At 72.0% G+C, this 55,088-nt stretch carries 57 protein-coding genes (1 of these 57 running past the window's edge); 44 read left to right on the forward strand and 13 right to left on the reverse strand.

Annotation, left to right across the window (positions count from 1 at the left end; genetic code table 11):
* Positions 1-22: 22 nt before the first annotated feature.
* Both ACTWPV_RS41985 and ACTWPV_RS41990 read right to left on the reverse strand, forming a co-directional pair.
* The gene (locus tag ACTWPV_RS41985; RefSeq protein WP_443156055.1) at positions 23-508 is read right to left on the reverse strand and encodes a hypothetical protein; all 486 of its coding nucleotides are present in this window, start codon (positions 506-508) and stop codon (positions 23-25) included.
* Between the two features lie 22 nt (positions 509-530).
* Positions 531-1,556, reverse strand: a complete 1,026-nt coding sequence (locus ACTWPV_RS41990; RefSeq protein WP_443156056.1) for an LLM class flavin-dependent oxidoreductase — start codon at positions 1,554-1,556, stop codon at positions 531-533.
* 180 nt (positions 1,557-1,736) lie between these two features.
* Here ACTWPV_RS41990 and ACTWPV_RS41995 point away from each other — a divergent pair, with 180 nt between their 5' ends.
* Genes ACTWPV_RS41995 through ACTWPV_RS42005 form a run of 3 tightly spaced genes read left to right on the forward strand, consistent with a single transcriptional unit; the run spans position 1,737 to position 5,357 of the window.
* On the forward strand, positions 1,737-3,332 hold the full coding sequence (locus ACTWPV_RS41995; RefSeq protein WP_347649139.1) for an FAD-dependent monooxygenase: 1,596 nt from the start codon (positions 1,737-1,739) through the stop codon (positions 3,330-3,332).
* A 13-nt stretch (positions 3,333-3,345) separates the two neighbouring features.
* Positions 3,346-4,185: an LLM class flavin-dependent oxidoreductase gene (locus ACTWPV_RS42000; protein WP_347649138.1), complete on the forward strand. Its 840-nt coding sequence runs from the start codon at positions 3,346-3,348 to the stop codon at positions 4,183-4,185.
* A gap of 14 nt (positions 4,186-4,199) precedes the next feature.
* Positions 4,200-5,357 carry a nucleotide disphospho-sugar-binding domain-containing protein gene (locus tag ACTWPV_RS42005; RefSeq protein WP_443156057.1) on the forward strand — a complete coding sequence of 386 codons (1,158 nt, stop codon included), beginning with the start codon at positions 4,200-4,202 and terminating at the stop codon, positions 5,355-5,357.
* Positions 5,358-5,554: 197 nt separating this feature from the next.
* Here the strand turns inward: ACTWPV_RS42005 and ACTWPV_RS42010 are convergent, their stop codons facing one another.
* Complete coding sequence (locus tag ACTWPV_RS42010) at positions 5,555-6,316, reverse strand: SDR family NAD(P)-dependent oxidoreductase (protein ID WP_347623815.1); 762 nt, start codon at positions 6,314-6,316, stop codon at positions 5,555-5,557.
* A 232-nt stretch (positions 6,317-6,548) separates the two neighbouring features.
* On the opposite strand from ACTWPV_RS42010, the gene ACTWPV_RS42015 reads away from it, so the two are divergent.
* The 16 genes from ACTWPV_RS42015 (at position 6,549) to ACTWPV_RS42090 (ending at position 17,650) form a co-directional block, all read left to right on the forward strand.
* Positions 6,549-7,571, forward strand: coding sequence for a methyltransferase (locus tag ACTWPV_RS42015; protein ID WP_347649136.1), 1,023 nt, complete (start codon positions 6,549-6,551; stop codon positions 7,569-7,571).
* A gap of 28 nt (positions 7,572-7,599) precedes the next feature.
* A complete protein-coding gene (locus tag ACTWPV_RS42020; RefSeq protein WP_347649135.1) occupies positions 7,600-8,604 on the forward strand; it encodes a methyltransferase in 1,005 nt (334 codons plus the stop codon).
* 9 nt (positions 8,605-8,613) lie between these two features.
* A complete protein-coding gene (locus ACTWPV_RS42025) occupies positions 8,614-8,937 on the forward strand; it encodes a TcmI family type II polyketide cyclase (protein ID WP_443156058.1) in 324 nt (107 codons plus the stop codon).
* Complete coding sequence (locus ACTWPV_RS42030; RefSeq protein ID WP_443156059.1) at positions 8,934-9,338, forward strand: cupin domain-containing protein; 405 nt, start codon at positions 8,934-8,936, stop codon at positions 9,336-9,338. Before ACTWPV_RS42025 ends, ACTWPV_RS42030 begins: the two co-directional genes overlap by 4 nt.
* On the forward strand, positions 9,338-10,597 hold the full coding sequence (locus ACTWPV_RS42035; RefSeq protein ID WP_347649132.1) for a beta-ketoacyl-[acyl-carrier-protein] synthase family protein: 1,260 nt from the start codon (positions 9,338-9,340) through the stop codon (positions 10,595-10,597). Before ACTWPV_RS42030 ends, ACTWPV_RS42035 begins: the two co-directional genes overlap by 1 nt.
* Positions 10,594-11,769: a ketosynthase chain-length factor gene (locus ACTWPV_RS42040; RefSeq protein WP_443156060.1), complete on the forward strand. Its 1,176-nt coding sequence runs from the start codon at positions 10,594-10,596 to the stop codon at positions 11,767-11,769. Before ACTWPV_RS42035 ends, ACTWPV_RS42040 begins: the two co-directional genes overlap by 4 nt.
* Positions 11,770-11,779: 10 nt before the next feature.
* Positions 11,780-12,238: an SRPBCC family protein gene (locus ACTWPV_RS42045; protein ID WP_347649130.1), complete on the forward strand. Its 459-nt coding sequence runs from the start codon at positions 11,780-11,782 to the stop codon at positions 12,236-12,238.
* Complete coding sequence (locus ACTWPV_RS42050) at positions 12,235-12,696, forward strand: anthrone oxygenase family protein (RefSeq protein WP_443156061.1); 462 nt, start codon at positions 12,235-12,237, stop codon at positions 12,694-12,696. Before ACTWPV_RS42045 ends, ACTWPV_RS42050 begins: the two co-directional genes overlap by 4 nt.
* Before the next feature lie 13 nt (positions 12,697-12,709).
* Positions 12,710-13,435 (forward strand): SDR family NAD(P)-dependent oxidoreductase, encoded by a 726-nt coding sequence (locus tag ACTWPV_RS42055; RefSeq protein ID WP_443156062.1) that lies wholly within the window; start codon positions 12,710-12,712, stop codon positions 13,433-13,435.
* Positions 13,436-13,437: 2 nt separating this feature from the next.
* On the forward strand, positions 13,438-13,749 hold the full coding sequence (locus ACTWPV_RS42060) for an antibiotic biosynthesis monooxygenase family protein (protein ID WP_347623824.1): 312 nt from the start codon (positions 13,438-13,440) through the stop codon (positions 13,747-13,749).
* The gene (locus tag ACTWPV_RS42065; protein WP_443156063.1) at positions 13,746-14,072 is read left to right on the forward strand and encodes an antibiotic biosynthesis monooxygenase family protein; all 327 of its coding nucleotides are present in this window, start codon (positions 13,746-13,748) and stop codon (positions 14,070-14,072) included. The genes ACTWPV_RS42060 and ACTWPV_RS42065 overlap by 4 nt, the downstream gene beginning before the upstream one ends.
* Positions 14,069-14,779, forward strand: coding sequence for an SDR family NAD(P)-dependent oxidoreductase (locus ACTWPV_RS42070; protein WP_443156064.1), 711 nt, complete (start codon positions 14,069-14,071; stop codon positions 14,777-14,779). Before ACTWPV_RS42065 ends, ACTWPV_RS42070 begins: the two co-directional genes overlap by 4 nt.
* Entirely contained in the window at positions 14,779-15,162 is a 384-nt protein-coding gene (locus ACTWPV_RS42075) for a SchA/CurD-like domain-containing protein (RefSeq protein WP_347649125.1), read from the forward strand. Before ACTWPV_RS42070 ends, ACTWPV_RS42075 begins: the two co-directional genes overlap by 1 nt.
* Complete coding sequence (locus tag ACTWPV_RS42080) at positions 15,159-16,019, forward strand: NAD(P)-dependent oxidoreductase (RefSeq protein ID WP_443156065.1); 861 nt, start codon at positions 15,159-15,161, stop codon at positions 16,017-16,019. Before ACTWPV_RS42075 ends, ACTWPV_RS42080 begins: the two co-directional genes overlap by 4 nt.
* Positions 16,020-16,025: 6 nt before the next feature.
* Entirely contained in the window at positions 16,026-16,964 is a 939-nt protein-coding gene (gene rfbB / locus ACTWPV_RS42085; protein ID WP_443156066.1) for a dTDP-glucose 4,6-dehydratase, read from the forward strand.
* 86 nt (positions 16,965-17,050) lie between these two features.
* Entirely contained in the window at positions 17,051-17,650 is a 600-nt protein-coding gene (locus ACTWPV_RS42090) for an NAD(P)-dependent oxidoreductase (protein ID WP_443156067.1), read from the forward strand.
* A gap of 58 nt (positions 17,651-17,708) precedes the next feature.
* Here the strand turns inward: ACTWPV_RS42090 and ACTWPV_RS42095 are convergent, their stop codons facing one another.
* Positions 17,709-18,017, reverse strand: a complete 309-nt coding sequence (locus tag ACTWPV_RS42095; RefSeq protein ID WP_443156068.1) for a hypothetical protein — start codon at positions 18,015-18,017, stop codon at positions 17,709-17,711.
* 111 nt (positions 18,018-18,128) lie between these two features.
* On the opposite strand from ACTWPV_RS42095, the gene ACTWPV_RS42100 reads away from it, so the two are divergent.
* The 8 genes from ACTWPV_RS42100 to ACTWPV_RS42135 all read left to right on the forward strand — a co-directional run bounded on the left by ACTWPV_RS42100 (position 18,129) and on the right by ACTWPV_RS42135 (position 24,740).
* Positions 18,129-18,533, forward strand: a complete 405-nt coding sequence (locus ACTWPV_RS42100) for a YbaB/EbfC family nucleoid-associated protein (protein ID WP_443156069.1) — start codon at positions 18,129-18,131, stop codon at positions 18,531-18,533.
* Between the two features lie 52 nt (positions 18,534-18,585).
* Entirely contained in the window at positions 18,586-19,935 is a 1,350-nt protein-coding gene (locus tag ACTWPV_RS42105; RefSeq protein ID WP_443156070.1) for a hypothetical protein, read from the forward strand.
* Positions 19,936-20,008: 73 nt separating this feature from the next.
* Positions 20,009-20,956 (forward strand): hypothetical protein, encoded by a 948-nt coding sequence (locus ACTWPV_RS42110; RefSeq protein WP_443156071.1) that lies wholly within the window; start codon positions 20,009-20,011, stop codon positions 20,954-20,956.
* Positions 20,926-21,852 (forward strand): amidoligase family protein, encoded by a 927-nt coding sequence (locus ACTWPV_RS42115; protein ID WP_443156072.1) that lies wholly within the window; start codon positions 20,926-20,928, stop codon positions 21,850-21,852. Before ACTWPV_RS42110 ends, ACTWPV_RS42115 begins: the two co-directional genes overlap by 31 nt.
* Positions 21,849-22,376 (forward strand): hypothetical protein, encoded by a 528-nt coding sequence (locus ACTWPV_RS42120; protein WP_443156073.1) that lies wholly within the window; start codon positions 21,849-21,851, stop codon positions 22,374-22,376. The genes ACTWPV_RS42115 and ACTWPV_RS42120 overlap by 4 nt, the downstream gene beginning before the upstream one ends.
* An 18-nt stretch (positions 22,377-22,394) precedes the next feature.
* Positions 22,395-23,177, forward strand: a complete 783-nt coding sequence (locus ACTWPV_RS42125) for a ThuA domain-containing protein (RefSeq protein ID WP_443156074.1) — start codon at positions 22,395-22,397, stop codon at positions 23,175-23,177.
* Positions 23,174-23,860 (forward strand): Gfo/Idh/MocA family protein, encoded by a 687-nt coding sequence (locus ACTWPV_RS42130; RefSeq protein ID WP_443156075.1) that lies wholly within the window; start codon positions 23,174-23,176, stop codon positions 23,858-23,860. Before ACTWPV_RS42125 ends, ACTWPV_RS42130 begins: the two co-directional genes overlap by 4 nt.
* Before the next feature lie 94 nt (positions 23,861-23,954).
* On the forward strand, positions 23,955-24,740 hold the full coding sequence (locus ACTWPV_RS42135; protein ID WP_347649115.1) for a GntR family transcriptional regulator: 786 nt from the start codon (positions 23,955-23,957) through the stop codon (positions 24,738-24,740).
* 75 nt (positions 24,741-24,815) lie between these two features.
* Here ACTWPV_RS42135 and ACTWPV_RS42140 read toward each other — a convergent pair whose 3' ends face one another.
* Together ACTWPV_RS42140 and ACTWPV_RS42145 are read right to left on the reverse strand one after the other, a co-directional pair.
* Complete coding sequence (locus tag ACTWPV_RS42140) at positions 24,816-25,643, reverse strand: alpha/beta hydrolase family protein (RefSeq protein WP_443156076.1); 828 nt, start codon at positions 25,641-25,643, stop codon at positions 24,816-24,818.
* Between the two features lie 131 nt (positions 25,644-25,774).
* Positions 25,775-27,292 carry a DUF4185 domain-containing protein gene (locus ACTWPV_RS42145; RefSeq protein WP_443156077.1) on the reverse strand — a complete coding sequence of 506 codons (1,518 nt, stop codon included), beginning with the start codon at positions 27,290-27,292 and terminating at the stop codon, positions 25,775-25,777.
* 177 nt (positions 27,293-27,469) lie between these two features.
* On the opposite strand from ACTWPV_RS42145, the gene ACTWPV_RS42150 reads away from it, so the two are divergent.
* Positions 27,470-27,856: a DoxX family protein gene (locus tag ACTWPV_RS42150; protein WP_443156078.1), complete on the forward strand. Its 387-nt coding sequence runs from the start codon at positions 27,470-27,472 to the stop codon at positions 27,854-27,856.
* Positions 27,857-27,871: 15 nt separating this feature from the next.
* Here ACTWPV_RS42150 and ACTWPV_RS42155 read toward each other — a convergent pair whose 3' ends face one another.
* Together ACTWPV_RS42155 and ACTWPV_RS42160 are read right to left on the reverse strand one after the other, a co-directional pair.
* Entirely contained in the window at positions 27,872-32,656 is a 4,785-nt protein-coding gene (locus ACTWPV_RS42155) for a GH92 family glycosyl hydrolase (protein ID WP_443156079.1), read from the reverse strand.
* A gap of 326 nt (positions 32,657-32,982) precedes the next feature.
* Entirely contained in the window at positions 32,983-33,315 is a 333-nt protein-coding gene (locus ACTWPV_RS42160; protein WP_443156080.1) for a cupin domain-containing protein, read from the reverse strand.
* A 35-nt stretch (positions 33,316-33,350) separates the two neighbouring features.
* Here ACTWPV_RS42160 and ACTWPV_RS42165 point away from each other — a divergent pair, with 35 nt between their 5' ends.
* The 13 genes from ACTWPV_RS42165 to ACTWPV_RS42225 all read left to right on the forward strand — a co-directional run bounded on the left by ACTWPV_RS42165 (position 33,351) and on the right by ACTWPV_RS42225 (position 48,646).
* The gene (locus ACTWPV_RS42165; protein WP_443156081.1) at positions 33,351-33,689 is read left to right on the forward strand and encodes a hypothetical protein; all 339 of its coding nucleotides are present in this window, start codon (positions 33,351-33,353) and stop codon (positions 33,687-33,689) included.
* Between the two features lie 127 nt (positions 33,690-33,816).
* On the forward strand, positions 33,817-34,623 hold the full coding sequence (locus ACTWPV_RS42170; RefSeq protein WP_443156082.1) for a rod shape-determining protein: 807 nt from the start codon (positions 33,817-33,819) through the stop codon (positions 34,621-34,623).
* A gap of 21 nt (positions 34,624-34,644) precedes the next feature.
* The gene (locus ACTWPV_RS42175) at positions 34,645-36,186 is read left to right on the forward strand and encodes a PucR family transcriptional regulator (RefSeq protein WP_443156083.1); all 1,542 of its coding nucleotides are present in this window, start codon (positions 34,645-34,647) and stop codon (positions 36,184-36,186) included.
* Between the two features lie 109 nt (positions 36,187-36,295).
* Entirely contained in the window at positions 36,296-37,555 is a 1,260-nt protein-coding gene (locus tag ACTWPV_RS42180) for an NAD(P)/FAD-dependent oxidoreductase (RefSeq protein ID WP_443156084.1), read from the forward strand.
* 132 nt (positions 37,556-37,687) lie between these two features.
* Entirely contained in the window at positions 37,688-39,034 is a 1,347-nt protein-coding gene (locus ACTWPV_RS42185) for an anthrone oxygenase family protein (protein ID WP_443156085.1), read from the forward strand.
* A 390-nt stretch (positions 39,035-39,424) separates the two neighbouring features.
* Positions 39,425-42,499, forward strand: a complete 3,075-nt coding sequence (locus tag ACTWPV_RS42190) for a CHAT domain-containing protein (RefSeq protein WP_443156086.1) — start codon at positions 39,425-39,427, stop codon at positions 42,497-42,499.
* Positions 42,486-43,250 (forward strand): class I SAM-dependent methyltransferase, encoded by a 765-nt coding sequence (locus ACTWPV_RS42195; protein ID WP_347649102.1) that lies wholly within the window; start codon positions 42,486-42,488, stop codon positions 43,248-43,250. Before ACTWPV_RS42190 ends, ACTWPV_RS42195 begins: the two co-directional genes overlap by 14 nt.
* An 8-nt stretch (positions 43,251-43,258) precedes the next feature.
* Positions 43,259-44,332, forward strand: a complete 1,074-nt coding sequence (locus tag ACTWPV_RS42200; protein WP_443156087.1) for a hypothetical protein — start codon at positions 43,259-43,261, stop codon at positions 44,330-44,332.
* Positions 44,332-44,898 (forward strand): AAA family ATPase, encoded by a 567-nt coding sequence (locus ACTWPV_RS42205; RefSeq protein WP_443156088.1) that lies wholly within the window; start codon positions 44,332-44,334, stop codon positions 44,896-44,898. Before ACTWPV_RS42200 ends, ACTWPV_RS42205 begins: the two co-directional genes overlap by 1 nt.
* Positions 44,899-45,057: 159 nt before the next feature.
* The gene (locus tag ACTWPV_RS42210; RefSeq protein WP_443156089.1) at positions 45,058-45,324 is read left to right on the forward strand and encodes a hypothetical protein; all 267 of its coding nucleotides are present in this window, start codon (positions 45,058-45,060) and stop codon (positions 45,322-45,324) included.
* 16 nt (positions 45,325-45,340) lie between these two features.
* The gene (locus tag ACTWPV_RS42215) at positions 45,341-46,366 is read left to right on the forward strand and encodes a radical SAM protein (RefSeq protein ID WP_443156090.1); all 1,026 of its coding nucleotides are present in this window, start codon (positions 45,341-45,343) and stop codon (positions 46,364-46,366) included.
* Positions 46,363-47,934, forward strand: coding sequence for a B12-binding domain-containing radical SAM protein (locus tag ACTWPV_RS42220; protein ID WP_443156091.1), 1,572 nt, complete (start codon positions 46,363-46,365; stop codon positions 47,932-47,934). Before ACTWPV_RS42215 ends, ACTWPV_RS42220 begins: the two co-directional genes overlap by 4 nt.
* 67 nt (positions 47,935-48,001) lie before the next feature.
* On the forward strand, positions 48,002-48,646 hold the full coding sequence (locus ACTWPV_RS42225; protein WP_443156092.1) for a hypothetical protein: 645 nt from the start codon (positions 48,002-48,004) through the stop codon (positions 48,644-48,646).
* Positions 48,647-48,761: 115 nt separating this feature from the next.
* Here the strand turns inward: ACTWPV_RS42225 and ACTWPV_RS42230 are convergent, their stop codons facing one another.
* A complete protein-coding gene (locus ACTWPV_RS42230) occupies positions 48,762-48,998 on the reverse strand; it encodes a hypothetical protein (protein WP_443156093.1) in 237 nt (78 codons plus the stop codon).
* Between the two features lie 110 nt (positions 48,999-49,108).
* The gene (locus tag ACTWPV_RS42235; RefSeq protein WP_347649094.1) at positions 49,109-49,960 is read right to left on the reverse strand and encodes an aminoglycoside phosphotransferase family protein; all 852 of its coding nucleotides are present in this window, start codon (positions 49,958-49,960) and stop codon (positions 49,109-49,111) included.
* 289 nt (positions 49,961-50,249) lie between these two features.
* On the opposite strand from ACTWPV_RS42235, the gene ACTWPV_RS42240 reads away from it, so the two are divergent.
* Both ACTWPV_RS42240 and ACTWPV_RS42245 read left to right on the forward strand, forming a co-directional pair.
* Positions 50,250-50,597 (forward strand): YciI family protein, encoded by a 348-nt coding sequence (locus ACTWPV_RS42240; protein ID WP_347649093.1) that lies wholly within the window; start codon positions 50,250-50,252, stop codon positions 50,595-50,597.
* Positions 50,590-51,969: an RNA polymerase sigma factor gene (locus tag ACTWPV_RS42245; RefSeq protein WP_443156094.1), complete on the forward strand. Its 1,380-nt coding sequence runs from the start codon at positions 50,590-50,592 to the stop codon at positions 51,967-51,969. Before ACTWPV_RS42240 ends, ACTWPV_RS42245 begins: the two co-directional genes overlap by 8 nt.
* A gap of 176 nt (positions 51,970-52,145) precedes the next feature.
* On the opposite strand, the gene ACTWPV_RS42250 is transcribed toward ACTWPV_RS42245, so the two are convergent.
* The 3 genes from ACTWPV_RS42250 to ACTWPV_RS42260 are packed head-to-tail and all read right to left on the reverse strand — an operon-like array spanning position 52,146 to position 54,918.
* Positions 52,146-53,039, reverse strand: coding sequence for a DNA-3-methyladenine glycosylase family protein (locus ACTWPV_RS42250; RefSeq protein ID WP_443156095.1), 894 nt, complete (start codon positions 53,037-53,039; stop codon positions 52,146-52,148).
* The gene (locus tag ACTWPV_RS42255) at positions 53,036-54,259 is read right to left on the reverse strand and encodes a sensor histidine kinase (RefSeq protein WP_443156096.1); all 1,224 of its coding nucleotides are present in this window, start codon (positions 54,257-54,259) and stop codon (positions 53,036-53,038) included. The genes ACTWPV_RS42250 and ACTWPV_RS42255 overlap by 4 nt, the downstream gene beginning before the upstream one ends.
* Complete coding sequence (locus ACTWPV_RS42260) at positions 54,256-54,918, reverse strand: response regulator transcription factor (RefSeq protein ID WP_347649089.1); 663 nt, start codon at positions 54,916-54,918, stop codon at positions 54,256-54,258. The genes ACTWPV_RS42255 and ACTWPV_RS42260 overlap by 4 nt, the downstream gene beginning before the upstream one ends.
* Positions 54,919-55,054: 136 nt before the next feature.
* Here ACTWPV_RS42260 and ACTWPV_RS42265 point away from each other — a divergent pair, with 136 nt between their 5' ends.
* Positions 55,055-55,088, forward strand: the beginning of a protein-coding gene (locus tag ACTWPV_RS42265; protein ID WP_443156097.1) for a DUF5666 domain-containing protein. 467 nt of this gene lie beyond the right edge of the window; the window shows 34 of its 501 coding nt (coding positions 1-34); the start codon lies at positions 55,055-55,057; its stop codon lies off the right edge, out of view.

Below are 55,088 nucleotides of genomic sequence, written 5' to 3' on the forward strand. Positions count from 1 at the left end.
GTGGCGCCGCCCCCGGTTGCCGTCACGGTGACTGGAGGCTGTAGCGCTCGCCCTCGACCTGGGTCTCGAACACGCCCTGGACGTTGCCGTCGGCGTCGAGGGACGTTCCCGTCCCCGTCGTGGTGAACGTGCCGTCCGCGTCCACCTGCCCCTCCTGGACGCCGCGCAGTTCGAAGTCGAAGGTGTCGTCGGCCTTGAACGCGTAGTGCCTGAAGGCGTAGCGGAAACCGTCGGCGGTGGGCTGCCAGCTGCCGAACCCGGTCCGCTTGCCGACGGCGAGGCTGAAGCTGCCGTCGGGCCGCAGCGCGAACAGGCCGCGCTCCGTCTTCGTGCCGGACGCGAACGTGATCTCCACGGCCCACGTGCCGACCGGCGAGCGCCGCCACTCGGTGTCGCCGCTGGCCGAGCCGGCCAGGCCGGCCACCGAGCCGAGGGTCAGGGTGCCCGCCGCCGCCACCAGCGCCACGCGCCGGGCGATCCCGGGACGCTTGCCTGCCTTGTCTGACATGGTTCCTCCTTGGGTGCCGGCCCTATCTGCCGGGAGTGACCAGGCCGACGGCCTCCGCCGCGACCTGGAGGGATGTGCGCCGCGCCACCGGGTCGGAGTCGACGGGGGACAGGGCGATCGTGGTGACGCCGGCCCGCGCGTACGCGGCCATGCGCTCCGCCACCCGGTCCGGGGGTCCCAGCAGCGAGGTGCTGTCGACGAACTCGAACGGCACCGCCGCCGCCGCGCCCGCCGCGTCGCCGGCCCGCGCCCGGTCCTGGATCTCCACCGCCGCATCGCCGTGGCCGAGCCGCTCCAGCAGGCGGAAGTAGAAGTTGTCGGCGCGGTGCCCGAGGCTGACGAACCGCGCCACGTGGTGCCTGACGGGCAGCGCGGCGGCCTCCAGATCGTCGTCCACGGCGATCGACACCGAGGGGATGACCTCGAACGGCTCGCCGGCCAGGTCGCCGCGCAGCCGCCCGGCCTCCATGTGCCCGACCGCCTCGGCCACCCGCTCGGGCGAGCTGAAGACCCCGAACCAGCCGTCGGAGATCTCCCCGGCCAGCTCCAGCCCGCGCGGGCCGACGGCGGCCAGGTAGATCGGGATGCGCGGGCTGACCAGCGTGGCGTGCAGGCGGAAGCCGGTGCCCCGGCCGCCGCGCAGCGGCACCTGCAGGTGCTCGCCCTTGTGGTCGACCTGGCGGCCGTCGAGCGCGGCCCGCACGATGGAGACGTACTCGCGGGTCCTGGCCAGCGGGCGGCCGAACGGCGTGCCGTGCCAGCCTTCGGTGACGAACGCGTTGGAGACGCCCAGCCCGAGCCGGAACCGGCCGCCGGACAGGCCGTCCAGCGTGGCGGCCGTCATCACGGTCATGGCCGCGGTCCGCGCCGGGATCTGGAACACCCCGGAGGCCACGTGGATCCGCGTGGTCCTGGCCGCGAGGTATCCCAGCGCGCTGGCAGCGTCCGAACGGAATCCCTCCGGTACGAACGCCACCTCGAACCCGAGCCGTTCCGCCTCCATGACGAGGTCGGCGTCGTTCAGAGGGACGTTGATCCCCAGTCGCATGGTGTGCCCCGCTCTCTCGGATCAGATCGTCGCGAGGCCATCGTGGAAGGCCGCGTTCGAGCCGCGCTGGATCCGGGGCGGACGAGGGCTGGAGCGGAACTCGACCGGGCGTCCAGCGCCGCGCGACGCCGGTTCTGCTCCCTTGTAGGTGTGCCGATGACCGAAGGGATGAGGCCAGCCATGCCACACGAAGACACCGAGGTGCTGATCGCCGGCGGCGCCGTCGTCGGCCTGACCACGGCCCTGTTCCTGGCCAGGGCGGGAGTGCGGGTGACGCTCGTCGAGCGCAAGCCCAGCACGCTGCGCCACCCCAGGGCGCGGGTGATCAACCCGCGCACCGTCGAGATCTTCCGGTCGGCCGGTCTGGAGGAGACGATCGTCGCCGCGCAGTCCCTGACCTCCGACCTGAGCACCAAGACGGTGATCAGGGCCAGGACGCTCAACGACGCCGAGCTGTTCTCCATGCCGATGCGCAACGAGGCGCCGGGGCTCAGCGCGGCCACGCCGTGCGACTGGTGCTCCATCGACCAGAACAGGCTGGAGGAGATCGTCGCCGACCACGCCGTGAAGCTGGGCGCCGACGTGCGCTACTCCACCGAGCTGACGTCGTTCGACGACGACGGGGACGGGGTGACGGCGACGGTGCGCGACGCCGACACCGGCCGCGAGCGCCGGATCCGCGCGCGCTATCTCGTCGCCGCCGACGGCAGCCGCAGCTCCGTGCGGCAGCGGCTCGGCATCGGCGTGACCGGCCCCGGCGTGCTGCAGAACATCGTCAGCCTCGTCTTCAAGGCCGACCTCAGCGGCCCGCTGCGCGGCCGGGACCTCGGCCTGGGCTACTTCGACCAGCCCGAGCCCGGAACCCGCATGATGCCGATGGACGGCTCGCGCTGGGTGTTCGTCACCCCCTACGACCCCGCCGCCGGCAACGCCGACGACTTCGACGACGACCGGTGCGTGGCGGTCATCCGCGCCGCCGTGGGAGTGCCCGACCTGCGCGTCGACAACATCGAGGTGCAGATCGAGCGGACCGGCGCCAAGGTGCTCGGCTACGAGGTCGCCGCCCAGCTGGCCGAGCGCTACCGCCACGGACGGGTGTTCCTCGTCGGCGACGCCGCGCACGCCATGCCCCCGACCGGCGCGCTCGGCGCCGCCACCGGCGTGCAGGACGCCCACAACCTGGCGTGGAAGCTGGCCGCCGTCCTGGCCGGCGACGCGGGCCCCGGCCTCCTGGACACCTACGAGCGGGAGCGCCGCGCCGTCGCCGGGCACACCATCGACTACGCCATGAAGACGATGCGCGACCGCACCAGCACCGCCGACGGCGACGGGAAGGCCGTCAGCTACGCCGCGATCATCCTGGGCTACCGGTACGACTCCGCGGCCGTGCTCCCCGAGGAGACCGGCGGCCCGCCCGCGCTGGAGCCCGCCCTGCTCGGTGCGCCGGGCACCCGTGCCCCGCACTGCCCGATCGTCCGCGACGGCGTGCCGGTGTCCACGCTGGACCTGTTCGGCGAGGGAACGGTGCTCCTCACCGGCTCCGAGGGCGGCGGCTGGCACGAGGCGGCGGCCCGCGCCGGCCTGGACGCGCGGATGATCGGCGGCGCGGAACTGGCCGACCCGGAGGGCCGCTGGCCGCGCACGTACGGGGTGAGCCCGTCAGGCGCGGTGCTGGTCCGCCCCGACGGCTTCGTCGCCTGGCGCGCGCCCGTCCTCCCCGCCGACCCGGAGGCCGTGCTGCGCGCGGTGGCCGGCCGGATCCTCGACCGGGGCTGAGAGGCCCGTCACCATGGACATCGGACTCGCCCTGCCCACGACCGTGCCGGACCTGACCGGCGAGCGGCTCGTCGAGTGGGCCCGCAGGGCCGACCGGCTCGGGTTCAGCACGCTCGGCGCGCTCGACCGCATCGTGTACCGCAACTACGAGCCGCTGCTGGCCCTGGCGGCCGCCGCCGCCGTCACCGAACGGATCAAGCTCGCCACCACCATCCTCATCGCCGCCTGCCGCGACAGCGCGCTGCTGGCCAAGCAGCTGGCCACGCTCGACCACCTGTCGGGCGGGCGCCTGGTGGTCGGCCTCGCCTCGGGCGACCGCGAGGACGACTTCGACGCGACGGGGACGCCGTTCGCCGGCCGGGGCAAGCGCCTCGACACCGTCGTGCGCGAGCTGCGCGACGCCTGGTCGGAGCCGGGCCAGGGCCTGCGCCCCCGGCGCCGCCCGCCCCTGCTGGTCGGCGGCCACTCGGCGGCGGCCATGCGCCGCTCGGCGCGGGTGGGCGACGGGTGGATCGGCGGCGGCAGCTCGGTCTCCCGCTACGCCGACCTGGCCGCCGCGGTGCGCGCGGAATGGCGGCGGCAGGGGAGGGCGCAGGCGCCCAGGCTGCTGGCGCTGTCCTACGTCGCGCTCGGCCCGGGCGGGCGCGAGCACGCCGAACGTTATCTGCGCTCCTACTACGCCTTCATCGGCGACAAGGCGGCGCTGGTGGTCTCCGGCGCGGCCACGGACCCGGAGCGGCTGCGCGAGCTGGCCCGCGGCTACGCCGAGGCCGGCTGCGACGAGCTGATCCTGCTGCCGTGCACGGCAGACCCCGGACAGGTTGATCTGATCGCCGATGCGGTCCTGAGCTGAGAGCTGGTGGAACGGTGCGGGTGTTGTTCACGGCCTGGGCGTGGCCGTCCCATCTGTACGCCATGGTGCCCCTCGCCTGGGCGGCCCGCGCGGCCGGGCACGACGTGCTGGTGGCCTGCCAACCGTCGCTGACGGCCGCCGCGCGGCGGACCGGGCTGCCGTACGCCGTGGTCGGCTCCGACGTGGACTCGGTGGACCTGGTCCGCGGGTACGCGCTGCCGACCCGGCGCTTCGGCACCCCGCCCGTGCCCCCGGGACCCCTGACGAACGGGCGCGCCCCCCGCGCGCTGCGCATGTTCCAGGCCAACGCCGAGGCCATGGTCGACGACCTGGTACGCCTGGCCGGGGAATGGCGGGCCGGCCTGGTCGTGCACGATCCGACGGCCTGGGCGGCCCCGGTCGCGGCGGCGGCGGCCGGAGTGCCGGCCGTGCGCCACCTGTACGGGGCCGACCTCGTCCATCGCGCCCGCCGGTTCCTGCCGGAGCTGCTGGCGCCGATGGCGGAGCGGCACGGCCTGGACGACCTGGATCCGCTCGGGGCGGCCACGATCGACCCGTTCCCCGCCGGCGTGCAGGTGGAGGTGGACTACCGGCCGACGCCCATCAGGTACGTCCCGTACAACGGGGCCGGCGCGGACCCCCGCCTCGGCCCGGCGGACAGGCCCAGGATCTGCGTGACGTGGGGCACGACCATGGCCCGCGTGGACGCGCGCCGCTTCCTGGCCAGGGACGCTGTCAGCGCGCTGGCGGGGCCGGAGGCCGAGGTCGTCGCCGCCGTGACCGCCGGGCAGCGCCCGCTGCTCGGCGCCCTTCCCGAGGGCGTGCGGGTCGTCGAGGACGCGCCGCTGCACGCCGTACTGCCGTCATGCGACCTGCTGGTGGCGCACGGCGGCGCCGGCAGCTCGCTGACCGGCCTGGCCGCCGGCCTGCCGCAGCTGCTGGTGCCGCAGCTGCCCGACCATGAGGCGCACGCCACCCGCCTGGTGCGTGCCGGGGCGGCCGAACTGCTGCCGCCCGACGACGCCGGTCCGGCCGAGCTGCGGGAGCGGGCGCTGCGCCTGCTGCACGACGAGCGGGCCAAGGAGGCCGCGGCCCGCCTGCGCGAGGAGATCGCCGCCCGCCCGGCCCCCGCCGCCGTCGTCCCGCAGCTGGAACGCATCGCCACAGCCTGACCGGCCGGTACGGCGCGCTGTGCCGGAAGCGGACGACCGCGGCCTGACCGGAGGCCGCGGTCGTCTCGTGTCCGGAGGGAATCGCCGCGAGCTGATCGAGGGTCGCGGTCCCTCGTGCCCGGAGGAACGGCGCAGGCCCTGCTGAGTGCGGAAAGCCGCCGCGGGGCCTCTCGGGCCCGCGGCGGCGCAGGGGCGGATCAGGTTCCGCCGGTGACCTCGACGATGGTGCCGGTGATGTTCCCGTTGGCCTCCGAGCCGAGGAACACGATGGCCCTGGCCACCTCCTCGGGCGTCGAGATGCGGCCCGTGGCGGCCGAGGCGGCCACCTTGCTCATCACCTGAGGGGGAAGAGCGCGCCGGGTGGTGTCGGTCGCCGTCGCCCCGGGCGACACCACCACGCTGAGGATCCCGCTCGTGCCCGCCTCGGCCGCCAGGGTGCGGCTGAAGGCGTTGAGGCCGGCCTTGCTGGCGATGAACGCCTCCTCCCCGGGGATGCCCGAGCGCACCGACGCCGCCGAGACGAAGACCAGCCGTCCCCAGCCGCGCGCCTTCATCGACGGCAACACCGCCTGCACCGTGTGGAAGGCGCCGTCGAGCTCCTCGCGGAGCTGGGTCTGCCACTCCGCGACCGGCACGTCCTCGAAGGCGCGGGGCGGCAGGTGCGGCCCCGACCAGGGTGAGGCGTTGGCGACCAGCACGTCCACGCCGCCGTGGGCGTCGATCACGCCGGCCACGGCGGTCCTGATGGAGTCCGCGTCGCCCAGGTCGTACTGCACGGCGATCGCGGTGCCGCCCGCCCGCTCGATCTCGGTCACGGTGCTCTGCGCACCGTCCTTGTTGACGCGGTACGTGAGGGCCACCCTGGCCCCTTCCGCGGCGAACAGGCGTGCCGCGGCACGTCCGATGCCGCTGCTGGCGCCCGTGACGAGCACGCTCTTTCCAGTGAGCCCCAGTTCCATCCGTCACTCCCTTTGATCGGCACGACGGGCGGAGCAGGCCCGCCGGGACGCCCATGCTGGCTCGCCGCGCTCGAGCATCACCTGAGCGGGGCCGGCCGGCGCCCGACCCGGCCCCCAGCGATCCGCGGGCCGCTGCTCAAGCGGTGCTGGAGCGATCCTTGAGCCCTCGCCGCCAGCCTCTGCAGTCGGCGGGTCTCGAGGACCCGGCCGCCGGATGACCCGGAGGTATCACATGGCAATGGCGGTCATGCGCGACGAAGCGGCCGCGAAGGTGTTCGAGCTCTCGACGGGCGTGCACGCCAGCGCGGTGGTGCGCGCGGCGGTCCAGCTCGGCCTGGCCGACGCGGTGGACGGCGAGCCCGTCACCCTGGAGGAGCTCGCCTCGGCCGCGGGCGCGCGGCGGGACACGCTCGAACGTTTCATGCGGCTGCTCACCGCGTACGGCATCTTCGCCGAGGCGGAGGGCCGCTACGAGCACACCCCCCTGTCCCGGGCGCTGCGCTCGGACGCGCCCGGCGGCCCCGCGGGGATCATCCGCCTGGGCGGCGACTGGAACTGGATCCTGTGGGGACTGCTCGCCCACTCGGTCAGAACGGGCGAAGCCGCCTTCCAGGCGCACTACGGCCAGGACATCTTCGCCTACTTCGACCAGAACAGGCAGGCAGGCGAGGCGTTCCAGCACGGCCTGTCGGTCGTGGCGCAGCGGGAGGACCCGCTGGTCGCCGAGGCGCTGCCGGTCAAGGACGGCGAGTGCGTGGTCGAGCTGGCGGGAGGCAAGGGCAACCTGCTGCGCGCGGTGCTGGAACGCCACCCCGGCGTCACCGGCGTGCTCGTCGAGACCGAGCAGGCGCTGGACACCGTCGACCCGGCGCTGCGCGAGGGCCCGCTGGCCTCCCGCTTCCGCGCCTTCCCCGGCGACTGCCAGACGGCCGTCCCCGGTGGCGGCGACGTCTATCTCATCAAGCAGACCCTGCACATGTGGGACGACGAGACGTGCCTGCGCGTTCTGCGGAACTGCCGGCGCGCCGCGCCGCCCGGCGCCCGCGTGATCGTCGTCGAGCAGCTCCTCGCGAGCGGCCCCGCCGAGCGGCGGGCCCGGCTGATGGATCTGCACATGCTCCTGGTCGCGGGCGGCAAGGAGCGCACCGAGAAGGAGTTCGCCGAGCTGTTCGACCGTGCCGGCCTCGGCTTCGGCGGCGTTCGCGGGGAGGCGGGCGACCTGCGGCTGATCGAGGCCGTGACGCCCGACGCCTGACCCGATCATCACTCAGAAGGGAGCCCCCGTGGCAACGGACGCATCGATCAGCACCCCGGCCGACATCTTCCGGATCGGCAGCATGTACGCGATGTCCAAGGTCGTGCTCACCGCAGTGGAGCTCGACCTGTTCACCGCGCTCGACGACGTCGAGGCCACCGCGGAGGAGGTGTGCGAGCGCCTCGGCCTGCACCCCCGCGCCACCCGCCAGTGGCTGGACACCCTCGTCGTCACCGGCCTGCTCCAGCGCGAGAACGGCAGGTACGGCAACAGCCCGGCCGCCTCCCGCTTCCTGGTCCGCGGCGCGCCCGCCTACGTCGGCGGTTTCCTGTCGCGTTCCGGCGAGATGCTCTACCCCGCGTGGGGAAGCTTCACCGACACGCTGCGCACCGGCCGGCCGCAGGCCAACGACGGCGACTTCCGGGAGCTGGTCGGCAACCCCGCGTTCCTGGACCGTTTCCTGACCATGATGGACTCGCTCAGCGGGCACCTCGGCCCCGAGCTGGCCAAGGCCTACGACTGGACCGCGCACGACTCCGTCGCCGACATCGGCGGCGCCCGCGGCAACCTGATCTCCCACCTGGTCAGGGCGCACGTCCACCTCAAGGGCATGGTGTTCGACCTGCCGGAGATGGAGCCCAGGTTCGACGCGCACCTCGCCGGGCTCGGGCTGGCCGGGCGGGCCTCGTTCGTGCCCGGCGACTTCTTCAACGACCCGTTGCCGCAGGCCGACGTGCTGATCATGGGGCACGTGCTGCACGACTGGTCGGAGGAGGAGCGCCGGATGCTGGTCGGCAAGGCCTACCAGGCGCTGGCTCCCGGCGGGGTGCTGCTCGTCTACGACCGCATGATCGAGGAGGAGCCGGCCGATGCCGACAACCTCCTGGTCAGCCTGCACATGATCCTCACCACGACCGACGGGTCGGAGTACACCCAGGGCGAGTGCCTGGCGTGGATGCGCGAGGCGGGATTCCAGCAGACCTCCGTCCAGCCGCTCGGCCCCACCGACACCCTCGCCATCGCGATCAAGTAGGAGATCACCTTGCCGCACAGAACGCTCATCGTCGCGCACATGGAGGCCTCGCACGCCGACGCCATCGCGGGCATCTTCGCCGACTCCGACGCCACGGATCTGCCGCACCTGATCGGCGTGTCCCGCAGGACCCTCTTCCGCTTCCACGACCTGTACTTCCACCTGGTCGAGGCCGACCAGGACATCAAGCCCGACCTGGACAAGGCGCGCCGTCACCCGCTCTACCTGGACGTCAGCCAGAGGTTGTCGGAGCACGTCAGCCCGTACGACCCGAACTGGCGCGAGCCGAAGGACGCCATGGCCATCCCCTTCTACACCTGGGAGAGCTCGTGACCGACAAGCAGGCCGGACCCCGGATCGTCCACCTCGACGACGTCGAGCCCAACCGCCGCCGCGGCGGCGACCTGCGGGTGCTGCTCAGCCCCAAGACCGTGGGCTCGACCACGGGCTTCATGGGCGTGACGCTGCTCAAGCCGGGCGAGTCCGTCGCCGAGCACTACCACCCCTACTCCGACGAGTACATGTTCGTCGCCCGCGGCACGATCGTCGCGAGGCTGGACGGCGATGACGTCAAGATGAGCGCCGACCAGAGCGTCATGGTGCCGAAGTTCACCCGGCACCGCGTCGAGAACACCGGCACGGAGGACGCGCTCATCGTCTTCCACCTGTGCCCGCTGGCGCCCCGCCCCGAGCTGGGTCACGTCGACACAGAAGAACGAGCGGGAGAGGCCTGATGTCGTCCGCCCGCGTCGTGGTCACCGGGATCGGCGTCGTCGCTCCCGGTGACCCGGGCACCAAGGCCTTCTGGGAGATGCTCACGGCGGGCCGCACGGCGACGCGTACCATCACCTTCTTCGACCCGTCGGGCTTCCGCTCCCGGATGGCCGCCGAGTGCGACTTCGACCCGGTGTCGGAGGGCCTGTCGGCTCAGGAGGTCCGAAGGATGGACCGGGCCGCGCAACTCGGCGTGGTCGCGGCCAGGGAGGCGTGGGCCGACAGCGGCCTGGGCCAGGACGTCGCGCCCGAGCGGGTGAGCGTCAGCCTGGGCAGCGCCGTGGGCAGCACGATGAGCCTGGAGGAGGAGTACGTCGTCCTGAGCGACGGCGGCAGGCGGTGGCTCGTGGACGACGCGTACGGCGTGCCGCACTTGTACGGGTTCATGGCGCCCAGCACCCTGGCCGCCGAGGTGGCGTGGAGTTGCGGGGCCGAGGGGCAGGTCGGGTTGATCTCGACCGGCTGCACGTCGGGCCTGGACGCCATCGGCCTCGGCGCCCGTCTCATCCGGCAGGGCACGGCCGACGTGGTGGTGGCCGGCGCGACCGACGCGCCGATCTCGCCGATCACCTCGGCCTGCTTCGACGCCATCAAGGCCACCTCGCCCAACAACGACGACCCCGAGCACGCCTCGCGCCCGTTCGACCTGCACAGGGACGGGTTCGTGCTGGGGGAGGGCGCGGCCGTCCTGGTGCTGGAGGAGCTGGAGTCGGCGCGCCGCCGCAGCGCGACGATCTACGGTGAGATCGCCGGGTACGCCTCCCGCAGCAACGCCTTCCACATGACCGGGCTCAAGCCGGACGGCAGGGAGATGGCCGAGGCCATCCGCGCCGCGCTGGACGGCGCCAGGCTCGATCCGTCGGACATCGACTACGTCAACGCCCACGGCTCGGGCACCAAGCAGAACGACCGGCACGAGAGCGCCGCCTTCAAGCGGGCTCTGGGGCCGCGCGCCTACGAGGTGCCGGTCAGCTCGCTGAAGTCGATGGTCGGGCATTCGCTCGGCGCGATCGGCGCGATCGAGGCGGCGGCCTGCCTGCTGGCGATGCGGGACAACGTGGTGCCGCCCACGGCCAACCTGCACACCCCCGACCCGGAGTGCGACCTCGACTACGTGCCGCTGACCGCCCGCGACCGGCGGGTGGACGCCGTCCTCAGCGTGGGCAGCGGGTTCGGCGGTTTCCAGACGGCGATGGTGCTGGGGCGGGGGGAACGATGAGCGCGGTGACCGGGATGGGGGTGGTGGCGCCCAACGGGGACCGCGCGGAGGACTACTGGCGCGCGGTCCTGGACGGCAGGTCCGGGCTCGGGCCGATCACGCATTTCGACGCCGGCGGCTACCCGGTGACGAGGGGCGGCGAGTCGTCGTTCACCGCCAAGGGCCGGGTGCCGGGCAGGCTCGTCGCCGAGACCGACCGGTTCACCCACATGGCGCTGGCGGCGGCCGAGATGGCGCTGGCCGACGCCGAGGTGGACCCGGCCGGGCTGCCCGAGTACGAGATGGCGGTGACCACGGCCAGTTCCTCCGGCGGCACGGACTTCGGGCAGCGGGAGATCGAGAAGTTGTGGCGGAACGGGCCCCGGCACGTGGGCGCGTACCAGTCCATCGCCTGGTTCTACGCGGCCAGCACGGGCCAGATCGCGATCCGCCACAAGATGCGCGGCCCGTGCGGCGTCGTCTGCGCGGAGCAGGCCGGCGGGCTGGACGCGGTGGCCCACTCGTGCCGGTTGCTGCGCGACCAGGTGCGGCTGGCGCTGTCGGGTGGCACCGACGCGTCGTTGTGCCCGTACGGGCTGGTCGCGCAGCTCAGCAGCCGCCGGCTCAGCCCGTCGGGGACGTTCCTGCCCTTCGACGCCCGCGCGGACGGCTACCTGCCGGGCGAGGGCGGGGCGATGTTCGTCATCGAGCCCACCGACACGAAAAAGACCACCTATGGCTATATAGCCGGTCACGCGGCGACGTTCGATCCGCCGCCGTGGACCGACCGGCCTCCAGGGTTGCGCCGCGCCATCGAGGCCGCCCTGGCCGACGCCGGCGTCCGGCCCGGCGACGTCGACGTCGTCTTCGCGGACGCCGCCGGGGTGCCCGAGCTGGACCGCCAGGAGGCCGAGGCGGTCACCGCGGTGTTCGGGCCGCTGGGTGTCCCGGTCACCGCGCCGAAGACCATGACCGGGCGCCTGTACGCGGGCGGCGCCGCGCTCGACCTGGCCACCGCGCTGCTGGCCCTGCGCGACCAGGTCATCCCGCCCACCGTCGGCATCTCGGAACCCGTCGAGAGACTCGGGCTCGACCTCGTCCGCGACACCCCCAGGCAGGCGCCGCTGCGCGCGGCACTGGTGCTGGCCAGGGGCTACGGCGGATTCAACTCGGCAATCGTCGTCAGAGCGTAAGGACAGGACCATGGCAGCACACACCGAGAACCAGATCGTCATCGCCGCGCCGATGGAGGTGGTCTGGAGCATGACCAACGACGTGGAGAACTGGCCGCGGCTGTTCAGCGAGTACGCCGCCGCAGAGATCCTCGAGCGCAAGGGCGACACCGTCCGCTTCCGGCTCACCATGCACCCCGACGCCGACGGCAACGCCTGGAGCTGGGTGTCCGAGCGGACCGCCGACCCGGTCAAGCGGACCGTGCGGGCCCACCGCGTGGAGACCGGCTGGTTCGACCACATGCACATCGCGTGGGACTACACCGAGGTGGACGGCGGCGTCCTGATGCGCTGGAGGCAGGACTTCCAGATGAAGCCGGGCGCGCCGCTGGACGACGCGGCGATGGCCGCCAGGATCAACGGCAACTCCGCCGTCCAGCTCGACCTGATCCGGCGCCGCGTGGAAGCCGCGGCGCAGACGGTGCGATGATCTCGCTGCTCATCCCGCTGTCCCTGGCCGGAGGCGGCCTGGCGGCGGGGGTCATGCTCTCGACCGTCATCGGCATCGAGCCGTACACCAAGGCCATGCCCTACGACGGGTACGTGCGCGCCATCAGCTTCCTGTGGCCGCGCTACGACCCGCTCATGCCCATCGTCAACGCCATCACCTTCCTGGCCAACGCCGCGCTCGCGGTGCTGGCCCCGTCCGCCGGCGCGCGCTCCCTCTACACCGCGGCGGCGGCGCTGCTGGCGCTCGTCATGGCCGTCTCGGTCGTGAAGAACGTGCCGATCAACAAGTACGTGACGTCGCTGGACCCCGGCGACCCGCCGCCCGACTGGGCCGCGCGGGACCCCAGGACCCGGTGGCGCACCTGGAACCTCATCCGCACCGTGCTCGTCCTGGCCGCGCTCGCGGCCGCCGGCGCCGGCGCGGCCACCCTGATGTGACATCGGAGAAGCCATGCGACTCAACGGCAGGAAGGCGCTGGTCACCGGCGGCGCCAGAGGAATCGGCCGGGCCATCGTGCTCGACCTGGCCAGGGCGGGCGCGAGCGTCGTCACCTGCACCAGGCAGGGCGGCGAGGCCGCGCGGACCCTGGAGAAGGAGCTGCGGGCGATCGGCGGCGAGCACCACGTCGCGACCGCCGACGTGACCGAGCAGCGGGACATCGACACCCTGGTCGGCGAGTGCGAGCGCCGATGGGGCCGGATCGACATCGTCGTCAACAACGCGGGCGCGATCAGCCATGTCCCGTTCGCCGAGCTGGACGCGGCGGAGTGGCACCGGGTCGTGAACACCGGGCTGACCGCCACCGCCATGGTCATCCAGCGGGCGCTGCCGCTGATGGGCCAGGGCGGCTCGATCGTCAACATCGGCTCGAAGGTGGCCACCGTCGGCATCCCGCTGCGCGCCCACTACACCGCGGCCAAGGCCGGACTCATCGGCCTGACCAGGTCGCTGACCAAGGAGCTCGGCGAGCGCGGCATCCGCGTCAACCTGGTCGCCCCCGGCCCCGTCGAGACGGAGGCGGGCGTGCCCGACGAGGTGCGCGAGCGTTACCGGCGCCTGATCGCGCTCGGCCGGATGGGCCGCCCCGAGGAGATCGCCACCGTGGTGACCTTCCTGGCCGGCGACCAGTCGGCGTTCATCAACGGCGAGACCATCAACGTGGACGGCGGGATCTAGCGATGACTTTTCGCGTGATGTTGCGCATGCAGATCAAACCGGGCGCGGAGCGCGAGTTCGAGGAGACCTGGCTGCGGGTCGGCACCGCGGTCACCGAGCACCCGGCCAACGAGGGCCAGTGGCTGTCGAAGAGCGCCGAGGAGGACGGCGTCTACTACATCGTCAGCGACTGGGTGGACGAGCCCCGCTTCCGGGAGTTCGAGACCAGCGAGCAGCACCTCCAGCACCGGGTCCGGCTGCACCCGTTCCGATCGGGCGGCTCCATGGTCACGATGAACGTGGTCTACGCCATGGACCCCGTGGCCAGGACATGACCAGCCCGAGAGTGCGCGTGCTCGTCTACGCCAGGGCCTCGGGGGACTCCCACGCCGAGCTGGCCGAGGCCTACCACCAGGTCAGCCGCGAGCTGGCCGGCACGCCCGGCCTGCTCGGCAACGAGCTGCTGCGCTCCCTCACCCAGCCGGGCGGGTTCCTGGTGCTGAGCGAGTGGGACAGCCTGGAGTCCTTCCGCACGTGGGAGGCCGGCACCCGGCACCGGCAGACGACCGCGCCGCTGCGCTCCTTCCAGGACGGCTCGAACGGGCAGAGCTTCGCCCTGTACGCCGTCACTGCCGCCTACCCCGAGGAGCGATCATGACGTACGACGCCGCGCTCGCCGGCAAGCGGGTGCTGGTCACCGGCGGCTCGCGGGGCATCGGCGCGGCCACCGCCCGGGCGCTGGCCGCGGCCGGCGCCCGCGTCGTCGCCTGCCACCGGGGTGCGCCCGCCTCGCTCCCGTACGAGCTGGTCACCGCCGACGTCACCCGGGAGGAAGACGTGGCCGCGCTCGCCGGCGCCTGCGCCGAGCGCCTGGGCGGGCTCGACGTGCTGGTCAACAACGCCGGGGTGGACGGCGTCCGCCCCGTGGACAAGCTGGACCCCGGCGAGTGGCACCAGATCATGGACGCCAACCTGACCTCCGCCTACCTCGTCACCCGGCAGGCGCTGGGGCTGATGTCCGGCGGCGCCTCGATCGTCAACCTTTCCGCGTCCGTCGCGCTGCGCGGCCGGCCCGCCAGCGCGCACTACACCGCGTCCAAGGCCGCCCTCATCGGGCTCACCCGGTCGCTCGCCCGCGAGCTGGGGCCGCGCGGCATCAGGGTGAACGCGGTCGCGCCCGGCGTCATAGACGCGGCCGGCCCCGGCGAAGGGCCGCCCCCGCACCTGCGCGAACGGCTGGCCGGCATGACCGCGCTGGGCCGGCTCGGCACCGCCGACGAGGTGGCGGCCGCCGTGCTGTTCCTGGCCGGAGACCAGTCCCGCTACATCACCGGAACCACGCTCAACGTCGATGGAGGAATGTGATGACGTACGCCGCGATCACCTACCGGGTCAAGCCGGGGCACGAGGACGAGATCGCCGAGATCTTCCGGAACTTCAGACGGGTGGACAGCTCCGAGCTCCACGACGAGCAGGGCAACGAGGTGGGCCGCCTGCTCGGCACCGCCGTGTTCATCAAGGACGACTTCATGGTCCGGATCATCCACTACGAGGGCACGCTGGAGGCCGTCTCGGCGAAGATGGCCCGCCACGGCGGCGTGCACGCGCTGGAGAAGCAGCTCGCCCCCTACCTGCTGAAGGAGCGCGACACCAGCTCGCCGGAGAAGTTCGGCACCTACTTCCGCGACGCCACGATGCGCTGCATCTCCCAGCTGTCCGCCGACACCAGGCCGGCGGAGGCGTCATGAGGCTCGCCGTCGTCGGGCTCGGCGCGATGGGCGCGGGCATGGCCCGGCGCCTGCTGGAGTCCGGCTTCCCGCTCACCGTGCACAACAGGACGGCCGCCAAGGCCGATCCGCTGCGGCAGGCCGGCGCCCGGTGGGCACCGCAGCCGCGGGACGCCGCCCGCGACAGCGACGTCGTCCTGCTCAGCCTCGCCGACGAGAGCGCCGTGGAGCAGACGCTGTTCGAGCGCATGGTGCCGGCGCTCAAGCCCGGCACGATCGTCGTCGACACCACCACCGTCTCGGCGGCCTACGCCGCCGAGGCGGCCGAGCGGCTGAGCGCCCACGGGGTGCGCCGGGTCGAGCTCTGCCTGATCGGCAACCCCGCCATGGCCGCGCAGGGCCAGCTGCGCCTGTTCGCCGCCGGGGACCAGCGCGACGTGGCCGAGGTCGAGCACGTCCTGACGGCCATCGGAGGTGAGCTGCGCTATCTGGGCCCGCCCGGCATGGCGTGCACGATGAAGCTGGCCTTCAACCTCCTGCTCGGCGTCCAGACCGTGGCCCTGGCCGAGGCGGTGGCCCTGGGCGTGCGAGCCGGGCTCGACCGCACCATGCTGATCAACGCGATCACCGGCAGCGCGTTCTGCTCACCGGCCCTGGCCTTCCGCGCCACCTTCATGCGCGACGGAATCTACGAGCCGGCCGCGTTCCGCGCCCGGCTCATGGCCAAGGACCTGCGGCTGGCCGTCGCGGACGCGGACGCGGGCGGGCTGGACCTTCCGGTGTGCTCGCGCGCGGTGGAACGGCTGGACGAGGTGGTCGCCGCGGGACGAGGCGACGAGGACAGCGCGGTGGTCGTGGAGACCGCCATGGCCTCGTGAACGCCCATGAGGATTCTTGTCACCGGCGGTGCCGGGTTCATCGGCTCCCACTTCGCCCGTACCACGGACGCGGAAACGATCACGGTGCTCGACCGGCTCACCTACGCCGCGGACCCGGCGAACCTGGATGGGGTCGCCTGCGACCTCGTCGAGGGCGACATCTGTGACGCCGGCCTGCTCGCCAGGCTCGTGCCCGGCCACGACCTGGTGGTCAACTTCGCGGCCGAGTCGCACGTGGACCGGTCGATCGAAGGGGCGGCGGAGTTCGTCCGCACCAACGTCCTCGGCGTCCAGACGCTCATGCGGGCCTGCCTCGACGCCGGGGTCCCGAAGGTGGTGCACGTGTCCACCGACGAGGTGTACGGCAGCATCGCGTCGGGCTCGTGGCGTGAGGACGCGCCGCTGCGCCCGCGCTCGCCGTACGCGGCGGCCAAGGCGGGCGGCGACCTGATCGCCCTTGCCGACGCGACGACCCACGGCCTGCCCGTGGTGATCACCAGGTGCGGCAACACCTACGGACCCCGCCAGTACCCCGAGAAGATCATTCCCCTGTTCGTCACGAACCTGCTCACCGGCCGCAGGCTCCCCCTCTACGGCGACGGGGGCAACGTCCGGGAGTGGATCCACGTGGACGACCACTGCCGGGCCGTCCGGCTCGTCGCCGAGCGCGGCGTGCCGGGCGAGGTCTATCACGTGGCGGGCAACACCCGGCTCACCAACATGGAGCTCACCGGGCGCCTGCTCGGCGCCGTGGGCGCGGGCTGGGACGTGGTGGAACGGGTGACCGACAGGAAGGGGCACGACCGCCGCTACTCGCTGGACGGCGCCAAGCTGCGGGCGCTCGGCTACCGTCCGCGCGTCGGCTTCGACGAGGGCCTGGCCGAGACGGTGCGCTGGTACACCGACAACCCGTCCTGGTGGAAGGACAAGACCACGACCGCATAGACACGCGCCATTCCTCCTTCCGCAAGGCGTACGCGGGTTGACATGCGCGTTGCTTTAGTGCACTTTGCCATATAGAAGGAGGCTATATGAAGCTGTTGGTGATCGGTGCGACGGGTCGTACCGGAATGCATGTGCTGGAGCAGGGCGTCGCGCGCGGCCACGAGGTGACGGCGTTCACCCGCAAGCCGGAGCTCCTCGACGGGCGCGGCGACCTGCTCGCCGTCGTGCGAGGTGACGCCACCGACCCGTCGAGCGTGCGCGGGGCCATGGCCGGTCAGGACGCCGTCGTCGCGGCGGTCGGCGGGAGCGGCATCGCCCGCACGTTGATCGCGACGATGCGCGAGGCCGGCGTGCGCAGGGTGGTGATGACGAGCAGCCGCTCCGTCCCCGCCACCCGGCCCCGCCTCGCCGTCGGCATGGCCTGGATGATCTTCAGGAAGGCCTACGCGGACCTGGCGCGGGCCGAGGGCATGCTGGAGATCTCCGGCCTCGACTGGACGGTCGTCCGGGCCACCCGGCTGGTCGACAAGCCCGGCAGGGGGCGGGCGCACATCGACTTCGAGGCCGACGCCACCGGCGGCGAGGCGATGTTGTCGCGCGCCGACTACGCCATGGTGCTCCTCGACGCCGCCGAGGACGACACCATGATCGGAAAGATGCCGGGCGTCTGCGGCGCACGCGCCTGACGGACGTGAGCGGGGCAGACGTCTCTGCGGCGCACGCGCCCTGACGGGCCTGAGCGGGTCAGGTGCGCAGCGTGCTGGCGTCCTCGCAGGCCTGGTAGTGCTTCGACGTCTCCCGCAAGCTTGTCTCCTGCTCCTTGAGCGCGGTGGCCAGGAGCGCGAGCCCCGCGCCGATGCCGTCCAGCCGCTGCCCGCGCCCCCGCCGGTAGCCGCGGCCGTGGTCGTCGGCGCCCAGGGCGGCGCACGCGGCGCGCCACGACTCCTCGAACCTGGTCTGGACGCCGGACACGTCGCCGGCCAGGTCGTCGGCAGCGCACGCCAGCCGGTGAAGGTGACCCTGGCTGTGGGCGACCACGCCGTTGAACTCCACGGGATCGCAGCCTAGCGAGGGCGCCGCCCGAGGTCGACAGGCAGCGTCTTCTGGAAAAGGATGGTACATACGAGACCTACGGTGCTGATTGGTCGGCGTGAGGGGCGGGCGATGACGACGGACGAGCCGTGGCGGCTGCTGGAGCAGCTCGTCCAGGAGGCGAACCAGGAGACCGAGCAGCTCAAGCAGATGCAGGAAAGGATGCGGCTGCTGTCGGCGACGGTCACCTCGAAGGACGGCATGGTGACCGTGACCGTCGGCCCGCGCGGCGAGGTGCGGACGATCGACCTCGACCCGCGGGTCTACCGCAAGCTGTCGCCGTCCGAGCTGTCCGCCTCGATCGTCGAGCAGATCGGCAGGGCGACCCGGCAGGTCTCCGGCGAGATGAAGGAGCTGATGGAGCCCTTCACCTCCGATCTCCCTCTCGATGAACTGTTCGGCGTGGAGACGGGCTTCGAGTCGTTCCTGCCGCGACCCGGCGCACCGGGGGCACGCGAGCCACGACCGCCCTCGTGACCCGCCCGATCTGCCCGTCGCCTGAAGGCGACGGTCCCCTCAGGAGGCTCTGATGGGGCTCGATCTCAGCCTGGTGCCCGACATCGTCAAGCCGCTGGCGCAGCCGCTCACCGGCGGAGCGGTCCCGGAGGCCGACGTCCCCGGGATCCTCGCCGAGGCCACCACGCTGGAGAACCTGGCCGACCTCCTGGCCGGGCTCAGAGCCGACGACGCCGGCGCGGTCGCACGAATGTTGCGCGGCTGGGACTGGCAGGGCCCCGCCAAGGAGGCGTTCGAGCAGGCGTTCGCCGCGCTCGGCGGGCAGCCGGGCGCCACCGGGCCCGATACCGGGCCGGCGCTGCTCGACCTCCTGGAACAGGCGCTGCGGGACGAGGCGGCGGCCCTGCGCGAACACGGCGTGCGGATGCAGCACACCAAATGGATGATCTACGCCTCGCTGGCGCTGCTCGGCGCGGCGATCGTCAGGCTGCTGGTGTGGATCTACGTCAACGGCCCGGCCGTACTCAAACTCATCCAGCACAACACGCTGCTGACCCGGATGCGCATCCAGACGATCAAGCGGCTCGTCCTCAGCGGCATGCTGACGTTCGCCGGCATCAGCGGCGGCCTCGACCTCGGCGTGCAGGTGGCTCAGCAGATCTGGGGAGACCGCGAGGCCGGTGACTTCGACGTCGCGTCGCTGGCGCTGTCAACCGGCAGCGGCGCCCTGACCGGCGCCATGTTCGCCGGCGCGAACGCGGGGCTTTCGCGGCTGCTGAGCCGGAACATGGTCTACCTCGCCTCCGAAGCCGAGCTGGCCGTGCGTGACAGGATCGTGGCGTACGGGCAGAGCATGTACGGTCAGGCGCTGCTGGGCGGGCTGGCGGGCACCGGCGGCGCCGTCCCGGGACTGGCGCTCAGCGGCCAGCTCGACACCTCCCACCTGGCCTTCTCCCTCATCGCCGGCGTCTCAGGAGGCCTCGACGTCCCGGCCGCGGCGAGGGTGAGCTACACCCCGATGCAGGCGGTCGCCCACCTCGGCGACCCCCCAGCCACCAGCACCCCAGCCACCAGCACCTCGGCCACGGGCCACGCGTCCGCCGGCACTCCGCCCACCGGCACTCCGCCCACCAGCACCTCGGCCCGGTCGCGGACCCCCGGCCGCGGAACTTCGCCGAGGCCGCGGCGATGGTGCACCGCTGGACGCCTGACAGCGGGGATGCCCGGCGGCCTGCGCCCGATGGCTGGTCGCCTGACGGCGGGAGTGCCCGGCGTCCCGCGCCCGACAGCAGGTCGCCTGACGGCGGGGATGCCCGGCGGCCCGTGCCGGACGCGGAGCTCCTGGCCGAGGGCGGTCGTCTCAGACGGGAGCTGGATGTCGTCAACGACAGCGCGACGACGGCGTGGGCGCTGGCACGGATGAGCCGGATCTCCGGCGAGCCGGCGGCCGGGCGGGCCGTGCACCGGCTAGCGGGGCCGCAGCCTTCCGCCAAGGCATGGAGCGGTTCTGGCACGAGGACCCCTACCTGTGGAACGGCGTGCTGCTCGCCGAGAGGCACGCCGTGACCGATCCAGGCGAGGCGACGGCCCGGCTGCTCGCGCACCTGGACGAGCTCGCCGCGCCGCCGGGCCCCGGCAGGGAGCGAGCCGGTCCTCCGCTGGAGCGGCTGGCCGAGGACGTGGGGCTGGGACGCTCCGTCGGGCACCTCGTCCGCCTGGCCGAGGAGGTGCAGGCGCACGGCGCCGACCTCGCGCGGGCGGCCCACGTCCAGGAGCTCGCCGGCCTGCTCGCCGCGCGCCGGGCGCGGGACCCGTACCGATGGGACGGCCTGCGGATCGCGGCGGAGCACGGTTTCCCGCGCCCGCGCGACGACGAGGCGCGGGTTCTGGCGCGGCTGGCCGAACTCACCCGCTCCGATGCGCCGTCCCGGCTGTGGGTGTTCGACCCCCTGCGCCGGCTGGCCACGGAGGCGGGTCTCGGACAGTCCGTGGAACGGCTGGCGCGCAGGGCGGCCGACGTTCAGCAGGCCGGGTTCGACCTGTTCGCGCCGGTCGACCGCCGGCAGGTGCTGGACGCCCTGATCCCGCCCGCCGGCCGTGCCCAGGCGGGCCCGCCGCCGGAGCCGCGGAACGTGCCCCCGGGCTTGCACGATCTCTCCCCCTCCGCCGTTCAGGAGGCGAGGCGGGCCGCGGTCCAGGAACACGCGGAGGCGCAGAAGGCGTACCGGAGTGCCCGTTCCCCCTGCGCCGCTCGCTGTCCCTGCTCACCGGGCCCGATCCGCTGGCCGTGGCGGAGCAGGAGCGGGTCGCCTCGCTGGACTCCCGCGCCCAGGCGTGGCGGCGCTGGCCGGAGCGGCCGGAGGTGTCGTTCACGAGGGACGCCGGCGCGTTCCGCCGTGCCTACGATCGGGCGATGGAGCGCGCGGTCGCGGGGGAGGAGGTGATCCCGTACATGCCGGAGAACGCCACCGCCTCCCTCGCGGACCGTGACGGCGGGCGGGGGTTCGGGCTGGAGCTGGAGTTCGACCTGCCGGACCGTACCGACGTCAGGACGCTGGAGGCGATCGCCCGCTCCCTGCGCGAGGCCGGCTTGACCGGCGACGCCCAGGTGCACGGCCGCCACACCATGCAGGGGGAGGGCTACCGTCCGGGCAGGAACGGCGGGCGCGGGTTGTGGAACCTGGAACGGGACGGCACGGTCGCGGGCGAATTGGTCTCGCCCATCCTGTACGCCGAGCCCGCGACGTGGGAGAACCTCCGCGTCGCCTGCGAGATCATCCGGTCGCACGGCGGCACGGCGAGCCTCTCGACCGGCGGGCACGTCCACGTGAGCACCCACGACTACGACCACATCGTGGAGAACTACGCCGCCGTGCTGCGCTACGCGGACCATCACGCCGACACCCTGTTCAGGCTCGCGCAGAACCCGGAGCGGGCCGGTCACCGGGGTCTCTCCCACTGCCGGCCCAACGACCTGCCCGCCGCGGGCTACCAGCAGATCGGTCCGGTACGGCACGCCAACACCGGCCAGGAGCTGGCGTTGCACATGGAGGCCATGCGCGGCACCGCGAAGGACCACATCGAGCTGCAGGTCAAGCTGTCGCTGGCGCTGGTCGAGGCGGCGTTCCGCACCGCGACGCTGGGCCATCCGCCGAACGGCGACCGGCGCGACCGCCTGGGCGCCCACGCCGCGCTCCTCGCCGAGGATCCCGCGCTGGACGTCACGGAGCGGGGAAGCCGCTCCTTCCGTATCCTGATGGACGAGCTCTTCTGGCGGGCCGCCGACAAGGAGCAGCTGACGGCCCTGTTCGCCGCCACTCGCTGGATGCCGGGCCCATGAAGGAACGGGACAACGTCGTGATCGTCCGTAACGGCTCGGCGGCGGAGCCTCCTCCGGCCGCTCCCGTCAGGCACGACGGACGGCCGTACCACCTGGAGATGATCTACGCAGGCGGGGCCCGCCGCGGCTACGCCGACGACGCCGCAGACCTCGTCGACCTGCTCGCCCCCGGCTACGCCGCGCTCGCCACCGCAGGCGAGCGCGCGACGGCGCGCGTACGCCTCGCCATGGACCTGCAGGTCAGGCTGCAGGCCCGGCTCGCGGCCGGACCCCGGCTCGACGCCTGCGGCGACGCGGAACGCGCCGTGATCCTCGGCGGGCGGTACGAACCCCCGGCGCTCACCCGGTGGGAGGCGCCGGTCCCCCTGGTGCTGGTCGCGACCTTCTACGAGCCCGCCGGCCCGCTGCCCAGGCCACAGGGGCCCGCGGACCTCCAGATCTGGCTGGACCCGGCCGGCGACTGGGCCCTGCTGACCAGCCTGCACGCCGCCGGCGTGATCACCGTCAGCCGCGCGGTCACATGAACGACGAAGGGAACGCCCATGAACGCTCGATCCGTCACCGTCCTGGTGTGGGGCGAGAACCGGCACGAACAGACCGAACCCAGCGTGGCCGAGATCTATCCCGACGGCATGCACAACGCCGTCCGCCGCGGCATCGAGCACTGGCTGGGGGAGCGGGCGACCGTCACCACGGCCACGCTCGACGACCCCGAGCACGGGCTGACCGAGGAGGTGCTCGCCGGCACCGACGTCCTCACCTGGTGGGGCCACGCCGCGCACGGCGAGGTGTCGGACGAGGTGGTCGACCGGGTGCACCGGCACGTCCTGGCCGGCATGGGGCTGGTGGTGCTGCACTCCGGCCACTACTCGAAGATCTTCACCAGGCTCATGGGCACCACGTGCACGCTGCGCTGGCGCAGCGCGAACGACCGCGAGCTGGTCTGGACGGTGAACCCGTCGCACCCCATCGCCCGCGGCATCCCCCACCCCATCGAGATCCCCGCCCAGGAGATGTACGGCGAGCAGTTCGACATCCCGGCACCCGACGAGCTGATCTTCATCAGCTCGTTCACCGGCGGCGAGGTGTTCCGCAGCGGCTGCACCTTCCGGCGCGGCAACGGGAAGATCTTCTACTTCAGCCCCGGCGACCAGGACTACCCGGTGTACCACCACCCGGACGTGCTGCACGTCATCGCCAACGGGGTCGAGTGGGTGGCCGCCGACCCGCCACGGCGCGACCTGCCGGCCTCGCTCCGGCAGGAGACGGGCGACTTCGGCCGGGGTCACCGCGGCGCGACGCACGACAAGGGGGCCGCGGAGTGATCTACTACGCCGCCCTGGAGGAGTACCGCCGCCGCATCGCCGAGCTCGGCACTCCCGGCCTGCTCACCACCGGCTTCTACCGCGGCGAGCGCTTCGGGGGCTTCCGCGACGTCATGGAGCAGCCGCTGCTGGTGGACATGGCGATCCACGCCTTCGACGCGGCCCGCCACCTGCTCGGCGCGGAGCCGATCTCGGTTGTGTGCGAGAGCTGGAACCCGGCCTGGAGCTGGTACCGCGGCGACGCGGCGGCGACCGCGACGTTCCTGTTCGAGGGCGGCACCCGCTACGTCTTCACCGGCTCCTGGGTCGCGGAGGGTCTGGAGACGCCCTGGAACGGCCGGTGGCGGGCCTCCTGCCCCGGAGGCACCGTGACCTGGGACGGCGAGGACCGCGTCGCCTCCAGCATCGTCGGCGCGTCGGAGGTGCCGGCGGGCACGCACGAGGAGATCGCCGGGGCGCTGGCGGAGTTCCTCACGGCACTGCGCACGGGCGCGGAGCCGTCGGGATCGATCGCCCGCAACATCCGCTCCCTGGCCATGGTGGAGGCGGCGGTGCGCTCGGCGGAGTCGGGCGCGCGGGTCCACATCGGGGCGCTGCTCGAACAGGCCCACCGGGACGCGCTGGCCCTACCCGTACGCGAGGAGATCCGCGCCCGGCTGTCCGGGCCTGCCGCGGAAGGTTGAGCGATCGGCCGAACGTGAACAGCGTGCCATTGACAGGTTGCTGGCCGGCCGAAAAGATACGGTCGTCCGTACAAATTCGTGGCAGAGGCGCCGGATGACCGACATCGACTGGGCGCGGCGGCTGGCTCTGGAGCCGGGCGCCGCCGTGCCGCTCTACTACCAGCTGCGCGAGCGCCTGCGCGCGGTGATCGGCGAGTGCGAGCCGGACACCCCGATCCCGGCGGAGAAGGACCTCATGGTGTTCGCCGGGGTGAGCCGGGCCACCGCGCGGCGGGCGATCGGCGACCTGGTCCAGGAAGGGTTGCTGGTGGCCCGGCAGGGCAGCGGCACCTACACCGCACCGGTCGGGGTCACCTCCGAGCTTCTGGGCTCCAGGCCGGCCGGCTTCACCGAGACGATGGCCAGGCTGGGACGCAGGCCGACCACGCGGGTGCTCGTGGCGCGCGCGCAGCCGTGCGCCGCCGACCTCGCCCCCGCGCTCGGCCTGGAGGCCGGCGGCGAGGTCGTCTTCCTCGAACGCCTCCGGCTGCTCGACGGCGAGCCCTGCATGATCGAGAGCGCCCATCTCCCGGCCGAGCTGGTTCCCGGCATCCTCGACGAGGACCTGACCGGGTCGCTCTACGGCCTCCTTCGGCTGAAGTACGGGCTGACCCCGGCCTCGGGCAAGGAGACGATCGGCGCGGTCAACGCCGACTACCGCCTGGCGGGGCTGCTGCGCGTGCCCATGGCCGCGGCCCTGCTGGCGACCGCCCGGTCGACGGTCACAGAAGGCGGGCTGCCGCTCGAATACACGATCCGCCACGCCAGAGGCGACCTCGCCGTGTTCTCCGTCGAGCTCAACGACGCGAAGAACGCCCTGATGGGCCAGGAGCCGAGCTGAACGGCGTGTCCGGACGGCGCCTGCTCGCCGCCGCGCCCCACCCCAGCCGGGGCGGCCTTCGCGATCCGCTGAGGTTCAGGGAAGGTTCTTCTGGGCGGCGTTGTCCCAGGAGGCGTTGGTGCCGATCTCCGGCGTGGAGCCCGCGAAGGCGCCGCGGGCGTGGGTGTCGCCCTGGAGGGTGTACATCAGCCAGGCGGTCAGATATCCGAGGAAGCCGCCGCCGTCGCCCTGGATCGTGTTGTGCCCGGCGCCCTTGAGCATGGCCTTGGCGGCGGCCCCTGGAACGGCCCGGTAGTAGTTCCGGATGGCCGAGTGCGGGGAGATCAGGCCGTCGCGGGTGCCGCTGAGGAACAGCACGGGGCAGTCCAGCTGGTCCACGTGGAACCTGTCGTCCGCGTCGACCCAGATCGGGGCGGGCAGGGCGATCGGGACGACCGACGAGATCAGGCCGCCCGACCTGGTGGCCGTGTTGACGGAGCCGCCCGCGCCCTGCGAGTGGCCGACGGCGCCGACCTTGCCCACGTCGAGCTTGCCGTGGAACACGCTGGAGGAGTCGCCGTTCCTGGCCACCATGTATTCGGCGGCCTCGATCATCTCGGTGCCGGTGCCCGTCGTCGTGTCCGTCGTGGCGATCACCACGAACCCCCAGGAGGCGAGCTGGTTCAGCACGCCCGGATAGTGGGTGGGGACGGCGTCCGTGCCGTTGCCCCAGGTGACGATCGGGTGTTTGACGCCTCCTTCGCCCAGGCCGGCCGGATAGTGGATCCGGTATTCGCCGCCGACGTCCGCGGTGGCCACGGTCCAGGGCCCGGCCGCCGCGTAATGGGCTTCGATCGTGTCGGCGGCCCGCGCGGGGGAGACCAGGACCCCCAGCAGCAGCACCACGGCGACCATGAGCTTCATGCATCCCCCACACTTGTACGGATGACCGTATCTTTCGCTTCGCCAGCCACGCTGTCAACAGCCCCGCCGGCGCACACGTTATCCGCCCACGCCGCCGTAGGGTGTGCAGGGTCTCGGACACCGAGGGGAGGTCAGGAGGCCACCAGCGCGACCTCGTCGGCCTGCAGCCACATGTCGCCGTTGTCGGTCCAGATGCCGGCGAACACCTCGACCGAGGTGCGCCTCCCGCTGTCGAAGGTCACGGTGAACGGGGTCCACGAGTTCACCGCCCGGAAGTTGACCTCCTTGATCGGAGATCCTCCCGGCACCCGTACGCCGAAGAAGCCGTTGTCGTTGTTCGCGGACGTCCGCAACCATCCGGTGAGGGTGTAGGTGGTGTCCGGCTCGACCTCGACCACCTGGTGCAGGTCGTGCCAGCCGCTGTTGTGGCGGGCGAATCCGTTGCGGTCGCCGGTGAAGCCCCAGGTGGCCCGGTCGATGCCGCAGTTCCCGTGGCAGGCCCAGGGCGCGGATGCCGACCCCGTGCTCTGCCGTTCGAAGCCCGGATCCTCGACGAGGTTGGGGTTGGTGACGGCGGCGTCGCGGGTGAGCGTGATCCTGGTCAGATACACGTTGTACGGCGTCCACTGCGACAGCGCCAGATACAGGTCGGGTCCGGACGACCGCGGGTGCATGAAACCGCCGTACAACCCTGGATAGTCGGCGGAGCTCGCGACGACCGCCGGGGCGCTCCACGGGCCCGTGGGGCCGGGCGCGGATCGCAGCACGATGTCGCTGCCCTGCAGGTAGGTCATCAGCCACCTGCCGGTGAAGTCGTTGTAGCGCACAGAGAGCTCGCCGGCGGGGGCGGGGACGACCGGCGCGGCGGCGGTGTCGGGGCCGCTTCGCCAGGCGGTTCCCGTCCAGTACTCGTAGGCGTCCTCGGCCAGTATCTCGGCCTCGGGAACCCGGGCGAGGTGCACGGCTCCGGCGCGGCCGTTCGGCGTGCCGAACAGGTACACGAACCCGTCCCTGCGGGCGAGCGCGGCCATCTGGAAGCGGTTGCCCCCGTCGGGGTTGTCCCATCGGGGTCCGCCCTCGGTCGTCCAGGTCTGCCCGTTGTCGTCGGAGAAGGCGATCCCGGCGTGGTTGGTGTCCCACTTGCCCGGGTCGCCCCAGTGGCGTACCGACATGTAGGCGAGGTACTGGCGGCTTCCCACGGACACGCCGGCGGTGGGGATGACGGTGATCTCGTCGCCGTCGACCTTCTTGCTCGGGATGAGCTCCTTGGCGTGCCCCTGCCGGTCGGTGGCCGCGCTGGAGAACGTCATGCCGTCGGAGAGGTCGCGGTCGGTGCTGCGCAGCAGCACCTGGCTGCGCCAGTCGCCGCCGTTGGCGCCCGGAGGTTCCCAGTCGGCGCCGAACGTGTCGCCGAATGCGGCGAGCACCTCCCCGCTGCCGTTGTCCCACATGACACCCAGGTCGGTGGCCTTCACCTGCCAGGTGGCGGGGGTGTCGCTGAGGGAGCCGGGCCCGGTCATCTTGCTGACCACGATCGCCGGTGACGGGGCCGTGGTCGCCTGAGCCGGCAGGCAGGCCGTCCCTCCCGTGACCACGAGCAGGAGCAGCGCGCTCCCCGCCGATGCGCGGGCGCGTGAGCCGAGCCTCATCAGCCGTCACCTCCGCAGCTGAAATCGATTTCTCAAATCCATTGTTGGATCTTGGGAGTGCGTCGTCAAGGGGCGCCCGCCCCTCGGGCACGAAGGAGACGTCACACTCCGGGCCCGCCGGCCCTCTTGGGGTGCAGAGGAGGTCACCGCCTTCCCCGTCGATCCACAGGAGCACCCATGTCAACCGCCTACGTCGTCACCGCCGTGGCGACCATCGCCGCCAACACCTTCTCCGGGCTCGCGGCCATGACCCGGCTCGAACCGATCATGCGCACGCTGGGCCCCGCGCTCGACCGGGCCGGCGTGCCGGAGTCCTGGCTGGTCTGGCCGATCGGCGTGCTGAAGCTGCTCGGCGCCCTCGGGCTGGCGCTCGGGCTGCTCGGCGTGCCGCTCGCCGGGACGGCCGCCGCCGCCGGGCTCGTGCTCTACTTCGTCTGCGCCCTCTTCGCCCATCTCCGCGTCCGCGACTACGTGCCGCAGTTCTACCTGGCGATGGTGTTCCTCGGGCTCGCGACGGCCACCCTGGCCCTGGACCCGGCTCTCGTCCTGTCCCCGGCCGGGTGACCGCCGCTGCACCCGTCAGGCCCGCGTACGCTCCAGCTGCAGGCGTACCCTGGCCAGCCAGGTCCCCCAGCCGTCGTCCGGCCGGCTGTCGCCGATGCGCAGGTAGAACGCCCGGGACTCGCCCCGCAGGTCGGCGAGGTCGAGCGTGCGCTCCTCCCGGTTGGACCGGTCACGCACGTCGTTCTCCTCCCGCAGCACGGTCCGCCAGGTCTGCTGGTCGGTCGAGACCTCCACGAGGAAGTGGTTGGCCAGGTCCAGCGTCAGCGAGCCGCCGGTGACCTGGGCGGGCAGCTCGAACCGGTAGGTCGCGTGGCTGTCGCCGTCGGTGAAGCGGGCACGCCCGTCGTGCACCTCGCCGTCGAGCTTGGACCCGCCCGCGTCCAGGAGCCAGGGCTGCTCCGCCGGGGTGCCGGGCGTGAACTCCACCGTGTCGCCGACCAGCGTGACCGCCACCTGCTCGCCGGTGGACCCCTGGTCGGAGGTGGCGTCGAGCCGGATCAGGTGGCTGCCGGGACCGGCCGTCGCCGGCACCGCCACCTCGAACGCCACGGTCTGGGACGCGCCCGGCGCCACGGGCCCGAAGCGGGCAGATGCGGGCTGGACGGTCCAGCCCTCGGGTCCCGTGGCGGTGAGCCGGCCGCGGGCGGGCTTCGTGGCGTGGTTGGCCACGGTCGCCGAGAGCCGCACGGTCTCGCCTGGGGCGGCGAAGACCCCGGAGCTCTCGATGACCAGCGTCGACGTGGCGGGCGGCTCGGGAGCGAGCAGCTCCACCTCGGCCAGCGAGACCGCCGAGCCGCCGGTGAACCTGATCCGGTAGTGGGCGTACGCGCTCGGGCTGGTGATCTTGAACGGGCGGGTCTGCGACCGCCACGCGAAGCTCTCACCGGTCCGCTTGTCGATCGACTTCCACGCGTTGCCGTCCTCGGAGCCCTCCAGGACCCAGCTGGACGGATCCTGGGCCGGATCGCCAGAGCCGGAGGTGAGCGTGTAGTAGCGCGCCGTGCGCTCGCCGTCGAAGGTGAGGCGCACCCACTCGGGCACCGTCGCCCCGGTGGCCGAGTCGTCGTCGAACAGCGCGCTCACGTCGGCGCCGCCCGGCGCCGACGCCGTGCCGTGCCCGGTGAGGTCGTGCAGCGGCGTCGGGACCCGGTCGTCGCCGGTGATCGACGGCGGGGCGGCGTTCTTGCCCGTGCCCCAGCGCGAAGGCTTCGGCCCCATCTCGAACACCAGCTCGCCGCCCTTGGCGATCAGGTCGTGCGGCAGGTACGTCTTCCCGTACGGCTTGCCGTTGACCTTCAGCCCCTGCACGTAGACGTTGCGCGCGCTGTTGCCCGGCGCCCTGATCACCAGCTTCCTGCCGTTCTCCAGGTGCACGGTCGCCTTCGTGAACAGGGGCGAGCCGATCGCGTAGGAAGGGCTGCCCATCTGCAGCGGGTAGAAGCCGAGGGCGCTGAAGACCTGCCAGGCCGACATCTCCCCGTTGTCCTCGTCACCCGGGTACCCCTGGCCGATCTCGCTGCCCAGATAGAGCCGCGAGAGCGCCTCGCGCACCTTGGCCTGGGTCTTCCACGGTTGTCCCGCGTAGTCGTACATGTAGGCGATGTGGTGCGAGGGCTGGTTGCTGTGCCCGTACTGGCCCATCCGGATGTCGCGGGCCTCGCGCATCTCGTGGATGATCCCGTTGTACGAGCCGGGGAACAGCGCGGTCTCCTGGTCGTCGAAGAACGCGTCGAGCTTGGCGGCCAGCTTGTCCGCGCCGCCGTACAGGTTGGCCAGGCCGCGGCCGTCCTGCGGCACGTGGAAGGCCATGTTCCAGCCGTTCGTCTCGGTGTAGTCGTGGCCCCACTCGCGCGGGTCGTACGCGTCCGGCTTGAGCCGGAACGACCCGTCGGCGCTCCTGCCCTGGAAGAAGCGGACCGCCGGGTCGAACAGGTGCACGTAGTTGAGCGCCCGGTTCCTGAAGTACTCGTACTCCTCCAGGTAGCGGGCGCGCTTCGCGCTCTTCGACCGTTCGGCCAGCGACCTGGCCATGTTGGCGATGCCGAAGTCGTTGATGTAGCCGTCCATGGCCCACGACATGGCCTCGCCCGTCGACTCCGTGCTCGTGTAGCCGAGGAAGACGGAGGTCGACAGGCCCTTGCGGCCCACGTGGCGGGTGGGCGGGGCGACCGTGGCGTTCTTGAGCGCCGCCTCGTAGGCGGTCTCGGCGTCGAAACCGGTGATCCCCTTCAGATGGGCGTCGGCGAAGGCGACGTCGGAGCTGGTGCCGACCATCAGATCGGCGTAGCCCGGCGAGGACCAGCGCGCGATCCAGCCGCCGTCCTCGTACTGCCGCACGAACCCGTCCACCATCTCCCCGGCCGCCTCGGGCGTCAGCAGCGCGTACGCGGGCCAGGTGGTGCGGTAGGTGTCCCAGAAGCCGTTGTTGACGTACACCTTGCCGTCCGCCACCTTCGCCCCGGTCTCGGTGGGCGTGCTGGGCGGGGTCTCGGTGGCCGACTGCACGGCGTGCCTGTACACCGGGGCGTCCGCGGTGCCGGTGTTCTCGTAACCGGAGTTGGGATAGAGGAACAGCCGGTAGAGGTTGGAGTACAGCGTGACGAGCTGGTCGTGGCTCGCGCCCTCGACCTCGATGACGCCGAGTTTGGCGTCCCACGCCTTCCGCGCCCGCTCGCTGACCTGCTCCAGCGTGTCGGAGGCGCCGATCTCCAGCTCCAGGTTCTTCCTGGCCTGCTCCACGCTGATCAGCGAGGACGCGATCCGCATGGTCACCGTGCGCGTCTCGCCCGCGTCGAACGCCAGATAGCCCAGCACGTTGTCGCGTCCCTGCCCGGTCAGCCTGCCGCCGCCGGTGACCGGGCGGTCGAAGGTGGCGTAGTAGAACATGCGCGTCGCCCCGGTGGACAGGTCGCTGCGCACGTCGGAATAGCCGGTGACCACGCCGCCGGGCACGTCGAGGGTCAGGCCGCCGCTGTCGTTCACGTTGTCGAAGATCAGCTTGGCCGACGCGCCGGGGAACGTGAAGCGGGCCAGCGCCGCGTGGTCGGCCGGCGCGATCTCCGTCCTGAGGCCGTTGTCGAACGTGACCGCGTACAGGTGCGGCTGAGCGACCTCCCGCTCGTGGCGGAAGGGTAGCGCGCGGGCGGTCCTCGACGGGTCGGGCGCCCCTTCGGCCGCCGACGGCATGAACTGGAACGTCTGCCGGTCGCCCATCCACGGGCTGGGCTCGTGGCTGGCGGTGAACGCCTGGATCTCGGGCAGGTTCGCCGCGTTGCCGGCCCGGTGGTATTCGTAGAGCCACCGCGTCGAGGCGGCGTCCGTCATCGGCGTCCAGAAGTTGAACCCGTGCGGCACGGCCGTGGCCGGGAAGTTGTTGCCCCGCGAGAACCCGCCCGTGGAGTGGGTGCCGCGGGTGGTCACCGCGTACTCCGAGGGCCGCTGCCCGTCGCGCCCGTCACGGCCCTCGTACGGCTGCCGCTTCCGCTCCTTGACGATCTTGATGTCGTCCACCCAGCCGCGGAACCCTGCCTCGCCCACGGGGCTGTCGTAGGCCACCAGGACGCGGCTGATCCGCTTGCCCCTGGCCACCTTGCCGATCTCGGCGCGCTTGAAGTTCCACTGGTCGGCGTAGAGGGTCCTGGACTCGCCCTGCTCCCGGGGCGCCAGCCGGACCCCGTGCTGGTCGACGGCCTTCAGGTCGCTGAGGTAGGTGCCGTCGCTGAAGGCCAGGTCCACGGAGACGTACGTGCTGGGGTAGCCCAGGTGGGCCGAGGTGAACTCGGGGAAGACCAGGTAGGACAGCTCCATCCCGGACGTGACCGGGATGTCCACCTCGAACACCTTGTTGGTGGAGTAGCCGCCCTTGCCCGACGTCGTGCCGCCCGCGTACCGGAGGGCGCGCAGGCCGCTGAAGCCCGCGCGCGGCCTGGACGTGTGGCCGCGGGTCGGGCCGTCGCCGACGTGGCTGCGCATGTCGCTGGGCGGCCTGGCGCCGGTGTGGCCGTCGGAGAGCTCCCACTCGGCCAGTTGCAGCATGGGGGCGCCGCCGACGCGGGTGACGTTCAGCCGGTAGTGGGCGTAGGCGGTCGTGTTGGCGAAGCGGTATTCCTTGCGCTGGTGGCGCGCCGAGAACGTCTCGCCGGTCCGGGTGTCCAGGGTCGTCCAGGTCCTCCCGTCCTGCGAGCCCTGGAGCTGCCAGTCGCGGGGGTCGCGCTCGGGCGCGTCGTCAGCGGAGGTCAGCGCGTAGCGCACGACCGCGACCGGCTCGGACAGTTCGTACCGCGCCCAGCCCGTGCCGCTGTCCACCAGCCACTTGGTGCTCGGGTCGGTGTCGGCGAGGTTCTCCTTCACCTCGCCGGCGTCGAAGAACTCGCCGCTGACGTCGATCCGGGCGATCTTGTCGGAGATGCTGCCCTCGATGCCGCCGGGCAGGGTGCCGGCGACGTTCTCGGCCTTCTTGTCGCCCTTGGCGTCGGTCTCGGTGGTGTTGGTCCAGGTCGGCTGGGGGTCGCCGGGCTCGAAGGAGGAGGCGAAGGCCGCTCCTTCCGCCTGGGCCAGCTTCTGCCCGTCCTGCGCCGCTCGCCGCGCCTGCTCCGCGGACGGAGCCGGCTCGCTCGCCTCGGGGTCGGGCGGCGGGCTGTAGGACGGGCCGGGGGTCGGGGTGCCCGAAGGGCCGGGATTGGGAATCGGGTCTGGACCTTTCTGTGCGGTGGCGCCTGCCGGGCCGTACTGGGTGGTCAGCGCGGCGGCGGCCGGGGCGGACAGTGCGAGGGCGACGCCCGCGCATAAGGCCGCCGTCATGAGGGATCGTCGGCGAGGGTGCTTCATCGGGGGGAACCTTCCGTGCGTCAGCCGGTACGGGGACTCGGTCGAGCAGCGTCACGAAGGCGGCTGCGTGGGTCGTGCCTGGTCGGGACGGGACGGGGACGGACCGGGATGGACCGGATGGCCAGGGGTGCTCACAACGATCTGCCGGCAGGAGGATGACAACGTTGTCAGCCTCAATCTGTCAAGGAAGTTTTCAAATCGCGGGCCCCTGTCAAGAGGTCGCCCCGCAGGCCCCGGGCGGGCGCAGGAAGGCGCACCGGTGGGCGCCCCACCGGTGACAGCGGATCGGTCGCGCCGGGTCAGCGCCGCTTGACGACGGTCAGCAGGACCGCGGAGTCCTCCAGCGCCTCGAGACTGTGGCGGGCGTCGGGCACGATGAGCAGGTCTCCGGTGCGCGCCTCCCACGACTCCCCACCGGCCAGCATGCGCACCCGGCCGTGCAGCACCTGCACCGTCGCCTCTCCCGGATTCTCGTGCTCGGCGAGGTGCGAGCCCTGCTTCATGCCGATGACCGTCTGGCGCAGCACCTTCTCGTGCCCGCCGTACACGGTGTCGGCGGTGTGACCGCCGCCCGCGCCGCCCGCCAGATCGGTTTGCTGACGGGCCAGGGCCGTGAGCGAGACTTTCTGCATGCCGCCATTGTCTCAGTTGGGCTATGGTCGGCCGTGTGACGGGACCGTGGAACACCCCATGCAGGCTCATCGTGCTGAGCCTGGTCCTGGTGTGCTCGCTGGTGGCCGGCGCGTCGAGCGTCTGGCACGCCGCCGGTGACCCCGTCGCCCAGGAGGCGACGACGTGGAGCCCCGGCACCACGGAGCACCGGCTGACGGGCCTGCCGCCCCAGCTCTCCACCGGCCGCGAACCCCTGGTGCCGGAGTCCGGCGCGCGGCAGGGCGACGCCGCCCATCTGGCGCTGCTGCCCCCGCCGCACGGCTCGGCCGCCGTCGGAGACCCCCAGCAGTTCGGGCACCGCGCCGCGGGGTCACGCAGCCCGCCGCTGGTCTGACCTTCGTCCACTGTCGCGCCGCGCGGCCCGGCCGTGCGCGCCCGGCTGCCCGCCGGCGCGACCGTCCCCATGCGGGACACGCCCTCATTCCTTCCTTCTCGCGTCAAGCAAGGAGCCGAACACCGCCATGGCCGAGCTCGCATCAGCCCGCACCCTCCAGCACACCCGCCACGGACGGGTGGCGCTCGATCTGGGCACCGCGCGCACCAGAGCGCTGACCTCGAGCGGGGTCGCCATCGCCGACCGCCCCTCGGCCGTCGTCGCCTCCCCGCCCGTCGCCGATGTCGCCGACCCGGTACGCCCGATCCGGCACGGGATGATCGCCGACCCGGGCGCGTGCCTGCGCCTCGTACGCCTCGTCCTGCGGGACGTCCAGACGGCGGGCGACCGCTCCATGGAGCAGGTGGTGGTCGGCGTGCCCGTGGCCGCCTCGCCCAGCGACCGGCGAGCGGTGCGCACCGCGGTGTCCGAGGCCGCCGGATGCGGGGTGACGCTCGTGGAGGAGCCCCTGGCCGCGGCCGTCGGCGTCGGCCTCGACGTCACGGGCTCCCGGCCGTTCCTGCTGCTCGACGTGGGCGCGGGCATCGTCGAGGCCGTCGCCATCCGCGACGGCGCCATCAGCGACGCCGTGGCCATCCAGCTGGGCGCCACGACCAGCGCGGGCCTGCTGCCGTACGTGCTGGACGGCGTCGTCGACATGACGGCCGCGCTGCTGCGCCGCCTGCCCGCCCAGCTTCGCGTCGCCGCGCGCGCCCACGGCCTGACGGTGACCGGGGGCGGCGCCCTGCAGGCGCAGCTGCTCAGCCGCCTGGACACCGTCCTGCGCATGCCGGTCAGCACGCCGCCCGAGCCGCAGCACGCCACCGTACGCGGCCTGATGCGGCTGTGCCTGCAGCCCGCGCTGGCCGCCGGCCTCGCCGCGCGTGGCCGCTGACCGCCGGGGCAGGGTAAGCCCGTGATCCGACTCGATCGCCTGGTCAACGTGCTGGGCGGATACGGGGTGCGGTTGTGCGGGCGGCCCGGGACGCGCTCGGTCCAGCTGCGCAGCGTGGCGATGCCGGACCCCACCGACGAGCGCCTCCAGGGTGACGTGCTGCTGGCGGTCGGCGCCCCGTCGGCGGCCGAGGCGGTCCGGTGGGCGGTGTCGGCGCGGGCCACGGTGGTGATGGTGCGCGCCGGCGCCGAGGCCGCCCGCGAGGCGTCCTCGGCCGGCGAGAGCGAGGGCGTGGCGGTGATGCTGGTCGACCCCGCCGTGTCGTGGAGCCAGCTCGCCGGCGTGGTGTACGGGCTCGTCCTGGAAGGGCGGGAGACGGAGGCGGGTCGCGGGCCGACGGACCTGTTCGCGCTGGCCGACAGCCTGGCCGACGTGGTCGGCGGCGCGGTCACCATCGAGGACCGGCTGTCGCGGGTGCTGGCGTACTCACGCTCCCAGCAGGCGGGCGACCCGGCCCGGCTGGAGACGATCCTGGTCCGGCAGGTTCCCGACCGGCTGCGGGAGCTGTTCAGGTCCCGCGGGGTGTTCGACCGGCTGGCCGCGTCCGACGAGCCGGTGTTCGTCGAGCAGGACCCGGAGCACGGGCTGACCGGGCGGATGGCGGTGGCCGTGCGGGCGGGCCGCGAGGTGCTCGGCTCGGTCTGGGTGACCTGCGGCAGCCCGCTGACCGGAGCGCGGCTCGGCGCCCTGACCGACGGGGCGCGCACGGTGGCGCTGCACCTGCTGCGCCAGCGGGCGAGCGCCGACCTGGAGCGGCAGGTGGAGTCCGACCTGGCCATCCGGCTGCTGGAGGGCAGCGCCGACGCCGCGACGGTGCTCAGCCAGCTGGGGCTGGCCGGCGAGACGCTGCGCGTCATCGCCGTCCGCGCGCACGCCGGGAACGAGCGGCACGCCGCGCTGCTGCTGGCCTTCGAACGGGCCACCACCGGCTTCGGCTGGTCGCGGCCCGGGCGCAGCACGCTGCTGGGCAACACGCTCTACACGATCCTGCCGGGCGAGGAGGCCGACGCGGCGCGCGCCTGGGTGTCCGCGCTGGGGTCCGCCCTGCCCGCGCAGGTGAGGCTCCTCGCCGGGATCGGGGCGCCGGCCAGGGCTGCGGAGCTGCCGGCCAGCAGGCAGGAGGCCGACGAGTGCCTGGCTTTGCACGAGACGGGCCCCCTTCAGGCCGCGCCGCCGGCGTACGACGAGTCCTGGGACGACATCCTGCTGCGGCGGCTGCGGGCCGCCGCGCGCACCGGCCGCGCCCCCGCCCGCGGGCCGGTCGGCGCGCTGCGCCGGCACGACGCCCGCCACGGCACCCACTACATGGCCACGCTGCGGGCGTGGCTGGAGGCCCAGGGCGACCCCGCCGTCGCCGCTGAACGGCTCGGCGTGCACCCCAACACCGTCCGCAACCGGCTTCGCAGGATCGTTCAGATCACGCCGCTCGACCTGGACGACGCCCGCCAGCGCCTGGCCATGATCATCACGCTGGCCGCGCTGGAGGACGACCGCCCGTTGTGACGCCCGGACAATCCGGCCGCCGCAATTGTCGAATCCGCACAACGCTGGACGGTCTCGCGCGCGCGATCCTGGGAGAAAGAGCGTCATCTGTCCAGTACGGAGGCATGCCATGACCGGCAACGAGCGCATCACCAACCCGCCGCGATCGGCGATCGTGGTGGGCGCCGGCATCGTCGGCCTGTCGACCGCGTGGTTCCTCCAGGAACGCGGCGTCGAGGTCCACGTGGTCGATCGCGGCGGCGTGGCGGCCGGGGCGTCCTGGGGCAACGCGGGATGGGTCGCGCCCGGCCTGGCCATCCCGCTGAACGAGCCCTCCGTCCTGCGTTACGGCCTCAAGTCGCTGGTGAACCCGTCGGCGCCGCTGCACGTGCCCGCCACCGTCGATCCGACGTTGTGGGCGTTCCTGCTCCGGTTCGCCGCCAACTCCCGGTGGTCGTCGTGGACGCGGGCCGTGCGCGCCAACCTGCCGCTGAACGAGGAGTGCATCGAGGCGTACGAGGTGCTCACCGCCAACGGCGTGGACTCCCCCGTCGTCGACGCGCCCATCACCGCGGCCTTCCGCACCCCGCAACAGGCCGAAACCCTGCTGCGCGAGCTGCGCCGGATGGCCGACGCGGGACAGCCCGTCGACCACGCCGTCCTGGAGGGCGCGAGCCTCGCCGAGCACGTGCCGCTCGCCTCCGCGGCCCTGCGGGCGGGCGTGCGGATCGACGGGCAGCGGTACGTCGACCCCGGCGGCTTCGTCCACGCCCTGGGCACGGCGGTCATGGCCCGCGGCGCCACCGTGTACGCCTTCGAGGTCGCCGACGTGCGCGACGAGAACGGCAAGATCACCGTCAGCTCGCGCCAGGGCACGTCCGTGTCGGCCGACGCGGTGGTGGTGGCGACCGGCGCGTGGCTGCCACGCCTGGCCTCGCAGTGGGGCGTCCGCGTCCCCGTGCAGGCCGGCCGGGGCTACTCCTTCACCGTGCCGGTCGACCGCCCGGTGCCCGGCCCGATCTACCTGCCCGACGTGCGGGTGGCGTGCACGCCGTACCAGGGGGCGCTGCGCGTGGCGGGAACCATGGAGTTCCGCGACCCCGACGCCCCGGGCGTCCCCGCCCGGACGGAGGCGATCATCGCCTCCGCCCGCCCGCTGCTGGACGGCGTGCGCTGGGACGAACGCACCGACGTCTGGGTGGGCCCGCGGCCGGTCACCCCCGACGGGCGCCCGCTCGTCGGCGCGACCGCCCGGCCGGGGATCTACGTCGCCGGCGGGCACGGCATGTGGGGCCTGACCCACGGCCCGATCACGGGCCGACTGCTGGCCGAGCAGATCACGACCGGCAAGCAGCCCGCCCTCCTGCACGAGTTCGACCCGCTGCGCTGACCGGTCTGCGCCGTTGACTGGTTCGGCTCCCTGACCGGTCCGGCCCGGCGCGCTGCCCGGCTGGACAGGGCTCGCGGGCGGCGCTCGCCAGGCGGTGGTTCCGGGCCTGCCGCCCTTCTGTCCTCATGGACGATGAGTGCCGCGACGTATGTCGAACCGTCCGAGCCGTACGCCGAGATCCCGCTCGCCGGGGGTGACGTCACCGAAGGAGTCGTACGGGTCGGCGACACCGTGCGCCGCCCGGTGGGGTCCAACGCTCCTCTCGTCCACGCGCTGCTGCGCCACCTGGAGGAGGCCGGATTCGCGGGTGCGCCGCGTTTCCTCGGCATCGACGCGGCCGGTCGTGAGGTGCTGACCTTCGTCCCCGGCGAGGTCGCCGGGCGGCCGCGCCCGGAGTGGATCGCCGACGAGGAGCGGCTGGCCTCCGTCGGGCGTCTCGTGCGCGCCTATGACGACGCCGCGGCGGGCTTCGTCCTGCCCGAAGGGGTGGAGCCCGTCCCGGGGTTCACCGAACAGCCCGACATGCCTCCCCTGCCGCCCGAGGTGGTCGGCCACATGGACTACACCCCGGACAACGTGGTCTTCCGCGGCGGCCGTGCGGTGGCACTGATCGACTTCGACCTCGCCAAGCCGGTTGCCAGGGTCGACGAGATGTGCAACACGATGTTGTACTGGGCGCCGCTGATGGACCCTGTCGACGCCGACCCGCCGCTGCGGGACGTGGACGCGCCGCGCCGCTGCCGCATCCTCGCCGACGCCTACGGCATGTCGGAGGCCGATCGCGCGCGGCTCGTCGAGGTGGCCGTGCTGCGGTCGCGCCGGTCGTGGTTCACGCCCCGTGACCACAGCGGACGCCCCCGCCTGACCGGACGGGGGAGTTGCCGGCGGATTCGAGACCTCGGGGCTGGAGGCGGCCGCGCACGCCCGGCGGCCGGATGGACCCGGTCGTCCGGTCCGGGCGGTGGCGCTGTGGACGCTCGCGTATGCGATCGAGCGTCCGATGCATGGACCGTCTCATGCCGCGGGCGTCACGATGAACACATGTTGGCTCTGTCCCTTGTCGCACTCGCGCTGCACGGCGCCCTCGCGGGCCTGTTCTACACCTTCTCCATGTCCGTCATGCCGGGCCTGAAGGCCGTCGACGCCGCCCAGGCGGAGGCGGCCATGCGCAGCATCAACCGTAAGATTCTCAACCCCTGGCTCTACCTCGTGTTCCTCGGGTCGCCGCTGGCGGCGCTGGTGGCCGGGCTGCTCGCGGACGCCTCCGCGGCCCGCTGGTTCCTCGCCGCCGCCGCGGTGAACTTCGCCGGATCGTTCCTCGTCACGGTGGCGATCAACGTACCGATGAACAACGCCCTGGAAGCGGGGACCATGCCGTGGAAGGACTACGCGAGCAGGTGGACCGCGTGGAACACGGTCCGCGCGGCGGCCGGCGTGGCGAGCCTCGTCCTGATGGGTGCCGGCCTGATCGCCCTCTGAGGGGACCGAGCGGGTGGGAACGCCCGGGTGAGCGCCGCCCTCACCGGGGCCCATCCGGGCTGACCTGGCGGGGAGAAATGCCTTACGGGGCCAGGAGAGAATGGCAACGTTCAGAGGGCGCTGGGGGAATCGATCGCGTATTGCATCGGGAATTCAATAACATTATTATCAGCAGATGCTTTCAGGGAGATGCGGCACCGGGTGCTCGGTGTTGTCCTCCTCGCCCGGTCTGCCGCCCCATGAGTTCCTGGCTTCGCGCCCTGCCGGATGACCCTCCCGGGGGCATCGCACGTGAAGTAGCGCACGCGAAGCAGCGGACGTGGTTACGCTTGAACGATTCGTGCCGATGCCATTCTGGCGGGATTGAACGGGTCATTCTCGGGAGGTGAGATGGCCCAGCGGTTCAGTGAGTTCGAACTCCGGCTCGACGCGGTCCACGGCGTGCACTCTCGATCCGCCGACGGGCACGAGGCGAGCGGTCAGTGGGTGGATGCCGACCTGCTCGCGATCGGGCCTCTGGCCGCGAACGTGTTCGCTCCCGGCGGCTCGCCCAAACGTTTGGGTGACGCGATGGAGCGTCTGGCGTTCCCCGGGCGGGTGGCGGAGCATTTCGCCACCGCGTGGCAGCTCGCCAGGCGGAATCCTTCAGTGTTGCGGGTTCGGCTGCGGCTGGACGCGACGTTGGCGCCGCTCCCTTGGGAATTCCTGCGTTTCCGCGACCGCTGGCTCGCCACGCACGCTGACTTCGTCCTCGCCCGGCACGTCGCGCGGGCCGTGGGCGGAAGGCCCGCGGACCGGCTGCCCGACCGGCCCAAGATCCTGGTCGCGTCCGGATCCCAGCAGGAGGGGCCGATCCAGGCCGGCGCGATCCATGAGCTGCTCAGCACCAGGCACTACGAAGTGCTGGAACCGCTGGAGGACTGCGAGCTGCGGGACCTCGACCAGGCGCTGGTCAGGGACCGGCCGCACATCCTGCATCTCATCGCTCACGGGCGCGTCCGCGACGGACAGGGCGAGATCGCCCTGTCGCACCGGGGCGACAGCACCCACTGGCACACCGCGGACCAGCTGGCCACGGTCTTCGACCGCTGGCAGCCCGAGCTGGTGCTGCTGCACACGTGTGACAGCGCGGCCCGCCCTGGCGGCGAAGCATCCGATGGCGAACAGCACGTGAGCATCACGGACGCCATGGCGGCCAAAGGGCCACTCCGCGTCGTCGGGATGAGCGCCCCGATCTCCAACGAGGTCGCCGTGGCCTTCTCCAACGAGTTCTACCGTGAGCTGACGAGGACGGGCGCCACCATCGAGTACGCCGTACAGCTGGCCAGGAGAGGGCTGGGGCGCGAGTTCGGCTTCACCCGCCCGTGGTTCGGCGTGGCGAACCTTCTGCTGTCGGGGGCGGCCGAGCACCCGCCGGCGCCCGAGACCGGGCCGGAGGATCAGGTCGCCTCCCAGGCTCCGCGCGTCCGGCACAACCTGCGCCAGCGCGACTACGCCACCTTCGTGGGCCGTGACCGGGAGCTGCGCCAGCTGGGCAACCTGCTTCCGCCGGACTCCAGTTGCCCGGTCATCGGGGTGTTCGGACCGGCGGGTTCGGGCAAGAGCACGCTCGCGCTGGAAATCGTGCACCGCGTGATCGAGGCGCCCAAACCCGCGTTCGACACCGTGATCTGGGTGAGCGCGCAGACGCAGGTGCTCACCAGAGCGGGTGTTCAGCCGCACTCGCACGTCAACGCGCTGGAAGACGTGCTCCAGAGCACGGCCTTGACGATGGGACGTTCGGAGCTGCTGCGGCTCCCGGTGCCCGAACAGGTCGAAAGGCTCCGGCTGGCCATGGTCGACCAGCCCGTGCTCATCGTCATCGACAACTTCGAGACGGTGGACGACCACCGGGTGCTCGAGTTCGTCAGCGAGTTGCCCGCCCCGACTCGGGTGCTGCTGACGTCACGCGAGTTCGTCGAGTGCTCCGATCACATCCGGCTCGGACCGATGGGGGAGTCCGAGGCGATCAGGTTGCTGGAGCTGGAGCTGAGCAGGAGAGGGATCCAGCAGAGCCGCGATCAGAACGAGCGGTTGGCGGCGGCGAGCAACGCGCTCCCGCTCATCATCAAGTGGGTGGTGGGCCACCTGGCCGCCGGGCATGCTCCTGACTCCGTGCTGGCCAAGCTGGCCAGCGGCGCCGACGACCTGGCCGCGTACTGTTTCGGCACCTCGGTGGAGTCGCTGCGGATGCGTAACCACGACGCGTATCAGAGCCTCATCAGCGCGTCGGTGTTCGCCGGGTCGATGTCGAGGGAGGCCTTCGGCGAGGTTGCCGCGCTCGACTCGCCGCACGTGCGCGACGAGTGCATCGCGACGCTGCTCGGGATGAATCTGCTGGAGCAGACGGGCGATCGGCTGCGCATGCTGCCCGTGATCAAGCGGCTCATCCTGAAACTTGTCGGCGACGCGGACGAGCTGGTTGAGCCGCGAACGCGGCAGGTGGCTTACTACCTCGGGTTTCTCAAGAAATACAACCCCAAACAGGATTCCACACCAGAGACGGAGCCGTTCTGGCAAGAGGTTCACAACATCCGGGCCTTGATCCGAGCCCTGCAGACCGAGAGGGCCGACGAGGACGCGGAAGGGGCTGACCAGGATTACGTCAAGCTGTGCGTCGAGTACAGCTCATTCGTGTGGGTGCACGGGCTCTGGGCCGAACTGTTCGAGATCGCCCAGAGCATCGGAGCGTCGGGAAGGAAGACCGGCGACTGGGAGGCGGTCGCGAAGGTGGCGCTGGACGCGGCCCTGGCCTACATGGACCGGTTCGACGCCGACGCCATGCGCGAGCAGCTGACGCTCGTGCTCGAGATGTTCGAGCACCTGGACCGGATCCCTCCTCAGCTGTACGAGACCTTCTTGTTCTGCCGGGCGGCCGCGGCCGCGATCCGGCGCGATGCCGCCGCGCAGCAGTACTTCGAGGAAGACCTCGAATTCATCGAGAGCATCGGAGAGCGCTGGCGCAAGGCGGGCACGCTGTGGTGGATGGGCGCCTTCAATGCCCGGCAGGGGCGCTGGGAGGACGCGCAACGTTACTTCGACCAGGCAATGGAAATAGCGGAGTCGGCGGGAGATCGGCGCACCATGGCGTTGGTCTATGGCTGGCGGCCCGCTGCCCTGTACTTCCTGGGCAGCAAGAACGACGCTTTCGGGTCGATAGCGGAACTGGAGGGCTTCGTGCAGCGGTACGGGCAGCTCACGTCCAAAGGGCAACTCGCCGACAGCGCGGCCATCATCCACCTCGCGGAAGGGCTCGCCCACCTGCGGAGCGGGCTGGCGTACGCGGAGTCGGCACACGGGGTCTTCCGTGACCTGGGAAGGAAAGAGCTCGCGGCGCACTACGAGGCGGTGGTGCCCGCTCTGCACGAAATCGTCACACGATTGGCAGAACTGCAGCGGAAGGAACCAACGAATGGCTCGACGTGAGATTCTTGAATGGGGTTCGATCGCCGAGCGCTATGCCGCCTGGCTGAACGACGAAGAGAACATTTCGGGTCGGGCCTTCACCGACATCGTCACTGACGCGGTCCTCGACATGGCCGGCGATCCGGCCGGCAAGCGGGTTCTCGACCTGGGCTGCGGCGAGGGATATCTCTCCCGTCACCTCGCGCGGGCGGGCGCCGCCGTGGAGGCCATCGACGGCGCGGGGGAGATGCTGCGGATCGCGCGAGCCCTCTCCGGAGACCTGCCCGTCAGCTTCCGTCAAGGCGACATCTGCGGGAAGCTGCCCTACGATTCCGGCGCATTCGAGCTGATCGTCTGCAACATGGTGCTGATGGACGTCGACGACATAGACCACGCCATATCGGAGGCGGCACGGGTTCTCGAACCGGGCGGCCGGCTCGTCTTCTCCGTCGTCCACCCCACGTTCTTCGACGCCACAGGGGAGTGGCGCAGCGAGGACGGGCAGCCGGTCTACCGGCCACGGCGTCGCTACGTCGAGGAGTTCAGCTACGTCAAAACCCTGGTCGGGCTCGATCCGCCCGCCCGGCTCACCCATTATCACCGGCCCATCCAGACCTACGTGCAGGCCGTCCTGGCGGCCTCCCTCGCGTTGACCGGCTTCGCCGAGACCAGCATGTCGCGGGACCAGCGCCGGCCCGAGCTGACGCGTTTCCACTTCACGGCCAACAACCTGATCATCGGGGCCACCAAACCGGGCGGAGGCGAGGGATGATGCGCCCCTTGCCGCAGCGCATCGGTGATCTGCTGGGCAGGGCCAGGACCGGACGCGTCGACACCCGTTCCTACTCCGCCGTCCAGGACGATCACAACCTGGACGGCGGTGGGGAGGCGGCGTGGTTCGGGCCCGGAGAAGGCTATTTCGAGGTGCGCGTGAACCAGGTGCAGCTCGCGGCGGCCCGCGAATGGTTCACCAGATACGACCCGATGGTGCTGATCGCTGTGGACTGCGTCTACGGGAGTAGACACATCAGCATCCCGTACGTCGTCGGGCCGGCCCTGTTCGAGTCGGCGGGCATGCAGGTGGGGCCCAACGCGATCATCCGCGACATCCGCACGGTGGGTCCTCTGCCCTACCTGGGAAGCCCGATCCGGATCCGCATCGTGCTCTACAAGGTGGTGCGGGAGAACCTCATCTCATCCATGATCAACATCGCGGAGACCCTGTCGGGGGTGTTGCAGCCGTTCGCGCCGCGCGTGGTCGGCGAGTCCCTGAGCGTGGTGAGCAACTCGGTGTTGTCGGCTCTGGAGGCCGTGGTCGGTCTGCAGGACGCGGTGGTGCCCGTGCTGGCCTTCGCCAAGGATTTCGGCGGTGGGAACGAGCCGCTTAAATCCCTTCATATCGCTTTGATGGATCGGCCGTCAGGTGAGCTGAGTCCCGATGAGCTGTGGATCGCGAACGGTGAACTGCGCATCGGCTCATCACCCGGCAGCCTCTCCAGGATCGTCGACCACGACTTCGTGCACTTCAGCGTCAACGGCAGCCGCTCCCGTGACGACGTCTCGCTGCTCCCGTTCTACGCGATCTGGGAACAGGCTCTCCGGCACGCCCTCGAACCGGGCCGTCCGCAGTGGTCGATCGCGAAGTCTCACATGGTGGCGCTCTATTCGGCGATGGCGACCAGCCCTGACCTGACCCGCGGGCAAGCCGGCGAACTGCTCGACGGGTTCGGGGCCGAGTTGCAGCGACATCGCAAGCGTGCCCTCGATCTCGCCAAGCTCGGCGCCGGACCGGACGGCGGCGCTATGGAGGGGGTCGAGCAGATGCTCGAGTTGCTCGATCTTTCGGAACGCTGATGCCGGGCGACCTTCTGGTCCTCATGTCCGGTCAGCAGGCGACCGGCAAGACCACGACGGCGCGAGCCCTCGCCAGGCAGCTCGACCTGCCGCTGCACGCCAGCCACGACCTGCGGGCCGCGCTGGGGTTCGCCTCCGGCGACCTCTACCGGCCGGAGATGCGGGACGAGGTCTACAAGAGGCTCTTACACGGGGTGACGGAGTCTGGTGCGGTGCTGGACGCCTCTTTTCTGCGATCGGCATATCGGGCGGCCGCATATCGTCTCGCAGAACGTTCGCGGCTCGTCGCCGTTGTCGTGGAGTGCCAGGCGAAAGTCTCTGACATCGCGTTTCGGACACGTCGCCGGCTTGGCGTGCCGGGCCCGGAAAACCAGGGTGATCGTATGCTGTACTATCGCCTTCGATCCGCCGAAACCGATCCACTGAGACAGGATGGTGCAATCGAGCACCTCCGCTTCGACACGTCGGCGAACACCGTCACCGTGATCCGGTCGACGAGTCCGGCGACCAGGTGCGTTGAACGGGTTCTGCGATCGTTGACTCTTCTTGGCGGCCCCGGCGGGTGATACGGTTCGATCGCCGGGCATCGACGGCTACGCGCTCTTCGAATAATGGAGGGTATTCCAGTGGAATCGCCGAAATACTCAAGAAGCGACGCGTTCGTGGTGCGTCCCGACCAAAAGGGTGTCATCTACGAATATCCAAACCAGTCCCACGCGCTTCGCATGTCCTATATGGAGGTCAACGGCCGCCGTCCCGGCGAGCCGGGCAAGGCTTTCCTGGAAGAGGACTGCACGTTCGCCATCTACATCATCGACGGCGCCGGCACGATCTGGATCGAGGGTGAGGAGTTCAAGCTCGGCGCCCAGGACGTCGCCACCGTGCTGGCCGGCAAACGCTGGTACATCGAGGGCAACCTGAAATACGTGACGGCGACCACGCCGGCCTTCTATCCCGAGCAGTCCACGATGGTCGACGTGAACCCCGGCTGACGCCCGGGAGGTGGTCATGACTCCACCGGATGCGGACCTCTTGCTGGAGTCCTTCAGCCGCGGCGAACCTCTGCTGCCACCGCGCACCGCCTACGTCAACGTCGTCAAACGGTGCAACGCCGGTTGCGGATATTGCGCCGACTGGACCGCGCCCCGTGATCCGAGGCTCGACCCGCCGCTGGAGCAGCTGGCCTACCTGTTCGGCGAGTTACGCCGCCTGGGCGTCGGCGATCTGGTGGTCAGCGGCGGAGAGCCGTTCCTACGCCGTGACCTCCCCGCCGTGCTGGAAACGGCGCTCGAGTGCGGGTTCGAGATCCGGGTGATCTCCAATGGCTCCCTGATCACCCGGGAACACGTGAGAGCCCTCGTCGGCCTGGGGATCACGAAGGTCGGCATCTCCATCGACAGCCTGGTTCCTGACCGGCTCATGGCCATCCGAGGGTTGAAGGCCGCTCGCGTGCGTCGGACCATCGAGATTCTGGCCGATGACGAGCGGACAAGGCCACGGGTGGCGCTCTACGTCACCGTCACCAGGGCCAACCTCGACGACCTGATCCCCCTCGCCGACTACGCCCGCCGGTTGGGCGTCACCGTGCAGTACCAGCCAGTCCACTTCGCCGGTACCGGCCTCGACGACCATATCCTGACCCATCTGTGGCCGGCCGAGCCCGATCTGGCCCGGCTGGACGGAATCATCGCCGAACTCGTCCGTGGCGCACAGGACGGCACGTTCCCCATCAACAGCCGGCCGGACTTCCTCCAGCAGATTCCCCGCTTCTTCCGCGACCGGACCTTCCATCCGGAACGATGCACGGTGGCCTACACCGATGTCGTGATCGACCAGGACCTCAACCTGCGTCCCTGCTGGTCCATGCCGGCCGTGGCCTCGCTCGCGCAGCCGGGGTTCGATCTGGTGCGGATCTGGCGAGCTCCCGAGATGCGGGCGGTTCGCGAGGAGATCAAACAGGATCGTTGTCCTGGCTGCCTGTTCAGCTGCCATATGAACAAACCGCACATCTCGCTGAACAAGGCACGCTCGTGACCGCCTCGTCCCGGAGGCTCCTGCTCGTTCAGCTGTACAGCCCGCTACAGCCTGCCGATGCCGAGCCCCTCTCCGTGGCCACGCTGGCCTCCGCGGTCCAGGACCTGACGGAGGTCGAGGTCCGTACGGTCAACCCGGTGACCGACCCACGGGCGGTGAGCGACTTCGTGGCCTACGTCCGCCGCGAACGGCACGAACTGGTCGGCCTGTCCGTACCCCAGGGCACGTACGACACGGCACTGGAGATCATCGAACTGCTGCGCGCGCTACGGTCGGCGCGGGGTCACCCCGAGGTCCTGCTGGGGCATGCCCTGCCGACCCACCTGCCGGAACGTTTCCTCGGCGTCGACCCGGACGTACTGATCATCCGTGGCTGGGGCGAGAACGCGCTCCGTGCCTACCTGTCCGGGCAACCGCGACATCGGCTCGCCGACGTCGTCTTCATGGAGCGCGGGGAACTCGTGCGCACCCCCGCCCGGTCGGACGGCCAGCCGGTGTACCCGCCTCCGTTGCGGGTGGGCGGCGACTATTTCCGCCGGGTCGAGGCCAGCCGCGGCTGCCAGTTCGGCCGGTGCACCTTCTGCACGCGGCCGCCGGGACGGGCCGACCAGTGGAACGCCACCGCGCGGGAACGGATCGCCGCCGACCTGTCGGCGCTGGCTGTGATGGGGGTGCGCCGCTTCACCTTCACCGACGAGGACTTCCAGCCCGGCGCCGGGATCGCCGCACTCGTACGGGACCACGGACCGTTCACCTACACGGTCTCGATGCGGGTGGACACCCTGATGGGACGCCAGGGGGATCGACAGGGGATGGGGACCTCGGAGGCGGAACTGGCCGACTTGTACGATTCGGGTCTTCGCCAGGTGTACCTCGGTGTGGAGACGTTGTCCGGGTCACAGATCCGGCGTTTCGGCAAGCGGGCCACCGCCGACCATTCGATCAGCGCGGTGCGGCGCCTGGTCCGTCGCGGTTTCGACGTGGAGATCGGGCTGATCCTCTTCGACCCTCTCGTCACGCTGGAGGAACTGGCGGAAAGCGTTGACCTGATGCTCTCCAGCGGGTTGTGGCGGCACGCGGGCGCGCCGTTCGGAAAACTACGGATCCAGGTCGACTCGCCGATGGCGCGCAGTCGCCGCCTCGCACCGATGCTGACCACGATGGATCCCAACATGATGGCCTATTCCTGGGACTACGCCGATCCGCGCGTGGCTCGGGCGCGGCAGATGGGGCTGGATTGGTGGAGCGGGCTGGACCAGGCGTACCAGCTGATCCGCAATGTGGTCAGGACGGGTCGTGACCGGCCGGATCTCCTGCGCGTGGCCACCTCCGCGCTGCTGATGTTGCGCGCGTCGAGCTTCCAGGTGCTCCGGCTCGCGATCGAGAGCATTCGGCGGGGCGGCACCGGGCTGGAGACCGGCACGGTCACCTCGTTGATCGAGCGGCGGGAACGAGCGCTGTCGGCAGTGAACGCCGCGTTCGGCGAGGGTCCGGACAGGGTGGCGACGGGCCGGCTGGTCGAGGAAATTCATAAAATCGCCATGAAGGAGAGAATTGATGGCCTCTGATCCCTCCTTCGAAGGGTTCGAGAAAATTGCCGGTGTCGATGGTGAGACAACCGGCCGTGACCCTTTCTTGGCGAAAAATCCCGACACCTTGTGGGAGTACGCCATCGTCATTCCCCACGAAAGGGCGAGGCTGGAGCGGGTCTGGGAGTTCTGGCCGGAGGCGGTCGCCGACCCGGAGTTCCTGGCTATGAGCAACTTCGCGCGCCGGCACCATCCCCGCCTGCGGGAGTGGGGCGTCGCCACCCTGGGGACCGACGGATCATGGCGGCGGACCTCCCGGCGGGAGGCGGCGACCGAGATCGCCGCGTTACTGCAGGGCAGACATATCGTGGGCATCGTTCCCGGGTTCGACGACATGTTCCTCAGGGCGCTTCTATCTGAATACGATCTGCGACCCTCCTATCACTACCACGTGATTTGTGCACAGGTTCATGTTCGCGGGTTCATCCACGGCTGGCATGCCGCGCTGGCGGCCGCCGCTGAACGGCTCGGGGGACCGGCGGGGCTGGTGGCGGAGCTCGCCGGGCCGCCGCTGGAGGTGACGCACGCTCCCTGGGATGCCGACCGGCTGCTGGCCGCGGTGGGCGCCGAACCGCCGCAGGGCATCGAGCGGCACTCCGCGCTGGCCGACGCGCGGTGGGCGTTGGAGGCATACCTGCTCGCTCAGGCGCCCGGCCCATGGACGCGGTCAGCGGGCGGCCCCACCCTGTGACGGCAGCTCCCGGGAGGACGGCACGGCGGTGCGTTGACGGAGCCGGGCCCGGAGGGCATGGCGTGTCGAGGCGCCGGTCGTCGCCGCACGGCCACGACCGGCGCCTCGCCGGTGATCAGAGGGTGAGGCAGCCCACGAGCGGGACTTCGGGTGGTACGGCCACCGCGCCGACGGGGTCGGCGATGCCGCCGGTGGCGCAGTTGGCCATCACGATGGGGTCGATCTTGGTGATCGACTCCAAGCTGGTGAGCTGCGTGGGGTCGACGACGGCATGGGCTGGAGCCGACAGGGTCAGGCCTGCGGCGACGGCGAACATCGCGACGGCGGCGATCTTACGAGGGGATGGACGCACGGGGAACCTCCTTGTGAAGGATCACTGTCAGCTACAGACAGTAATGAAGCTGAAGCTCTCTGTACACAGCCGTGAGATGAGAAAACCCTCATGAGCCGGCCATCCCGTGCTCAGCCGAGCAGTTCCAGCACCCGTCCCGCCTGCCGCTCCCACGTCCCGGCCGGGTTACGCGCGGCGAACGGCCCCGCGGGCCCGAGCATGGAGAACCAGGAGAACGCGATCAGCCGCCGGAAACCCAGCACGCGGGCGCGCTCCGCCCGCGCGAGCCCGATGCGGTCCAGCAGCAGCGCCGCGTCGAGGTCGCCGTCGAGCCGCGAAACGTGCTCCAGGAGGTCGCCCAGCTCGAACGCGCGGTCGTTGCGGCCGGAGTCCTCCCAGTCCAGGAGCCGGATCCGGCGCTCGTGTGCGTCCCACAGGTAGTTGGCGTGGTTGCCGTCCGCCTGCCCGAGGACCGGAGGGAAGGGATCGGCGAGTAGCTCGTCAGGGTCGGGGCCCGCCAGCCATGCCGTCCCTTGCGCGTACGCCTTCCGCACGAGGGGGTCGTCCCCGGGATCGGGCTGCTGCCCGGCGGCATAGGTCCGCGCCTTCGCCACGGCCTTGGCCGGGGTCCACGCGGCCGGCCGCATGGACGACACGACCGCGGCGGGCACCGCCTCGCGCAACCGGCCGAGGGCGTCGGCCAGCGCTTCGGCCTGCTCGTCCGTCGTACGCTCGCCGCGCAGCGGGACGCCCGGCAGCCGGGTCATCGTCACGCTGGGGGGCACCGCGTCCAGGGCGGCCACAACCGGCGCCGGGGCGAGGCCGGGCGCGTGCGCGGCCAGCACGGTCAGCGCCTCCCACTCCCGCTGGGGCTCCTGCCGTTCCCACGACCGGTAGCGCTTGACCACGACGCCGTCGCGGAGCTCGAGGTCGTGGGTGGCGAACCGGTCGCCCGTCATCACCGTGCCTTCCTCCGCGTCCACCGGATCATACGAGACATGCGGTCTCCGTCGATTCCCAGCCCGCCGGATACGGGGTGCGCTCGCGCGAGGGCGCCCGTCAGCGCCTTGCGGGCCCCGCCGTGCTGTGCCGCTTCGCCGTGCCCGGGAACGATTGTCGCGCAGAGCGATGACTCCCGGGCACGTGTCGTGTCTGCATACTCACCCGGGTGTGCGCCGGACGCGGCGGCGGAAATTTCCGCCGTTCCGTTGTCCGGATCGGGGCAGCCCGTTCGTCACCTTTGCTGAGAACACGACACGAAGGAGCGTAGAGATGAAGTACATGATGTTCGTCTGCAGCGACACAGCGCCGGACACCGATAAGTCGGAGATGCCGGACATTGAGGCGTGGGTGGCGGAGAACGACGCCCGCGGCCGGCGCCTCGACGGCGACGCGCTGGCCCCCACGTCCGCGGCCACGACCGTACGCGTGCGCAACGGCGAGCTGCTGGTCTCCGACGGGCCGTTCACCGAGACCAAAGAGGTGATCGTGGGATACGACCTCCTCGAATGCGCCGACCTGGACGAGGCGATCGAGGTCGCGCGGACCCACCCCATGGCGCGGGCGGGACGGCTCGAGCTGCGCCCGTTCACCGGCCCGGACGGCCCGCCGCGTGACTGACGCGCACCCGGCCCTCGACGGCACGGCGGTGACCGGCGGCGACGCGGCGCGGGCGGACGCCGGCCCGGTGCGGACGGATGGCGACGCTGCGGGAGCCGTCGCCGTCGCGGGCAGGGACAGCTTCGCGCGGATCGTCGCCGCTCTGATCCGCGTCACCGGGGACTGGACGCTGGCCGAGGACTGCGCTCAGGAGGCGCTGGCGCTCGCCCTCGAACGCTGGCCCGCGGACGGCGTGCCCGCCAACCCGGGCGGATGGCTCATGACGGTGGCGCGCAACCGCGCGGTCGACGCCCTGCGACGGGCGTCGACCGAGCGCCGCAAGCTCGAGGAAGTGGCGGTGCTCGCGCTCGCCGACCCCGGCCCCGGCACAGGGAAGGAGCAGGTCGTGGACGACCGGTTGCGCCTGGTTTTCACGTGCTGCCACCCCGCGCTCCCCCTGGAGGGGCGCGTGGCGTTGACGTTGCGCACGGTCTGCGGGGTGCCGACCGCCGACATCGCGCGGGCCTTCCTGGTCAGCGAGTCCACCATGACCCGTCGCCTGACCAGGGCCAAGACGAAGATCGCCGACGCCGGCATCCCTTACCGGGTGCCGGCCGGTCCCGCGCTCGCCGAACGGCTGCCCGGCGTCCTCGCCGTGCTCTATCTGCTGTTCACTCGCGGTTACGACGCGGGTGGCGAGCCCGCCTTCGCGGATGAGGCGATCCGGCTGGCCCGGCTGCTCGAACGGCTCATGCCGGATGAGCCGGAGATCTCCGGGCTGCTGGCCCTGTTCCTGTTCCAGCACTCCAGGCGCGATGCCCGCCGTGACGGCGACGGCGACCTGCTCACCCTCGACCGCCAGGACCGCTCCCGCTGGGACCACGCCGCGATCGCGGAGGGCCTGGCCGCCCTGGCAAGAACGCGTCAGGACAGCGCGGGGGCGCGGTGGGGCGGTTTCGGGACGCGGGAGCGCAGCGCGGGGGCGCGGCGGGGCGGTTCCGGGGTGCGCGAGGACGGCCCGTACGTGCTGCAGGCCAGGATCGCGGCCTGCCACGCCACCGCGGCGTGCGCCGACGCGACCGAGTGGACGGCGATCGCGGCCTGTTACGACGCGCTCGTCCGGATCCAGCCCTCCCCGGTGATCGAGCTGAACCGGGCCGTGGCGCACGGGTACGCGTACGGTCCGGCAGCGGGCCTGGAACTGCTGGCCGCGGCCCGCGCGGGCGGCGCGCTCGACGGCTATCCGCCCGCGCTCGCCGCCGAGGCCGACCTCATCGCCCGCGACGGCGGCAGGGAGCGGGCCGCGGCCCTGTTCCGGCGGGCGGCCGCGCTCTCCGGCGGCGAGGCCGAACGCCGTGCCCTGCTGGACCGGGCCGACCGGCTCCTCGCGTAGCCGGTCACCGGGACGGCCAGGGCGGGGCGGGCGGTCACGACTTCACGGCGCCCGCCATCCCCTCAAGGTGAAGACGAGCGGTAGGAAGAAGGCGTTCCACGTGGCGAGGAACGTCAGCAGGGTGACCGTGGCGGTGACGGGCATCGCGAGGGGAAGCATCACGCGGGGGAAATCGGTTACTGCGCGGGCCGGTCGTCCGCCACCCCGTACGTGGCCGCCCGGAACAGGAAGGAGGCCCACGAGCGGTACGGCCGCCACGCCTCGGCCAGCCTCCGGTACGCGGCGGGCGGCGCGTCCTCCGGCAGGCCGTACGCCTCCCGCAGGATCGCGAACAGGCGCGGCTCGTCACCGGGGAACGCGTCGGGCGCGCCGGCGCCGCGGATCAGGATGAGACCCGCCGAGAACGGCCCGACCCCGGGCAGGGCACGGAGCTCGGCCAGGGCGTCCGCGGGGGAGAGCGAGCGCAGGTGCTCGGTGGTGAGCACGCCGTCGAGCGCCGCGCGGGCCAGGCCGCGCAGCCACTCCTCCTTCTGGCCCGGCAGGCCGAGACCGCCGGCGTCCAGCAGGGACACGGGCGGCGGAAAGGCCGCGTACGCCCGCCCGTCCACGGTGACCCGGGCGCCGTGACGCTCGGCGATGCGCTGCTTGAGCCGGGAGGCGATGACCATCGACGACCGCTGCACGATCACCGCCCAGCAGGCCGCCTCCCACGGGGTCCAGAAGCACACCGGCCGCAGGCCCGGGCTGCGCCGCTGCAGGTCGCCGAGCACCGGGTCGGCCTCGCCGAGCTTGGCGAAGCCGGAGCCGTCGACGTCGAGGGAGAGGATGCGCGCCACCTCGTCCCGGATGTCCGGCCCGGCGGGGCGGGTGGTGGTGACGGTGACCCCGCCGGGCGCGGCCCTCGCGGTCACCCCGATCGGCAGCCAGTCCGCCTCCGCGTTGTAGGCGAAGCGCAGCGAGCGGCCGTCGGACGGCAGCGCGCTGGTCGCCGGCCACTCCTCGACGAAGCGCAGCGAGGCGCCGAAGTCGAACGGGCCCTCGGCGGTGAGCGTGAAGTCGTACGTGGTCATGCGCGAATGGTAGGGGCGGCTCGCGCGTCCTTCGCAGCCGGCACGGGGGCGTGGGCGGCCCGCGGCAGGGTGACCGACACCTCGAGGCCGCCTCCCTCGCGGGCCCTGGCGGCGTAGCGGCCCAGGTGGGCGTGGGTGATCGCGGCGACGATGGACAGTCCGAGCCCGTGCCCCTGCCCTGCCCCGCGGGCCCGGTCGGGGGCGTGCCTGCGGAACGGCTCGAAGAGCGCGGCCACCGCCTCGGGGGCGACGCGCGCGCCGCCGTTGGCGACGTGCAGCGTCACCGAGCCGGGACCGGCCTCCGTGCGCACGTCGATCCAGCCGCCTTCGACGTTGTGGCGGACCGCGTTCTCGACGAGGTTGCCGGCCAGCCGTTCCAGCAGCACGGGATCGCCTGAAAGGGGAGCGGGGGCGAGCGCGTGCGCGAGCCGCAGGCCCTTGAGCTCGATGTCGCCCGCCGCCGTCGCTAGGGCGTCCCGTACGGCCGCCGCGAGATCGGCGGGCTGGTAGCGCTCGATCCCGCGCTCGCTGCGGGCGAGGGTGAGCAGGCTGGCGATGAGGTGCTCGTGGCGCCGGGTCGCGGCGCGGATCCGCCGGGCCATGGTCAGCAGCGACTCCAGCGAAGGGCGCGCGAGCGCGACGTCGACGGCGGCGCGCTGCACGGTGAGCGGGGTCCGCAGCTCGTGCGAGGCGTTGGCGACGAAGCGGCGCTGCGCCTCGAACGCCGCGGCCAGCCTGCCGAGCATGGCGTCGATCGTGTCGGCGAGTTCCTTCAGCTCGTCGCGCGGGCCGCGCAGGTTGATGCGCTCGTCGAGGTTGTGCGTCGACAACCGCCGCGCGGCCGCGGTGATGTCGCGCAGCGGGCCCAGCACCCGTCCCGCCATCACCCACCCGAGCGCCGTCGCGACGACCGACACGAGCGCGAGAGCGAGCACGGACTGCGTGAGCAGCTCGCTGAGCGCCTCGGCCCGCTGCTGGGCGAGCGCCTCGACGATCCGTTCCCGGATGGATCCGGGATCGTTCGGGTGAGGGGTCAGGACGGGCGGATCCGGCCGGGGGACGCCCCGGCCGCGCGCCTGCAACTGCTGCGCGAACAGCCCGTACGTGATCGTGAGAAGCAGCACGCCGACCGCCACGAACAGCCCGCCGTACAGCACGGTCAGGCGCAGCCGGATGGTGGCGGCGGGACGCAGCCGGGCGATCGACGCCGCCGCCGTCATGGCCGGCCGATCCGGTAGCCCGCGCCGGGCACGGTGTCGATGACGCCCGGCTCGCCGAGCTTGCGGCGCAGGCGCATCATCGTGACCCTGACGGTGTTGGTGAACGGGTCGGCGTGGGCGTCCCAGACCCGTTCCAGCAGTTCCTCGCTGGTGACGACGGCTCCGCGCGCGCCCAGCAGCACCTCCAGCACGCCGAACTCCTTGAGCGTCAGGTCCAGGGGCCGCCGGGCGCGGGTGGCCACGCGGCGCGCGGTGTCCACGGTGAGGTCCCCGTGCGCCAGCACGGGCGGGAGCGCCGGGTTGGACCGCCGCGCCAGCGCGCGGATCCGCGCCACCAGCTCGGCGAAGGCGAACGGCTTGGCCAGGTAGTCGTCGGCGCCCAGGTCGAGCCCCTCGACCCGGTCGCCGAGCGTGCCCGCCGCGGTGAGCATGAGCACCCGCGGGTGGGCGCCGCCCGCCACCAGCTCCGCGCACACCTGGTCGCCGTGCACGTCCGGCAGGTCGCGATCCAGCACGACGACGTCGTACCGGTTGACCGCGAGCTGCTCCAGCGCGCTCGCCCCGCCGAACGCCGCGTCCACCGCCATGCCCTCGGCCCGGAGCCCTTCGAGCAGGATCTCCACCAGATCCGCCTGGTCCTCCACGACCAGCACCCGCATCGCCACCTCCGCCGCGCGTCGCCTCTGCCTCTCCACCCTGGCGGCGACCCGATAACACGGGTGTAACGCCTGCGGTGTTACGCCCGTGTTAGCGCCGCCGCCGGAGACTGCCTGGCGACCGACAAGGAGGAACCACATGAAACATCTGGTGGCCGTCGCGACGGCGGCCG

The sequence above is a fragment of the Nonomuraea sp. KM88 genome, from assembly GCF_052245635.1.
Taxonomy (GTDB): Bacteria; Actinomycetota; Actinomycetes; order Streptosporangiales; family Streptosporangiaceae; genus Nonomuraea.

Excerpts from the sequence above, each read along its gene's own strand:
- ACTWPV_RS41985 (WP_443156055.1), bottom strand. The coding sequence starts at position 508 with ATGTCAGACAAGGCAGGCAAGCGTCCCGGGATCGCCCGGCGCGTGGCG.
- ACTWPV_RS41990 (WP_443156056.1), bottom strand. The coding sequence starts at position 1,556 with ATGCGACTGGGGATCAACGTCCCTCTGAACGACGCCGACCTCGTCATG.
- ACTWPV_RS41995 (WP_347649139.1), top strand. The coding sequence starts at position 1,737 with ATGCCACACGAAGACACCGAGGTGCTGATCGCCGGCGGCGCCGTCGTC.
- ACTWPV_RS42000 (WP_347649138.1), top strand. The coding sequence starts at position 3,346 with ATGGACATCGGACTCGCCCTGCCCACGACCGTGCCGGACCTGACCGGC.
- ACTWPV_RS42010 (WP_347623815.1), bottom strand. The coding sequence starts at position 6,316 with ATGGAACTGGGGCTCACTGGAAAGAGCGTGCTCGTCACGGGCGCCAGC.
- ACTWPV_RS42015 (WP_347649136.1), top strand. The coding sequence starts at position 6,549 with ATGGCAATGGCGGTCATGCGCGACGAAGCGGCCGCGAAGGTGTTCGAG.
- ACTWPV_RS42035 (WP_347649132.1), top strand. The coding sequence starts at position 9,338 with ATGTCGTCCGCCCGCGTCGTGGTCACCGGGATCGGCGTCGTCGCTCCC.
- ACTWPV_RS42040 (WP_443156060.1), top strand. The coding sequence starts at position 10,594 with ATGAGCGCGGTGACCGGGATGGGGGTGGTGGCGCCCAACGGGGACCGC.
- ACTWPV_RS42045 (WP_347649130.1), top strand. The coding sequence starts at position 11,780 with ATGGCAGCACACACCGAGAACCAGATCGTCATCGCCGCGCCGATGGAG.
- ACTWPV_RS42050 (WP_443156061.1), top strand. The coding sequence starts at position 12,235 with ATGATCTCGCTGCTCATCCCGCTGTCCCTGGCCGGAGGCGGCCTGGCG.
- ACTWPV_RS42055 (WP_443156062.1), top strand. The coding sequence starts at position 12,710 with ATGCGACTCAACGGCAGGAAGGCGCTGGTCACCGGCGGCGCCAGAGGA.
- ACTWPV_RS42060 (WP_347623824.1), top strand. The coding sequence starts at position 13,438 with ATGACTTTTCGCGTGATGTTGCGCATGCAGATCAAACCGGGCGCGGAG.
- ACTWPV_RS42065 (WP_443156063.1), top strand. The coding sequence starts at position 13,746 with ATGACCAGCCCGAGAGTGCGCGTGCTCGTCTACGCCAGGGCCTCGGGG.
- ACTWPV_RS42070 (WP_443156064.1), top strand. The coding sequence starts at position 14,069 with ATGACGTACGACGCCGCGCTCGCCGGCAAGCGGGTGCTGGTCACCGGC.
- ACTWPV_RS42075 (WP_347649125.1), top strand. The coding sequence starts at position 14,779 with ATGACGTACGCCGCGATCACCTACCGGGTCAAGCCGGGGCACGAGGAC.
- ACTWPV_RS42080 (WP_443156065.1), top strand. The coding sequence starts at position 15,159 with ATGAGGCTCGCCGTCGTCGGGCTCGGCGCGATGGGCGCGGGCATGGCC.
- rfbB (WP_443156066.1), top strand. The coding sequence starts at position 16,026 with ATGAGGATTCTTGTCACCGGCGGTGCCGGGTTCATCGGCTCCCACTTC.
- ACTWPV_RS42090 (WP_443156067.1), top strand. The coding sequence starts at position 17,051 with ATGAAGCTGTTGGTGATCGGTGCGACGGGTCGTACCGGAATGCATGTG.
- ACTWPV_RS42100 (WP_443156069.1), top strand. The coding sequence starts at position 18,129 with ATGACGACGGACGAGCCGTGGCGGCTGCTGGAGCAGCTCGTCCAGGAG.
- ACTWPV_RS42105 (WP_443156070.1), top strand. The coding sequence starts at position 18,586 with ATGGGGCTCGATCTCAGCCTGGTGCCCGACATCGTCAAGCCGCTGGCG.
- ACTWPV_RS42110 (WP_443156071.1), top strand. The coding sequence starts at position 20,009 with ATGGAGCGGTTCTGGCACGAGGACCCCTACCTGTGGAACGGCGTGCTG.
- ACTWPV_RS42115 (WP_443156072.1), top strand. The coding sequence starts at position 20,926 with ATGGAGCGCGCGGTCGCGGGGGAGGAGGTGATCCCGTACATGCCGGAG.
- ACTWPV_RS42120 (WP_443156073.1), top strand. The coding sequence starts at position 21,849 with ATGAAGGAACGGGACAACGTCGTGATCGTCCGTAACGGCTCGGCGGCG.
- ACTWPV_RS42125 (WP_443156074.1), top strand. The coding sequence starts at position 22,395 with ATGAACGCTCGATCCGTCACCGTCCTGGTGTGGGGCGAGAACCGGCAC.
- ACTWPV_RS42135 (WP_347649115.1), top strand. The coding sequence starts at position 23,955 with ATGACCGACATCGACTGGGCGCGGCGGCTGGCTCTGGAGCCGGGCGCC.
- ACTWPV_RS42140 (WP_443156076.1), bottom strand. The coding sequence starts at position 25,643 with ATGAAGCTCATGGTCGCCGTGGTGCTGCTGCTGGGGGTCCTGGTCTCC.
- ACTWPV_RS42145 (WP_443156077.1), bottom strand. The coding sequence starts at position 27,292 with ATGAGGCTCGGCTCACGCGCCCGCGCATCGGCGGGGAGCGCGCTGCTC.
- ACTWPV_RS42150 (WP_443156078.1), top strand. The coding sequence starts at position 27,470 with ATGTCAACCGCCTACGTCGTCACCGCCGTGGCGACCATCGCCGCCAAC.
- ACTWPV_RS42155 (WP_443156079.1), bottom strand. The coding sequence starts at position 32,656 with ATGACGGCGGCCTTATGCGCGGGCGTCGCCCTCGCACTGTCCGCCCCG.
- ACTWPV_RS42160 (WP_443156080.1), bottom strand. The coding sequence starts at position 33,315 with ATGCAGAAAGTCTCGCTCACGGCCCTGGCCCGTCAGCAAACCGATCTG.
- ACTWPV_RS42170 (WP_443156082.1), top strand. The coding sequence starts at position 33,817 with ATGGCCGAGCTCGCATCAGCCCGCACCCTCCAGCACACCCGCCACGGA.
- ACTWPV_RS42180 (WP_443156084.1), top strand. The coding sequence starts at position 36,296 with ATGACCGGCAACGAGCGCATCACCAACCCGCCGCGATCGGCGATCGTG.
- ACTWPV_RS42185 (WP_443156085.1), top strand. The coding sequence starts at position 37,688 with ATGAGTGCCGCGACGTATGTCGAACCGTCCGAGCCGTACGCCGAGATC.
- ACTWPV_RS42190 (WP_443156086.1), top strand. The coding sequence starts at position 39,425 with ATGGCCCAGCGGTTCAGTGAGTTCGAACTCCGGCTCGACGCGGTCCAC.
- ACTWPV_RS42195 (WP_347649102.1), top strand. The coding sequence starts at position 42,486 with ATGGCTCGACGTGAGATTCTTGAATGGGGTTCGATCGCCGAGCGCTAT.
- ACTWPV_RS42205 (WP_443156088.1), top strand. The coding sequence starts at position 44,332 with ATGCCGGGCGACCTTCTGGTCCTCATGTCCGGTCAGCAGGCGACCGGC.
- ACTWPV_RS42210 (WP_443156089.1), top strand. The coding sequence starts at position 45,058 with ATGTCCTATATGGAGGTCAACGGCCGCCGTCCCGGCGAGCCGGGCAAG.
- ACTWPV_RS42215 (WP_443156090.1), top strand. The coding sequence starts at position 45,341 with ATGACTCCACCGGATGCGGACCTCTTGCTGGAGTCCTTCAGCCGCGGC.
- ACTWPV_RS42240 (WP_347649093.1), top strand. The coding sequence starts at position 50,250 with ATGAAGTACATGATGTTCGTCTGCAGCGACACAGCGCCGGACACCGAT.
- ACTWPV_RS42250 (WP_443156095.1), bottom strand. The coding sequence starts at position 53,039 with ATGACCACGTACGACTTCACGCTCACCGCCGAGGGCCCGTTCGACTTC.
- ACTWPV_RS42255 (WP_443156096.1), bottom strand. The coding sequence starts at position 54,259 with ATGACGGCGGCGGCGTCGATCGCCCGGCTGCGTCCCGCCGCCACCATC.
- ACTWPV_RS42260 (WP_347649089.1), bottom strand. The coding sequence starts at position 54,918 with ATGCGGGTGCTGGTCGTGGAGGACCAGGCGGATCTGGTGGAGATCCTG.